General features: G+C 68.1%; 54 protein-coding genes (2 of these 54 only partly in view). 21 read left to right on the top strand and 33 right to left on the bottom strand.

All coding sequences use genetic code 11. From position 1 onward, the window contains the following. The 4 genes in view from FEK34_RS14745 to FEK34_RS14730 are tightly spaced (each overlapping or abutting the next) and all read right to left on the bottom strand, a layout consistent with a single transcriptional unit that may run on beyond the window. Window positions 1–183, bottom strand: the 5' portion of a protein-coding gene (locus FEK34_RS14745) for an NAD(P)/FAD-dependent oxidoreductase (RefSeq protein ID WP_138448432.1). The gene continues 1,041 nt to the left of window position 1, outside the view; the window shows 183 of its 1,224 coding nt (coding positions 1–183); the start codon lies at window positions 181–183; its stop codon lies off the left edge, out of view. After that, window positions 180–365 carry a rubredoxin gene (locus FEK34_RS14740; RefSeq protein ID WP_138448431.1) on the bottom strand — a complete coding sequence of 62 codons (186 nt, stop codon included), beginning with the start codon at window positions 363–365 and terminating at the stop codon, window positions 180–182. The genes FEK34_RS14745 and FEK34_RS14740 overlap by 4 nt, the downstream gene beginning before the upstream one ends. Beyond that, on the bottom strand, window positions 362–544 hold the full coding sequence (locus FEK34_RS14735) for a rubredoxin (RefSeq protein WP_138448430.1): 183 nt from the start codon (window positions 542–544) through the stop codon (window positions 362–364). The genes FEK34_RS14740 and FEK34_RS14735 overlap by 4 nt, the downstream gene beginning before the upstream one ends. Continuing rightward, entirely contained in the window at window positions 544–1,767 is a 1,224-nt protein-coding gene (locus FEK34_RS14730) for an alkane 1-monooxygenase (protein ID WP_138448429.1), read from the bottom strand. Before FEK34_RS14730 ends, FEK34_RS14735 begins: the two co-directional genes overlap by 1 nt. Window positions 1,768–1,947: 180 nt before the next feature. Here FEK34_RS14730 and FEK34_RS14725 point away from each other — a divergent pair, with 180 nt between their 5' ends. Beyond that, the gene (locus FEK34_RS14725; RefSeq protein ID WP_249359181.1) at window positions 1,948–2,574 is read left to right on the top strand and encodes a TetR/AcrR family transcriptional regulator; all 627 of its coding nucleotides are present in this window, start codon (window positions 1,948–1,950) and stop codon (window positions 2,572–2,574) included. A 194-nt stretch (window positions 2,575–2,768) separates the two neighbouring features. Here the strand turns inward: FEK34_RS14725 and FEK34_RS14720 are convergent, their stop codons facing one another. From FEK34_RS14720 to sigJ (FEK34_RS14700), 5 genes are all read right to left on the bottom strand, one after another. Beyond that, window positions 2,769–3,701, bottom strand: a complete 933-nt coding sequence (locus FEK34_RS14720) for an RNA polymerase sigma-70 factor (RefSeq protein ID WP_138448428.1) — start codon at window positions 3,699–3,701, stop codon at window positions 2,769–2,771. 120 nt (window positions 3,702–3,821) lie between these two features. Next, window positions 3,822–5,012 (bottom strand): NAD(P)/FAD-dependent oxidoreductase, encoded by a 1,191-nt coding sequence (locus FEK34_RS14715; protein ID WP_138448427.1) that lies wholly within the window; start codon window positions 5,010–5,012, stop codon window positions 3,822–3,824. A gap of 154 nt (window positions 5,013–5,166) precedes the next feature. Further along, window positions 5,167–6,105 (bottom strand): RNA polymerase sigma factor SigJ, encoded by a 939-nt coding sequence (gene sigJ, locus FEK34_RS14710; RefSeq protein ID WP_138448426.1) that lies wholly within the window; start codon window positions 6,103–6,105, stop codon window positions 5,167–5,169. A 10-nt stretch (window positions 6,106–6,115) separates the two neighbouring features. Further along, a complete protein-coding gene (locus tag FEK34_RS14705) occupies window positions 6,116–7,306 on the bottom strand; it encodes an NAD(P)/FAD-dependent oxidoreductase (protein WP_138448425.1) in 1,191 nt (396 codons plus the stop codon). A gap of 111 nt (window positions 7,307–7,417) precedes the next feature. Next, window positions 7,418–8,308: an RNA polymerase sigma factor SigJ gene (gene sigJ / locus FEK34_RS14700; RefSeq protein ID WP_138448424.1), complete on the bottom strand. Its 891-nt coding sequence runs from the start codon at window positions 8,306–8,308 to the stop codon at window positions 7,418–7,420. Between the two features lie 134 nt (window positions 8,309–8,442). Between sigJ (FEK34_RS14700) and FEK34_RS14695 the strand changes: the two genes are divergently transcribed. The 3 genes from FEK34_RS14695 to FEK34_RS14685 all read left to right on the top strand — a co-directional run bounded on the left by FEK34_RS14695 (window position 8,443) and on the right by FEK34_RS14685 (window position 10,914). Continuing rightward, window positions 8,443–9,027, top strand: a complete 585-nt coding sequence (locus FEK34_RS14695; RefSeq protein WP_138448423.1) for an NADPH-dependent FMN reductase — start codon at window positions 8,443–8,445, stop codon at window positions 9,025–9,027. A 10-nt stretch (window positions 9,028–9,037) separates the two neighbouring features. Continuing rightward, window positions 9,038–9,490 carry a YybH family protein gene (locus FEK34_RS14690; protein WP_138448422.1) on the top strand — a complete coding sequence of 151 codons (453 nt, stop codon included), beginning with the start codon at window positions 9,038–9,040 and terminating at the stop codon, window positions 9,488–9,490. Window positions 9,491–9,693: 203 nt separating this feature from the next. After that, window positions 9,694–10,914: a site-specific integrase gene (locus tag FEK34_RS14685; protein WP_138448421.1), complete on the top strand. Its 1,221-nt coding sequence runs from the start codon at window positions 9,694–9,696 to the stop codon at window positions 10,912–10,914. Window positions 10,915–10,921: 7 nt separating this feature from the next. Here FEK34_RS14685 and FEK34_RS14680 read toward each other — a convergent pair whose 3' ends face one another. Next, window positions 10,922–12,373: an amidase gene (locus tag FEK34_RS14680; RefSeq protein ID WP_138448420.1), complete on the bottom strand. Its 1,452-nt coding sequence runs from the start codon at window positions 12,371–12,373 to the stop codon at window positions 10,922–10,924. Window positions 12,374–13,179: 806 nt separating this feature from the next. Here FEK34_RS14680 and FEK34_RS14675 point away from each other — a divergent pair. From FEK34_RS14675 to FEK34_RS14665, 3 genes are all read left to right on the top strand, one after another. Next, on the top strand, window positions 13,180–14,502 hold the full coding sequence (locus FEK34_RS14675) for a family 1 glycosylhydrolase (protein ID WP_138448419.1): 1,323 nt from the start codon (window positions 13,180–13,182) through the stop codon (window positions 14,500–14,502). A gap of 104 nt (window positions 14,503–14,606) precedes the next feature. Then, window positions 14,607–15,788: an AI-2E family transporter gene (locus tag FEK34_RS14670; protein WP_249359173.1), complete on the top strand. Its 1,182-nt coding sequence runs from the start codon at window positions 14,607–14,609 to the stop codon at window positions 15,786–15,788. Window positions 15,789–15,900: 112 nt separating this feature from the next. Next, a complete protein-coding gene (locus FEK34_RS14665; protein ID WP_138448418.1) occupies window positions 15,901–17,205 on the top strand; it encodes an ABC transporter substrate-binding protein in 1,305 nt (434 codons plus the stop codon). Between the two features lie 9 nt (window positions 17,206–17,214). Here the strand turns inward: FEK34_RS14665 and FEK34_RS14660 are convergent, their stop codons facing one another. Then, entirely contained in the window at window positions 17,215–19,251 is a 2,037-nt protein-coding gene (locus tag FEK34_RS14660; RefSeq protein ID WP_138448417.1) for a CocE/NonD family hydrolase, read from the bottom strand. A 154-nt stretch (window positions 19,252–19,405) separates the two neighbouring features. Here FEK34_RS14660 and FEK34_RS14655 point away from each other — a divergent pair, with 154 nt between their 5' ends. Further along, complete coding sequence (locus tag FEK34_RS14655; RefSeq protein ID WP_138448416.1) at window positions 19,406–20,092, top strand: TetR/AcrR family transcriptional regulator; 687 nt, start codon at window positions 19,406–19,408, stop codon at window positions 20,090–20,092. Here the strand turns inward: FEK34_RS14655 and FEK34_RS14650 are convergent. Continuing rightward, entirely contained in the window at window positions 20,069–20,761 is a 693-nt protein-coding gene (locus FEK34_RS14650) for a TetR/AcrR family transcriptional regulator (protein WP_138448415.1), read from the bottom strand. The genes FEK34_RS14655 and FEK34_RS14650 overlap by 24 nt on opposite strands. Before the next feature lie 171 nt (window positions 20,762–20,932). Then, a complete protein-coding gene (locus FEK34_RS14645; RefSeq protein ID WP_138448414.1) occupies window positions 20,933–21,622 on the bottom strand; it encodes a MerR family transcriptional regulator in 690 nt (229 codons plus the stop codon). A gap of 100 nt (window positions 21,623–21,722) precedes the next feature. On the opposite strand from FEK34_RS14645, the gene FEK34_RS14640 reads away from it, so the two are divergent. Both FEK34_RS14640 and FEK34_RS14635 read left to right on the top strand, forming a co-directional pair. Beyond that, a complete protein-coding gene (locus FEK34_RS14640) occupies window positions 21,723–23,453 on the top strand; it encodes a GMC oxidoreductase (protein WP_138448413.1) in 1,731 nt (576 codons plus the stop codon). Window positions 23,454–23,612: 159 nt separating this feature from the next. Beyond that, window positions 23,613–25,208, top strand: coding sequence for a GMC family oxidoreductase (locus FEK34_RS14635; RefSeq protein ID WP_138448412.1), 1,596 nt, complete (start codon window positions 23,613–23,615; stop codon window positions 25,206–25,208). A 160-nt stretch (window positions 25,209–25,368) separates the two neighbouring features. On the opposite strand, the gene FEK34_RS14630 is transcribed toward FEK34_RS14635, so the two are convergent. The 7 genes from FEK34_RS14630 to FEK34_RS14600 all read right to left on the bottom strand — a co-directional run bounded on the left by FEK34_RS14630 (window position 25,369) and on the right by FEK34_RS14600 (window position 31,072). Continuing rightward, window positions 25,369–25,845, bottom strand: a complete 477-nt coding sequence (locus FEK34_RS14630; RefSeq protein ID WP_138448411.1) for an HAD-IIIC family phosphatase — start codon at window positions 25,843–25,845, stop codon at window positions 25,369–25,371. A 177-nt stretch (window positions 25,846–26,022) separates the two neighbouring features. Then, a complete protein-coding gene (locus FEK34_RS14625; RefSeq protein WP_138448410.1) occupies window positions 26,023–27,051 on the bottom strand; it encodes an alpha/beta hydrolase in 1,029 nt (342 codons plus the stop codon). Window positions 27,052–27,313: 262 nt separating this feature from the next. Next, on the bottom strand, window positions 27,314–27,880 hold the full coding sequence (locus FEK34_RS14620) for an LOG family protein (protein WP_138448597.1): 567 nt from the start codon (window positions 27,878–27,880) through the stop codon (window positions 27,314–27,316). Continuing rightward, window positions 27,849–28,748, bottom strand: a complete 900-nt coding sequence (locus FEK34_RS14615; protein ID WP_138448409.1) for a phosphotransferase family protein — start codon at window positions 28,746–28,748, stop codon at window positions 27,849–27,851. The genes FEK34_RS14620 and FEK34_RS14615 overlap by 32 nt, the downstream gene beginning before the upstream one ends. A 1-nt stretch (window position 28,749) precedes the next feature. Next, complete coding sequence (locus tag FEK34_RS14610) at window positions 28,750–29,166, bottom strand: hypothetical protein (protein ID WP_138448408.1); 417 nt, start codon at window positions 29,164–29,166, stop codon at window positions 28,750–28,752. Window positions 29,167–29,210: 44 nt separating this feature from the next. Further along, complete coding sequence (locus FEK34_RS14605) at window positions 29,211–30,446, bottom strand: IS256 family transposase (protein WP_138448407.1); 1,236 nt, start codon at window positions 30,444–30,446, stop codon at window positions 29,211–29,213. 80 nt (window positions 30,447–30,526) lie between these two features. Continuing rightward, complete coding sequence (locus FEK34_RS14600) at window positions 30,527–31,072, bottom strand: hypothetical protein (RefSeq protein WP_138448406.1); 546 nt, start codon at window positions 31,070–31,072, stop codon at window positions 30,527–30,529. Between the two features lie 1,008 nt (window positions 31,073–32,080). On the opposite strand from FEK34_RS14600, the gene FEK34_RS14595 reads away from it, so the two are divergent. Continuing rightward, complete coding sequence (locus tag FEK34_RS14595; protein WP_138448405.1) at window positions 32,081–32,563, top strand: DUF4254 domain-containing protein; 483 nt, start codon at window positions 32,081–32,083, stop codon at window positions 32,561–32,563. Window positions 32,564–32,999: 436 nt separating this feature from the next. Here FEK34_RS14595 and FEK34_RS14585 read toward each other — a convergent pair whose 3' ends face one another. Further along, the gene (locus FEK34_RS14585) at window positions 33,000–33,887 is read right to left on the bottom strand and encodes an endonuclease/exonuclease/phosphatase family protein (RefSeq protein ID WP_283206601.1); all 888 of its coding nucleotides are present in this window, start codon (window positions 33,885–33,887) and stop codon (window positions 33,000–33,002) included. Window positions 33,888–34,066: 179 nt separating this feature from the next. Between FEK34_RS14585 and FEK34_RS14580 the strand changes: the two genes are divergently transcribed. From FEK34_RS14580 to FEK34_RS14570, 3 genes are all read left to right on the top strand, one after another. Beyond that, window positions 34,067–34,372 carry a hypothetical protein gene (locus FEK34_RS14580; RefSeq protein ID WP_138448402.1) on the top strand — a complete coding sequence of 102 codons (306 nt, stop codon included), beginning with the start codon at window positions 34,067–34,069 and terminating at the stop codon, window positions 34,370–34,372. A 67-nt stretch (window positions 34,373–34,439) separates the two neighbouring features. Continuing rightward, window positions 34,440–34,724 (top strand): hypothetical protein, encoded by a 285-nt coding sequence (locus FEK34_RS14575; RefSeq protein WP_138448401.1) that lies wholly within the window; start codon window positions 34,440–34,442, stop codon window positions 34,722–34,724. A 119-nt stretch (window positions 34,725–34,843) separates the two neighbouring features. Then, window positions 34,844–35,302 carry a hypothetical protein gene (locus tag FEK34_RS14570; protein ID WP_138448400.1) on the top strand — a complete coding sequence of 153 codons (459 nt, stop codon included), beginning with the start codon at window positions 34,844–34,846 and terminating at the stop codon, window positions 35,300–35,302. 43 nt (window positions 35,303–35,345) lie between these two features. Here FEK34_RS14570 and FEK34_RS14565 read toward each other — a convergent pair whose 3' ends face one another. Continuing rightward, on the bottom strand, window positions 35,346–36,296 hold the full coding sequence (locus FEK34_RS14565) for a LysR family transcriptional regulator (RefSeq protein ID WP_138448399.1): 951 nt from the start codon (window positions 36,294–36,296) through the stop codon (window positions 35,346–35,348). A gap of 226 nt (window positions 36,297–36,522) precedes the next feature. On the opposite strand from FEK34_RS14565, the gene FEK34_RS14560 reads away from it, so the two are divergent. Further along, window positions 36,523–37,767: a Glu/Leu/Phe/Val dehydrogenase dimerization domain-containing protein gene (locus FEK34_RS14560; protein WP_249359258.1), complete on the top strand. Its 1,245-nt coding sequence runs from the start codon at window positions 36,523–36,525 to the stop codon at window positions 37,765–37,767. A gap of 155 nt (window positions 37,768–37,922) precedes the next feature. Here the strand turns inward: FEK34_RS14560 and FEK34_RS14555 are convergent, their stop codons facing one another. The 3 genes from FEK34_RS14555 to FEK34_RS14545 all read right to left on the bottom strand — a co-directional run bounded on the left by FEK34_RS14555 (window position 37,923) and on the right by FEK34_RS14545 (window position 41,290). Continuing rightward, a complete protein-coding gene (locus FEK34_RS14555; RefSeq protein WP_138448398.1) occupies window positions 37,923–38,234 on the bottom strand; it encodes a hypothetical protein in 312 nt (103 codons plus the stop codon). 30 nt (window positions 38,235–38,264) lie between these two features. After that, window positions 38,265–39,506, bottom strand: coding sequence for an oxygenase MpaB family protein (locus FEK34_RS14550; RefSeq protein ID WP_138448397.1), 1,242 nt, complete (start codon window positions 39,504–39,506; stop codon window positions 38,265–38,267). Window positions 39,507–40,096: 590 nt separating this feature from the next. Further along, a complete protein-coding gene (locus tag FEK34_RS14545) occupies window positions 40,097–41,290 on the bottom strand; it encodes an esterase/lipase family protein (protein ID WP_138448396.1) in 1,194 nt (397 codons plus the stop codon). A 395-nt stretch (window positions 41,291–41,685) separates the two neighbouring features. On the opposite strand from FEK34_RS14545, the gene FEK34_RS14540 reads away from it, so the two are divergent. After that, window positions 41,686–42,306: a YdcF family protein gene (locus FEK34_RS14540; protein WP_249359166.1), complete on the top strand. Its 621-nt coding sequence runs from the start codon at window positions 41,686–41,688 to the stop codon at window positions 42,304–42,306. Window positions 42,307–42,355: 49 nt separating this feature from the next. Beyond that, window positions 42,356–43,393, top strand: coding sequence for a fused (3R)-hydroxyacyl-ACP dehydratase subunits HadA/HadB (locus tag FEK34_RS14535; RefSeq protein ID WP_138448394.1), 1,038 nt, complete (start codon window positions 42,356–42,358; stop codon window positions 43,391–43,393). Window positions 43,394–43,396: 3 nt separating this feature from the next. On the opposite strand, the gene FEK34_RS14530 is transcribed toward FEK34_RS14535, so the two are convergent. Genes FEK34_RS14530 through FEK34_RS14520 form a run of 3 tightly spaced genes read right to left on the bottom strand, consistent with a single transcriptional unit; the run spans window position 43,397 to window position 46,433 of the window. Then, window positions 43,397–44,446: an alpha/beta hydrolase gene (locus FEK34_RS14530; RefSeq protein ID WP_138448393.1), complete on the bottom strand. Its 1,050-nt coding sequence runs from the start codon at window positions 44,444–44,446 to the stop codon at window positions 43,397–43,399. Further along, the gene (locus FEK34_RS14525) at window positions 44,443–45,393 is read right to left on the bottom strand and encodes an acyl-ACP desaturase (protein WP_138448392.1); all 951 of its coding nucleotides are present in this window, start codon (window positions 45,391–45,393) and stop codon (window positions 44,443–44,445) included. Before FEK34_RS14525 ends, FEK34_RS14530 begins: the two co-directional genes overlap by 4 nt. A 44-nt stretch (window positions 45,394–45,437) precedes the next feature. Next, entirely contained in the window at window positions 45,438–46,433 is a 996-nt protein-coding gene (locus FEK34_RS14520; protein WP_249359164.1) for a transcriptional regulator, read from the bottom strand. Between the two features lie 498 nt (window positions 46,434–46,931). Between FEK34_RS14520 and FEK34_RS14515 the strand changes: the two genes are divergently transcribed. Further along, the gene (locus FEK34_RS14515; protein ID WP_138448391.1) at window positions 46,932–48,482 is read left to right on the top strand and encodes an acyl-CoA carboxylase subunit beta; all 1,551 of its coding nucleotides are present in this window, start codon (window positions 46,932–46,934) and stop codon (window positions 48,480–48,482) included. Window positions 48,483–48,690: 208 nt separating this feature from the next. Here the strand turns inward: FEK34_RS14515 and FEK34_RS14510 are convergent, their stop codons facing one another. The 4 genes from FEK34_RS14510 to FEK34_RS14495 all read right to left on the bottom strand — a co-directional run bounded on the left by FEK34_RS14510 (window position 48,691) and on the right by FEK34_RS14495 (window position 53,826). Further along, complete coding sequence (locus FEK34_RS14510) at window positions 48,691–49,545, bottom strand: helix-turn-helix domain-containing protein (RefSeq protein WP_138448594.1); 855 nt, start codon at window positions 49,543–49,545, stop codon at window positions 48,691–48,693. 182 nt (window positions 49,546–49,727) lie between these two features. After that, window positions 49,728–50,792, bottom strand: coding sequence for a fused (3R)-hydroxyacyl-ACP dehydratase subunits HadA/HadB (locus tag FEK34_RS14505; RefSeq protein WP_138448390.1), 1,065 nt, complete (start codon window positions 50,790–50,792; stop codon window positions 49,728–49,730). Between the two features lie 143 nt (window positions 50,793–50,935). Then, window positions 50,936–52,366 carry a lipase family protein gene (locus FEK34_RS14500; RefSeq protein WP_138448389.1) on the bottom strand — a complete coding sequence of 477 codons (1,431 nt, stop codon included), beginning with the start codon at window positions 52,364–52,366 and terminating at the stop codon, window positions 50,936–50,938. Between the two features lie 215 nt (window positions 52,367–52,581). After that, entirely contained in the window at window positions 52,582–53,826 is a 1,245-nt protein-coding gene (locus FEK34_RS14495) for a lipase family protein (RefSeq protein ID WP_138448388.1), read from the bottom strand. Window positions 53,827–54,105: 279 nt separating this feature from the next. Here FEK34_RS14495 and FEK34_RS14490 point away from each other — a divergent pair, with 279 nt between their 5' ends. Then, entirely contained in the window at window positions 54,106–54,348 is a 243-nt protein-coding gene (locus FEK34_RS14490; protein ID WP_138448387.1) for a hypothetical protein, read from the top strand. Window positions 54,349–54,363: 15 nt separating this feature from the next. Here the strand turns inward: FEK34_RS14490 and FEK34_RS14485 are convergent, their stop codons facing one another. Further along, window positions 54,364–55,491, bottom strand: coding sequence for an alpha/beta hydrolase family protein (locus tag FEK34_RS14485; protein WP_249359161.1), 1,128 nt, complete (start codon window positions 55,489–55,491; stop codon window positions 54,364–54,366). 156 nt (window positions 55,492–55,647) lie between these two features. Between FEK34_RS14485 and FEK34_RS14480 the strand changes: the two genes are divergently transcribed. Together FEK34_RS14480 and FEK34_RS14475 are read left to right on the top strand one after the other, a co-directional pair. Continuing rightward, entirely contained in the window at window positions 55,648–56,181 is a 534-nt protein-coding gene (locus tag FEK34_RS14480) for a DUF2599 domain-containing protein (protein WP_138448386.1), read from the top strand. Window positions 56,182–56,197: 16 nt separating this feature from the next. After that, on the top strand, window positions 56,198–56,302 hold the 5' end (the start) of the coding sequence (locus FEK34_RS14475) for an SDR family oxidoreductase (RefSeq protein WP_138448385.1). 555 nt of this gene lie beyond the right edge of the window; 105 of the gene's 660 nt are visible here — the first part of the coding sequence; its start codon is at window positions 56,198–56,200; its stop codon lies off the right edge, out of view.

Raw genomic sequence — 56,302 nt, 5'->3', positions numbered from 1 at the left:
GAGCAGCCTGGCCGGTGCCGCGGTTCCGGCCAGCAGCTCCTTCGATACCGCGGGCCGCCGGTACGGCAGCGCCGGCTCACCGCCGAGGACCACGATCGCGCCGGCGTAACCCTCCTTGCGCAGAGTCTTCGCGGCGGTGGCGCCGGCGATTCCGGCGCCGACGATGACGATGCGTCCGCTCATGCGCGAGCGACCTCGACCATGTCGAAATCGGCTTTCGCCGCACCGCAATCCGGGCACGACCAGTCGTCGGGGATGTCGTCCCAGCGGGTGCCCGCGGCGATGCCGTCCTCGGGCCAACCGAGGGCTTCGTCGTATTCGAAACCGCACTGCACGCAACGGAACAGCTTGTAGTCGGTGCTCATGTCATGCTCCTGTCGGTGGAAACGGGTTGGAAGTCGGGCTTTTCGCGGACCCCGCAGTCGGGGCAGCACCAGTCGTCGGGGATCGCCGGCCATGCGGTGCCTGCCGGGAAACCTTCGCGGGGCGCGCCGGCCGCTTCGTCGTAGCGGTAGTCGCACACCGGGCAGATGTAGACGGCCATCACGCCGCCCCGTACCGGGCCAGCACGCGATCCCGTTTGGCGGGCTGGATGTTGACGCGGGTGATGTCGCCGTCGTAGTGGTCGAGCACGCGATGGTCCATGACCTTGCGCCACAGCGGCGGGAGGTAGGCCAGCGAGATCATGCTGGCGTAGCCGCTGGGCAGGTTGGGCGCACCGTCCATGCTGCGCAGGATCTGATAGCGGCGCGTCGGATTCGCGTGGTGGTCGCTGTGGCGCTGCAAGTGGTACAGGAAGATGTTGGTGACGATGTGGTCGGAGTTCCAGCTGTGTGCGGGGGTGCATCGCTCGTACCGCCCGGCCGGGGTGCGTTGACGCAGCAGACCGTAATGCTCGAGATAGTTCACCGTCTCCAGCAGCGAGAACCCGTACACCGCCTGGATCACCAGGAACGGCAGCACCGCCGGACCGAACACCGCGACCAACCCGGCCCACAGCACCACCGTCATCAACCACGCGTTGAGCACATCGTTGCGAAACGTCCACGGCCCCTTGCCCATCCGTTGCAGCCGGGTGCGTTCCAGCTCCCACGCCGAGCGCAGGCTGCCCCACACACTGCGCGGCAGGAACGCCCAGAACGATTCGCCGAACCGGGAGCTCGCGGGATCCTCCGGGGTGGCCACGCGCACGTGGTGGCCGCGATTGTGCTCGATATAGAAGTGGCCGTAGCCGGTTTGGGCGAGGGTGATCTTCGACAGCCACCGCTCCAGTTCGTCCTTCTTGTGGCCGAGTTCGTGGGCGGTGTTGATGCCTACGCCGCCCATCACACCGATGCTCAACGCGACCCCGATCTTCGACCACAGGCCGAGACCGCCGTCGATACCGAGCCACGACAGGTCCGTCGCCGTCCACAGGTAGGCAGCGAACACCAGGCTGGCCAGCTGGAACGGGATGTAGGCGTAGACGCAGTAGCGGTAGTAGCGGTCGTGTTCGAGCTGCGCCATCACCTCCTCGGGCGGGTTCTGCCCGTCCGGGCCGAAGAAGCGGTCCAGGATCGGCAGCAGCACATACAGCAGCAGCGGCCCGATCCACCACCACACCGGCGCCACCTGCTGCCAGCCCAGCTGGTTGAACACCCACACCAGCGCGGCCGCCAAGCCGAGCGCGGTCGGCGGGATCAGCCCGAACAACCACAGGTAGCGCTTGCGGTCACGCCAGGGCGGGGTGGCCGCTTCGGCGCGCTCCCCCAGCTGTGAGGTCGTCATCGTCGTTCTCCTCGGATCGGTGAGCGGGGCGGTCCGCACGGGTCGTTGCTGCCCTCATCGGTGTCCGCAACGGTCGGACCAGCTCCGTTTACACTTTGCTGTGATGTGTATTCATTAGAAACACATCACACGAGATTGTCAACGGATGGACGGAAACGGCTGTGATGTACGATGGCCGTTGTGGCTGAAGCGCCGAACTTTCACAGCGAGATGCGCCAACTGCTGCGCGCCCGCGTCATCGACACCGCCCGCCACCTCGTCTGCACCGAGGGCTGGGGCGCGGTCAACATGTCGCGCGTCGCCAAGGAAGTGGGCGTGAGCAGGCCCGTGCTCTACAAGGAGATCGGCACCAAACACGACCTCGCCGACGCCGTCATCGGCAACGAACTCGACACCTTCCTCGCGGGCATCACCGACACCATCGCCGCCCACCCCGACGACGTCCTGGCCGCGCTCACCGCCGCCGTCGACTTCACCTTGCGCACCGCCGCCGACAACACCCTGCTCAAAGCGGTACTGGCGGGCCGATCCAGCGCCGACACCAGCCTGCTGCCCACCCTGATGACCGAGCCCGAACCCGTCCTCGGCCGCGCCGCCACCACCCTCACCGCCGTGGTGCGCACCCAGTACGGACTGCCCGCGCTCACCGATGACGAACTCGGCAGCCGAGTCGAGGCCGTGGTCCGGCTGGCGTTGAGTCACCTGTTCCAGCCCACCGGGCCCATCGAGCGTGCCGTCACCCAGATCACCCTGGTCATCGACGCCATCTTCGGCCCGGCCGCCGGCGAGGCCGCACCCGCACGCTGACCCCGGCCGCCGCGACTCCGGGGAGACGCGCCTGTGCGGACCTGGCCACATCCGGTCCGGCTGCTATCACTCCGAATCCGGGGCGGACCGAGTCGGCCGAATCCTCGACGCCGTCGCGTTCGCCGAACACGGCACAGCCCGCGGCACGGTCGTGATCACGTTGGATCGAACCTCACCGTGGGCTGCGGAACACCTCACCGCAAGGTCAGCGGCGTCTCGGAATCGAGGTGGGTCAGTTTCTGCGGGTTGCGCACGTAGTACAGGCCGCTGATTTGGCCGTCCTCGATATGGGTCACGATGACGCCGTCGAGCTCGCCGTCCACATACAGCGCCAGCGCGGGCCCGGCATTGACCACCGTCGCCTCGACGCTGAGCACCACATCGTGTTTGGTGAGCCCGCCGACGATGAAACGCGCCACCTTGTCCGCGCCGACGACCGGCCGCGGCGAGGCCTGCTTGATGCCGCCGCCGTCGCTGATCGCCACCACGTCGGGCGCCAGCACATCGAGCAGCCCCTGCACATCCCGTGTCTCGAGCGCCTGCTGGAACGCCGCCACCGCCGCCTGCGCCTGATCGGCGGTGACGGTGCGCCGTGGCCGGCGCGCCTCGACGTGGCGGCGCGCGCGGTGGGCGATCTGATGCACCGCGGCCGGGGTCTTGTCGACGGCGGCCGCGATGTCGTCGTAGCCGAAGCCGAACGCCTCACGCAGCACGAACACCGCGCGTTCGGTCGGCGTCAGGGTTTCGAGCACGAGCATCAACGCCATCGACACGCTGTCGGCGAGGTCGCCGTCGGACGCGGCTTCCGGCGCGGTCAGCAGCGGCTCCGGCAGCCACGAACCGATATAGGATTCGCGGCGCCGTTTCAGTGAACGCAGCCGGTTGAGCGCTTGCCGGGTGGTGATGCGCACCAGATAGGCGCGTTCGTCGCCGACCTGGGCCAGATCGACTTTCACCCATCGCAGCCACGTTTCTTGCAGGACGTCCTCGGCGTCGGCCGCCGAACCGAGCATCTCGTAGGCGACGGTGAACAGCAGATTGCGGTGCCGGACGAAGGTCTGGGTCGCGTCGACGGTCGCGTGGTCCTCGCCGCTGGTCTGCGGGTCGGACGCAGCCGGTGTGTTCATGAGGTCCTCTCCCCTGTGGTGCTGCTGCATTCTCGCCGATGCGGCGATGGCATCGGGCGGGTGGCGGCGTCGGTGCGCCACCACCCGCTGCCGGGTCGATGCCACCGTCGTGATCGCAGGTCAGGCGATGGTCGCGGGTGCCTCGCCGGACACGGCCTGCAACAGCTTCGGGCGATGCTTGCCGTCGCTGGGCCAATGATGCGCGCCGGGCTTGCGCGCCTCGGTGACCAGATGCTTGACGCTGGCCTGGCAGGAGAACTCCTTGAGCGCCTTACCCACCGGGCCGGTGAAGTACAGCCGCATCGCCGTATCGTCCTTGTGGCCGAGCTGGAAGATCCCGGCGCGGCGACCGAAACTGATGCACATCGCCGGGAACGCCAGGTCGACCGGTTCCGGCTGCCGGCCCGCGATCCGCCGCAGCACGGTGTCGGCCGCATGGGCGCCCAGGCATCCGGCGGCGTAGGCGCTCATCCGGAACGGCAGACCCGACGGCGCCGAGCAGTCGCCGGCGGCCACGATCCGCTCGTCATCGACGCTGGTCAACGTCTCATCGGTGAGCAGACGCCCGGCGTCGTCGGTGCGCAACCCGGAACGCTCCGCCAGATCCGGCACCCCGAAGCCCACCGCCCAGATGGTGACCCGGCTCGGCACCGTCCGCCCATCACGCAACTCCACCGCATCCGCACGCACCGCCGTCACCGCGCTATCAGCGCCTTCGAGCACCGCCACCCCGAGCTTCGCCAGGTACTTGCGGGCGGTGCGCCGCGCGCTGGGATGCAAGTAGGGCCCGAGCAGCCCGCCGCACACCAACGTCACCGCGCTGCCTTGCTCGGCCAGCTCCGCGGCGGTCTCGATGCCGGTCGGGCCGCCACCGACCACGGTCACCGGCGCCGTCATCGGCGTATCGAACAGCACCGACCGCAGCCGCTGCGCAGCCTCCAATGTCGCCACCGGGTAAGCGAATTCCGCCACGCCCGGCACCTGCGGGTCGGCGCTGCCGCTGCCCACCGCGTAGATCAGATAGTCGTAGCCGAGGGTGGTTCCCCCGGTGAGCCGTACGCTGCGCCCCGCCGCATCGATGTGGTCCACGCTGTCCACGACCAGCCGCACCCCCTCGGCCAGCACCTCGGCGTAGTCGACCACCGCGTCATGAGTGCCGCCGACCAGCTGATGTAGCCGCAACCGCGGCACGAACAGCGAACGGGGATTGATCACCGTCACCGACACGTCGGCGCGCTGGGTCATCCGGTTGGCCGCCATCACTCCGGCGTATCCGCCGCCGATCACGACGACGTCGATGGTGTTGCTCATGATGTCTCCTTCGCTCTGTGGGACTCGAGCACAAGACACCGCGCGGACCGGCTTTCTGACATCATGTGATCCAGATCACTCTATGAGGTAGCGGCGGGGTAGGCACCGGCGAGCACCTTCGACACGCCCATCCTCGACACGAACCTGCGGCGTGTCACCAGGATTCGAGCACCGGAACATCACGCTCACGCCGCCGCCACCGCTCGGCGAGGCGACCGATGCGATGCGGGGCGGCGATGCCGCGCACGGCGGCGATCTTGCCCTCACGCACCTCGAGCACCGCGACACCCAGAACCCGGTCGTCGAGGGTGAACAGCATCGCCGGACTGCCGTTGACCACGGCCGCATGGATCGACGGCGAACCACCGGCCAGCCGCCGCTTGGCCGCGGTCGGCCGCAAACCGGCCCGCACGGCGTCGGCGACCCGCTCCCGCGTCGTGTGCCGAATCAACGTCGTCGCCGTACCGCCGGCGCCGTCGGACACGGCGGTGGCATCGGCGGTCAGCAGCCGCACCAGCTGATCGGTCCGCCCCGACGACGACGCCGCCACGAACGCCTCGACGACCCGCCGCGCCGACGCCGGATCGACAGTCGCGGGCGTGCGCTCAGCGGCGATGCGGCGCCGCGCCCGATGAACATGCTGCTGGCTCGCCGACTCCGAGATCTCCAGGATCTCGGCGATCTCGGCGTGGCTGTAGGAGAACGCCTCCCGCAGCACATACACCGCCCGCTCGACCGGCGACAGCCGCTCCAGCAGCGTCAGCATCGCCAACGTCACCGACTCACGCTGCTCGACGGTATCGGCCGGACCGAGCATCGGATCACCATCGAGCAGCGGCTCCGGCATCCACGCACCCACCGCGCGCTCGCGGCGGACCTTCGCCGAACGAAGCCGATCCAACGCCAGATTGGTGACGATCTTGGTCAACCACGCCTCCGGCACCTCGACATAGTCGTGATCGGCGGCCTGCCACCGCAGAAACGCATCCTGCACCGTGTCCTCGGCATCGGCCGCCGAACCGAGCAGACGGTAGGCCAACGAGGCCAGCCGATTCCGGCTGGCCTCGAAACGCGCCACGGTGGCAGTGTCCATACCGACGACCCTAAACGAGCGCCACCTCGGGCGAACGCTGCCCCACCGCGGTCAATCGATAGCGGCGGCTCGGCATTCCGAACGTCGGACGGCTGATCGCCCAGCCGCTGACCGCCACGATCGACGACTTCACCGCCACCGCCGCACGCCCGCACAACGCACCCGGCTTCGCGCGAGCCTCACCATCGACCAACTGGTAGATCGCATCCTTGCGACCGAGGCTGATGTGGTTGCCCACATAGCTGAGCGTGGTCGCCTTCACCGCGCGCCCGGTCAGGTCCCCGACGATCGCCGCGACCGCCTGCATACCGGTGAACCCCGCCGACGCGCACGACATCGGCAACGGACGGCCGTTCGCACCGATGACGAACACACTGTCGCCGGCGGCATACACATTCCGATGCGACACCGACCGCATCTGCCGATCCACCGTGATCCGGCCATCGGCCTGCACCGCCAGACCACCGTCGGCGGCGATCGCAGGCACCGCGAACCCCGCCGCCCACACCGTCGCATCCGAGGCGAAAACCCTGCCGTCGGCGGCGACCACCGCGGTCTCCTCGACACTGTCGACGGCGGTGTGCTCATGAATCGAGATCCCGAACCGATCGAACGCACGCAACAGGTGCTGGCGCGCCTTCGGCCCCAGCCAGCCGCCGAGTTCACCGCTGGTCACCAAGCTCACCTCCAAACCGGGACGGGCTTCGGCGATCTCGGTGACCGCCTCGATCGCGGTCAGATTCCCGCCGACCACCACAACCTTCCCGGACCCGTCCAGCTCATCCAGGCGGGCACGCAACCGCAACGCCGACGGCCGCGCAGCCACATCGAAGGCGTACTCACCGACGCCCGCCACACCGTGGCCGGCGCCGGCACTGCCGAGGGTGTACACCAGGGTGTCGTATTCGATCCGGTCCACACCCGCCTCATCGGCGACAGTGACAGTCTGGTGCTCGGCGTCGAGAGCGGTCACCCGCGCGGTGCGCAGCACGATGCCGGTGCCGGCGAATACCTCGCTCAGCGGCCGGCGCGGAAGCTCGTGACCGGCGGCCAACTGGTGCAGGCGCAACCGCTCCACGAAATCGGGCTCGGCGTTGACCACGGTGATCTCCACCTCGTCGGCATACAACTTCCGAGCCAGGTATCCCGCGCAGAAGGCTCCGGCGTAGCCGGCCCCGAGGACGACGATGCGGTGCTTCATTGGATCGCTCCTATCTGTTCGTGTGCACCCTGAACGAGACAGCCCGCGAATCCCTGACAGCACCATCGAGTGACATGGCTCACTGCGCCTGCCCGGCCACGTTCGGCCAGGTCAGACCGCCGCCCACGGCCGCAACTTCTCCGGATTCCGGATCACCCAGATCCGGGTGATGCGGCCACCGACGATGTCGAACGCATACACCGAGATGACGGCGCCCTCCTTCAACGCCACCAGACCGGGCTGACCGTTGACCGTGCGCTCCAGCAGCGTGACCGGGCCACCACGCGCCGCGATCTCCATCCACGCCCGGGCGATCTGCTCCCCACCGACGATCGGCTCACGGAACGCCACGACCCGCCCGCCGCTGTCGGCCGTCGCGCACGCCCGCGGATCCAGCAACCCGATCAACGCCTCGATATCGCCTGCCTCCCAGGCACGTTTGAAATCCCGCACCACCTCGGCGCGCTCGGTACTCGACGGACGCGGCGAGGTATCGATCCGGCGGCGAGCACTGCACGCGAGCTGACGGCACGCCGCGGGCGAACGCCCGACAACCTCGGCGACCTCCGCGAACGAGTAACGAAACACATCGTGCAGCACGAACGCCACCCGCTCAGCCGGCGTCATCGAATCCAGCACCACCAGAAACGCCATACTGACCGACTCGTCGAGAGTGACCTGATCGGCCGGATCCGCAGCGCCCGACCGGTCCCGCCACTCCGCGCGCCCCGGCACCGGCTCCGGAATCCAGTCACCCACATACCGTTCCCGCCTCGCCCGCGCCGACCCGAGCACATCCAGACAGATCCGGCTCGCCACCGTCGTCAACCACGCGCCGGGCGCCGCCACCTCCGCGCGCTGCCGTTCCGACAGCCCGTACCAGCGCGCGAAGGTCTCCTGCACCACATCCTCGGCCTCGGCCAGCGAACCGAGCAGCCGGTAGGCCAGATTGATCAGCTGACGGCGTTCGGCGATCACCTCGGTCAGGTGCGGGTCGGTCATCCTCGGCTCCTCACAGGTCTGCGGTCCCTACCCATACCGACGACGCAGCGCCCCGGTATGTGAGGCGGCCTGACATTCCGCGCGGCTGTGTCGTCGGGAAGGCGTCACCATCCCGCACATCAGGAGTTCAGGCAATGACCACGATCGGCATCATCCTCGGCAGCACCCGGCCCAACCGCAACGGCCCGCAAATCGCGCAGTGGGTCCTGGACACCGCCACCCGACGCGGCGACATCGGCGTCGAACTGATCGACCTGCGCGACCACGCGCTGCCCCATTTCGACGAACCCGCACCGCCGATGTTCGGTCCGTCCCCGCCCGAACACACCCGCGCCTGGGCCGAGCGGATCGCCCCGTTCGACGGCTACCTGATCGTGACCCCCGAATACAACGGCGGCGTCCCGGGAGTACTGAAGAACGCCATCGACCATCTGTGCGCCGAATGGGCGAACAAGGCCGTCGGATTCGTCTCCTACGGCGTCAACGGCGGCGCCCGCGCAGTCGTTCAGCTGCGCACGGTGTGCGGCACCCTCGGCATGGCCGACGTCGGCCACCAGGTCACCATCTCGCTGCTCACCGATTTCGCCGACCACACCACCTTCACACCCCGCGACCACCACACTGACGCCCTGCACAAGACACTGGACCAGCTCATCGCCTGGAGCACGGCACTCGCACCGCTGCGGGCACCCGCCGACACCGCTCTCGTCCAGGCCTGAGGAGCCGAACATGGCCACAACCAGCGAACTCCACCCCGGCACCGACGAGGCCGAGATCCGCCAGCAGATCGACACCGTGATCGACGCACTTCAGGCCAAGGACCTCGAAGCGCTGAAATCCCTCTACACCACCGACGTCGTGTCCTTCGACATCGAACCGCCACTGCAACACGTGGGAATCGCGGCGAAACTCGCCAACTGGGCACGCGTGTTCCAAGCCTTCGACACCATCACCTACGACATCCGCGACCTCACCTTCACCGTCGGTGGAGACGTCGCCTTCGGCCACGCCTTCGCACGCCTGCGCGGCACCCGCGCCGACGGTGCTGCAATACCCGGCATGTGGGTGCGAGTCAGCTACGGCATGCGCAACATCGACGGCACCTGGCTCATCGCCCACGACCAGGTCTCGGTCCCCTACGACATCGCCAGCGGCCGGGCCGTCACAGATCTCGAGCCCTGACGGATCAGGGGTCCCGAACCACGATGGGACCCCTGAAACCTCCCCCGATAGCCGAGGATTCGACGGAAACGTCTAGAGCCGGGCGTGACGACCAATACGGTCCCGGCGCGCTCGCCCGGCACCACGGCGCCGACCGCCGCGCACCGGATAGATTCGGGCAGAACACGAATCCGTCGTGCGCTGCACCGAACCGAAGGGCACAGATGACCGAGGACTCGCCCACACACCAGCAGCGCGGCATCGCCATTCCCGACCCGGTCCGCGCGCAACTGCAACGCGGAGTCCACAGCGTCCTCGTCGACACCGCCGCGCTGCGCGAAGTGCGGCAGCGCTTCGCCGACGACCAGGCCGCCACCCTCGGCCGATACCTCGAAGCCTCACAATCGGCGAACACCGTGCGCGCCTACCGCACCGACTGGATCGCCTGGACGGCCTGGTGCGCCGCCGAAGGCAGGCAGGCACTGCCCGCCGACGCACTCGACGTCGCCGTCTACCTCGCCGCCGCAGCCGATGCCCGCACCGACGACGGCGCGCACGCCTTCGCCCCCGCCACCCTCGAACGCAAATCCGCCGCCATCGCCGCCGTGCACGCCGCCAACGGATTACCCTCACCCACCCGCTCCGACGTCGTCCGCCTCACCCTCCGCGGCATCCGCCGCACCCGCCGCGCCCGACCGGTCCGCAAACGCCCGATCCTGCTGCACACCCTCGAACAACTCCTCACCGGACTACCCGAACCCGGCTGGCCCACCGAACCCGCACGCCGACGCGACACCCTCGCCCTGCTCATCGGATTCGCCGGCGCCCTGCGCCGCAGCGAACTCGCCGCACTCCGCGTCGGCGACGTGCACGTCACCCAGGACCACACCACCGGCGAACCCGTCCTGCTCATCCACCTGCCCACCAGCAAAACCGACCCCACCGGCATCACCGAACAACGCGTCGCCCTCCCCCGCGGCACCCGCCCACACACCTGCCCCGTCTGCGCCTTCGCCGACTGGATCGCGCTGCTCGCCCTGCACGCCGCAGCCCCCGACCGGCTCCGCGAAAAGCTCACCACCACACCGGTTCCCGACCCGGCCATCCACCGCTGCCACGGCTTCACCGGCATCCCGGCACCCCTTCCCGCCGACCAACCCCTCTTCCCCGCCATCACCCGCCACGGCGGCATCGGCACCACCCCGATCTCCGGCCGAGCCGTCGCCGAACTCGTCAAACGCTACGCCGCCCGCGCAGGCCTCGACCCCGCCCTGTTCTCCGGCCACTCCCTGCGCGCCGGCTTCGCCACCCAAGCCGCCCTCGGCGGCGCCGCCGACCGCGAAATCATGCGCCAAGGCCGCTGGTCCAACCCCCGCACCGTGCACCGCTACATCCGCACCGCAAACCCCTTGGACGACAATGCCGTCACCAAACTCGGGCTGTAGCAGCGATCTACTCCGGTGGCAGAAAGCCGCCGATCCGCTGCTCGAGCAGCTCGGCCAACCGCAGTGGTGTTCGATCCTCGAACATCGGGCCGATCAGTTGCACCCCGACCGGTAGCCCCTCGGGTGAACGGCCCGCGGGCACCGCGGTCGCGGGCAGGCCGGGCATCGTCGCCACACCGGCCCACACGAGCTGATCCAGGTACGGGTACTGGGCGCCCTCGATCTCGAGTCGGCGCCCCAGCAGATCCGGGTCGTGATCGTGCGCGAACGCCGGCGTCGGGGTGATCGGGCACACCACGGCATCGAACTCACCGAACAGCTGCCGCCAGCCATGGCGGTGACGCTCGCGAGCGTTGTTCGCCGCCATCCAATCGCGGTGGGTGCACACCGTCGCACGCAGCCGCGTCGCAGCCAGACTCCGATCCTCGGCGTCCAATCCGGCGGCACGGGCGCGCAGCTGCTCATATGCGTCGACGGGGTAATGCGCGACAGCACTCGAGAACAGTAACTGCATGTAAATCGTCGCGGCTTCGGCCAGGTCCGGCAGTAGCGGGCTGTGCCGCTCCACGCGCGCACCCGCATCGGCCAGCGCGTCTGCCACCCGGTGCACACCCGCCCGCACAGCGGACCCGGTCGGAATGAGCGGATGCTCATCCAGAACAAGCACCCGGAAATCCCCCAGCCGATCGCGGCGCGCGGGCGGCAACATCGAGCGATAGGCGACACCGGACGTCAGCGGGTCCGGGCCCGCCATCACATCGAGCAGCAGCGTGAGATCGCGAGCAGTGCGGGCCATCGGGCCCACCACGGCGAGATCGGCTTCGATCGGCCACGCCGGCGCGCGCGGCGGGACCATGCCGCGCATCGACGCCAGCCCGAGCGTCGGCTTGTGCGCGTAGACGCCACAGAAATGGGCCGGTGTGCGCAGCGAACCGGCGATATCGGAGCCGATCGACAACGCGCCGAACCCGCACGCCAGCGCCGCCGCCGAACCACCGGAAGACCCACCCGCCGTCCGAGCCTGATCCCACGGATTGCTGGTGGTGCCGTAGATCTCGTTGAAGCTCTGCACATCCTGCAACCCCAACGGCACATTCGTCTTCCCGAGCACCACCGCCCCCGCCGCCTTCAACCGCGCCACCTGCACCGCGTCCTCGGCGGGCACGAAGTCGCGCTCCTGCGGCATGCCCCAGGTCGTCGGCAGCCCCGCGATGTTGTAGGACTCCTTCACCGTCACCGGAATGCCGAGCAGCGGGCGAATCTCGCCGCGGGCCCGCGACCGATCGGCAGCGCGCGCCGCCGCCCGAGCCCGATCGAAGTCGGGCACACAGATCGCGTTGATCGCCTCGTCGCCGCGCTCGATGGCGGCGATCGCCTGGTCGGTCAGTTCCACCGAGCTGATCTCACCGGCATGCATCGCGGCCGAAAGCTCCTCGGCCGACCGAAAATTCCACTCCATGCCGCCGACGCTAAGGGCCGGCCGGAGAGGGCATAAAACGCCAATCCGGACAACCACGATAGTCGCACCGTGCGGTTGTGCGGCCAGTCAGCGGCCCGCACGAGCGAACTCCCAGGTCACAGCCGCGCGACGAGGCGAACCCGCCCGTAGGAGCCACGGCACCCCCGCTTCGCGCAACAGGATCAATGTCTCGTTCTCCCCCGTCGGCGGAGCGGTCCGATCACTGCGGATTCCAGATGGGTCAACAATATTCGCGCCCGATTGCATCAGAGGTAATACGCACAGGTGAGACACACGCACTAAGACGCTGATCGCGATCAACCGCTCGCGGTGCGATTCGCCTTCGACACGATAAGCCGAACCGCATACCTCGCCGACCTCGCCGACAACCAGCCGAACGTGTGCGCCGCCGCTGGGTTCGCGTGCGTATCCAGCCGCGCACCATCGCGACGTGACGCCATCGCACGAGAAGGGGGCACCGCCCTGCCGGCCGATGCCCCCTTCTCCTCTATGCGTTTTGGTGTTGACCAGTGCCGAAGGTGAGATTTGGTTGGATAGGTGCGACATGCGTAGATGCGCATATCTACGTATCGATATTAAATAGCGCCTAGGGAGCTGAGTTGCGACGTCCTCGAGCCGAGATGCCACATCCTCCGCAAGCCGGGCCGGACTCAGCCCAGCCTTTCCCCTACCCCACCGGGAGATATCCACGCGGACAACCCACTTCCCCACCCCGCGCCCTATCGGTCGTTAGGCTTGGCCGAAAACCACACCGGGCACCTTCCACCGTGAGGAGCAGGAGTTCGATGCGTCAACCGAACCGCCGCCACGTTCTCGCCGGGCTCGCCGCCGCGACCGCCACTACCCTGCTCGGCGGACGTGCGGCTGCTCGCCCGCCGGCCCCGGAGACGGTGGCACCACTCGGCGACGACTTCCTCTGGGGCGTGGCGGCTTCCGGTTTCCAATCCGAAGGCAATGCGCCCGACAGCAATTGGATGCGCTACATCGCCGCGGGTAAGACCGAGGATCCGTACCTGAATTCGATCGACTTCTACAGTCGATTCCGGTCCGATATCGGGCTCGCCGCGCAGCTGGGTGTGCGGGTCTATCGCATCGGCATCGAGTGGGCCAGGCTCCAGCCCCGGCCGGCCGAATGGGATCCGGCCGGATTCCGGTTCTACGACAACGTCATCGCCGCCATCGAAGCGGCGGGGATGCGACCGATGCTCACGCTGGACCACTGGGTGTATCCGGGTTGGGAGGTCGATCGCGGTGGCTGGCGTAATCCGGCCATGGTCGACGACTGGCTGGCCAATGCGCGCGCCGTCGTCGAACGCTATGCCGGGCACGATCCGCTCTGGATCACCTTCAACGAGCCCGCGATGTATGTACTGAACGAGCTGCGCCATGGCGGCATCGGCGTCGGCGACGTCGGCGCCATGCAGGACCGTATCGCCCTGGCCCACAACAGCATCTACGACCACATCCACCGCGTGCACCCGGGCGCGATGGTGTCCAGCAATGTCGCCTATATCCCGACGGCCGAGGATGCGGTGAACGGGCCGCTGATCGACCGGATCGGGGCGAAGCTCGATTACATCGGCATCGACTACTACTACGGCTTCTCCCCCGAATCGCTGCTGGCGGGCCCGCCGGACATCAACCGGCTGTGGACGATGCCGTTGCAGGCCGAGGGCATCTATTACGCATTGCAGCATTACGCGCGCCGGTTCCCAGGGCGCCCGCTCTACATCGTCGAGAACGGGATGCCCACCGAAAACGGGCACCCGAGGGCCGACGGCTACAGCCGGGCCGACCTGCTCCGCGACACCGTGTACTGGCTGCAACGCGCGAAGGCCGACGGAATGAACCTCATCGGCTACAACTACTGGAGCCTGACCGACAACTACGAATGGGGTTCCTACACCCCGCGCTTCGGCCTCTACACCGTCGACGTCCTCACCGACCCCGCCCTGACCCGGCGGCCGACCGACGCCGTCCCCGCCTACGCCGAGATCACCCGCGCGGGTGGCGTGGCACCCGGCTACCGGCCCACACGCGGGCCCGCGGACTGCTCGTTCGTGGACGCGGCGGCCAGCTGCGCCGATCCGGTGCGGGTCCCGGGCTGACGGACGGCTCCGCCTGCGCGCCCTGGGCCGCGGACCGCTGACCGCGATGGGCGTCACCATCGACGCGCCCGGCCCGTGCGCGGGATCCGTGTAAGACTGGCGGCGTGAACGGGCCGAACGTGGACAAGACCGCAGCCGAGAAGACCGCTCGCGACCGCACGCCGAATCGCGGCGACGCCATCGGTGTCGGGGTGCTGTGGCTGGCGAAATGGGCGTTGTGCGTGGTCGTGATCGCCGCGGGCGCCTGGGTGATCGGCAATGTGGTCGCCAAACTGTGGGTGGTGTTGCTGCCGGTGCTGCTGGCGATCGTGGTCGCCACGGTGCTGTGGCCGCCGGCCCGCTGGCTCATGGACCACAAACTGCGTCCGGCCGCGGCCGCCTCGATCACCGTGATCGGGTTCCTCGGCGTGCTGGCGGGAGTGATCGCGCTGATCGTGCCGTCGGTGGTCGATCAGGCTCCCGCACTGGCGGACAAGTCCACCGAGGGCATCAACAAGGTGCGCGACTGGTTGCAGGGCCCGCCGCTGAATGTGCGCGACGAGCAGTTGGATTCCGCGGTGGACGCGGTGGTGACGCGGTTGCAGTCGAGTGCCGAGCAGATCGCGACCGGCGTGTTCACCGGCGTCAGCGCGGCGACGTCGGCGCTGATCACCCTGTTCCTGGTGCTGGTGCTGTCGTTCTTCTTCATCAAGGACGGGCCGCGTTTTCTGCCGTGGCTGCACGGTACGGTCGGCTCCCCTGCGGGCAGGCATCTCGAGGAGGTGCTGGCCCGGGTCTGGGCGGTGCTGGGTGGGTTCATCCGGACCCAGGCCGTGGTCAGCATGATCGACGCGGTGCTGATCGGTTTGGGCCTGGTGATCTTGGATGTGCCGTTGGCGTTGGTGCTCGCGGTGATCACCTTCCTCGGTGGGTTCATCCCGATGGTCGGTGCGTTCGTCGCCGGTGCGCTTGCGGTGCTGGTCGCGTTGGTCGCCAATGGCCTGACCACGGCGTTGATCGTGCTCGGCATCATCATCGCGGTGCAGCAGCTGGAAGGCAATGTGCTGCAACCGGTGTTGCAGAGCCGCAGTATGAAGCTGCACGCGGTGATCGTGTTGCTGTCGGTGACGGCCGGCGGCGCCCTGTACGGGATCGTCGGGGCGTTCCTGGCGGTGCCGGTGGCCGCGGTGGCCGCTGTGGTGATCCGCTACGTGGGCGAGCAGATCGATGTGTTCACCGCGCCGGCGCCGCAGGAGCCCGACGCGGACGCGGAGCCGGGATCGGATCTGGCGCCCGCCGCGGACTGATCGCCGCGCACGCTGCCGAAAACCCCGTCACCGCGGGCCGCCTGCCGCTACAGTCCCGGTTCACCAGGGCCACCGGGTGTTTCGGTGGGTGTGCGAAAGGTGACAGTTGACGATGCGGAGTACGGCGGCGCGGCGCGGACGGCATGCGGTCGCGGCGGCCGTCGCGGGGGTGTTGCTGGTGTCGGGGTGTTCGGCCTCCGGCGAGGAGACCACGGGTCCAGGGGTCACCAGCGAGCCCTGCCCGCAGGCAGTGGACGAGAACAAGGGCTGCATCTATCTGGGTGTGCTGTCGGATCTGGGCGGCGGGCCGTTCGCCGCACTCGGCACCGCGTTGCAGGACGGTCAGCATGCGTTCTGGTCCGCGGTGAACCGATCCGGTGGGATCGGCGGCCGCTACGAGGTCGACGACACCACCTTCGTGGAGAACACCAGCTATGACCCGACGCGCTACGCCGACGCGTACGCGAAGGTGCAGCCGCATGTGCTGGCGCTGGCGATGAGCCTCGGCACCTCGCAGACCCAGACGATTCTGGGCCGGATGGATGGCGACGACATGCTCACCGGCGCGGGCACGTTGTGGTCGGGCTGGCAGTACGCGCAAACCGATCGCGGTCTGGTGCTCGAGATCGGCTACTCCTACTGCACCGAGGCGGTTCTCGGACTGGATTGGCTCACCGAGCGGTATGGGCGGCCCGAGCGGATCGCGGTCGTGGCCTATTCGGGCAATTACGGTGAGGACTATGCGTCGGGGGCGCGTACCTGGGCGATGACCAACAATGTGCCGGTCACCGCGAACATCACCACCGCGTCCAATCGGGAACTCGGCAACCAGAATTCGGTGGTCCAGCAGGTGCTGGCCGATCCGCCGGACGCGGTCGTGCTCGCGACTGGGCCCGCGGAGACCGGCGAGATCGTGGGCAAGCTGGTGCAGCGCGGCTACCCCGGCCGGTTCATCGGTTCACTGCCGACGTGGAACGCGGCACTGCTGGACTCCCCCGCCGGGCCCGCGCTGACCGCCCGCTACGCGACGACCGCGCCCTTCGACGGGTGGGACGGCGCCAGCGCGGGTGCGGTGAGCGCGCGGGCCGCCGCGCCGCGGGTCCCGGCGAACTGGGGCTACAACGCGGGCTGGGCGTTGAGCTATCCGATGCGGGCGGTGCTGGAGAAGGTGGTGGCCGCGGGCACCGTCGACCGGGCCTCGTTGCGTGCGGCGGTGGCCGAGGGCTTGCCGGTGGATTTCGAGGGCATGCTCCCGCCGCACGACTACGCGGCGGGAGCACCGGACCCGGCGGCTCATCGGGCGGTGGTCGGGGTGCCGGACGCGGCGGCGCCGGGCGGGTTGCGGACCGTGGCCACCGATTACCACGGCCCGACCTCGAACCGGCTACAGCTCACCGAGCCGTGCATCCGGTTCTGACCGCCGCGATCACCATCCCGGTGTGCCGGAGACCGGGATATTGATCCAGCTGGGCTGGTTCGGGTCCAGGCGAACGTGCTGCGGTTTGAGTTCGCTTTCGTTGAGCAGCGGCCGCAGCGGCAGCCCGCGCGGGAAGTTCATCGCGTAGACGTCCACGCGCAGCCGGTGCCCGGGTTGCAGGATGGCGTCGGTGGCGGTGAGCCCGATATCGATGATGGTGGGTTGGCCGGGTACCAGCGGTTGCCTGGTGGCGAGGGTGAGCACCGGGTAGGGGTCGGTGTAGTCGCCGTTGGCGGAGCGGCTGGCGCGGGTTTCGTCGACGGTGCGCAGCGAGGCGGTGAGCTGGCCGCTGGTGAGCACGGTGGAGCGCCCGTCGGGTGCGACATCGTTGACCGTCACCGACCAGTAGCCGTCGGTGGCGTCGTGGACGGCGTTGAGGTGCAAGGCGATCGGCCCGGAGATCTCGGTCGGCCCCCGCACCGGCGGGCTGGTGAAGGTCAGGGCGCTGGTTTCGCTGATCCGGGAATCCTTGGCGCAGGCGTCGAGGATTCCGGTGATACCCGCGGTGCCGGTGGCCGAATCGCGCGAGCACAGGGTGGCCAGTCCGGGCGCGACGGTGAGCTGGGCGGGTGCGCCGGGCGCGGTCGAGAGGCTGCCGTCGTGGACGCTGCGTACGGTGCCCGACGGTGCCGCGTCGAGATACATGCGGCGGTAGTCCATGCCGGGGCGTGGGAAGGTGGTGGTGCTGGTCCAGCCGCCGCCCTGCTGCCACAGGGTGACGTTGTCGTAGGTGTCGATGCCGTTGTCGATGCCCTTGAGCCACTTGTCGAACCAGGCGCGTTGCAGTACGTCCAGCCGTGGCGGTGCGCCGGGCAGGCCGTTTCCGCTGCCGGTGGTCAGGTGGTAGATGTCGCCCATGATGAGCTTCTTCTGCGAGTCGGGGACGTCGACGGCGTTGTAGACCCGGGGCGAGGAGTAGGTGAAGATGTCGTGCCAGCCGCCGTAGACGAAGGTCGGGATGTCGATCTTGTCAGGGTGGCCGAGCCAGGATTGCCGGATGGCGCTGTCTTCCTGGATCAGTTCCATCAGGTGCGGCGGGATGGCGTCGACGCTGGGCACGGTGAGTGCGGCGAGCAGGTAGTTGACGAAGGTCAGCGGGTCCTGGACGCGGTCGGCCAGCCATTTCCAGTCGAACCGGCCGTCGAAGATCGACTTCACGTCCGGGATCAGTTTGGAGCTGTTGACGGCCAGCAGCCAGGCGGGCAGGAATCCGAATCCGACGCCGCCACCGGTGGCCGCGATATCGCGTAGCAGGTCGCTGCCCGGCACGATCGGGAAGATCGCTTGCAGCGCTTCGGGATTGCGTTCGGCGGTCTGCAACTGGTTGATCGCCGAGTAGGAGATGCCGGTCATGCCGACCTTGCCAGTGGACCAGGGTTGGGCGGCGGCCCAATTCACCACTTCGACGCCGTCGAGTTGTTCGCGTTCGCCGAAGACCTGCCAGATGCCCTGGGAGAAGCCGGTGCCGCGCACGTCGACGACGACCTGGGTGTAGCCGCTCTGGATGAGCTTGCGGTCCACGCCGAATGAGCGCAGCGTGCCCGCGGGCATGGCCTTGGTGATCTCGGTGAGGCCGCCGAGTCCGTAGGCGGACAGGTCGAAGCTCTTGAAGAGCTCGGTCAGGGCGTCGGCCAGTACCGGGAAGGTGAGTGCCGAATCCAGCACGTTGCCGACGAGTTTGGTGTACGGCGTGAGGTTGACGATTGTCGGCGTCTTCTCCTCGATGGGCCTGCCCGCGGCGTCGGCCGGACGGTAGACGTTGGCCTTCAGGACGGTGCCGTCGCTCATCGTGATGGGCACATCCCAGTCGATGTGCACATTCGGATAGGCGCGTGGACCGTCGTGGGTGGCGGTCCAGTGTGCGCCGAGCGCGCCGCCGTCCGGTTGCGCCTGCCCGGTCTGGGCCGCCACCAGCGCGGTGGTGGCCGCGACGATGCCCACCAGAGTGATCACGGCACTCCGGACGAGACGTCGATGTCTGATCATGTATCCCCTCATCCCGACAAGAGCGGAACTCCATCGTTCCCGACTCGCGGGTAACCATAGGATGGATCACATTTCGTGGCAACTATGGCCTGGATCTCACCGACGATCGGTCGCTGCGGAGAGCCGGTGTCCGTCGAGCCCATATCCTGGTCGCATGACCGTGCTGACTGATGGGCCGCCCGACCGGCTGCCCCATGGCCCGCACCGCCTGACCCGCGAGGAAGTCGAGAACTCGCAGTACCAGCGGTTGTGCGCGGCCGCATTGGAGGCGGTGGGCGAGTTGGGCTACGCGCCGACCACGGTCACCGAGATCGTCGGCCGGGCCAGGGTCGCGCGGCGCACGTTCTACGCGCTGTTCGGCGGCAAGGAAGAATGCTTCGCCGCCGCCTACGACAGCGCCGTGGCCGACTGCCTCAGGCTGCTCACCGAGACGATCACGCTCAGCGCGGACACACCGTTCGCCGAACGGGTGCACACCTCGTTCCGGGTGTTCCTGGAAATCCTGGCCGCCCGGCCGGCCGCCACGCGCGCGCTCTACATCGAGATCCTCGCCGCCGGACCGGCGCTGGTCGAGCATCGCGCACGGGTGCACAGGCTGTTCGCCGAGCACATCGTGGCGGTCGGGCGGATCGGCGTGCAGCGCGGTGAGGTACCCGTCGATCCGGATCCGGCGCTGATCGACATGCTGCTCGGCGGGATCAACGAGCGGATCGTCGCCTACCTGTACGAGCGGGGTGCCGAGCATTTGCCGGAACTGGCGCCGCTGTTCACCAGGACCGCGCTCATCCTGTGCGGTGCGCAGCAGCCGGGTGCGGGTTCAGTGGAATCCGAGCAGGGTTAGCCAGCCGGTCAACTGCAGGTCGAACACCTCGGTGCGGTCGGTGAAGGTGCCCGGCCCGTACATGTCGAAGACGTCGAAGCTGACCGCGCCGAACAGCGCGCTCCACAGCACCAACGCCCGGGCCAGCAGCCAGTCGGGGATCTCGAGGCCGAATTCGGTTCGGATGCGGGCGAAATCGCCGAGGGTGGCCGAGGAGATCGGCTTGGTTGCGGCAGGCTCGCGCAGTGCCGCGTCGCGGTGCGCGGCTTCGACCAGGCGCAGCAGCGTCGCGATGACACGGGTGCCGGGCGCGACGGTCTGTTCGGCGGGCGCGGCGTAGCCCGGCACCGGGGTGCCGAAAAGCAGTCCGTACCAGGCGGGTTCGGCCAGGCCCCAGTCGCGGACGGCGTGCGCTGCGGCACGCAGCCGCGCGGCCGGATCGGCGGCGGCAGCCGCGACCGCGGCGTCGACGGCGTCACCGAGGGCGTCGTAGCCGTCGACCACCAGCATCGTCAGCAGTTCGTCGCGGCTACGGACATAGCGGTAGACCGCCGAGGAGACGACGCCGAGTTCGCGGGCGACCGCGCGCAGCGACAGCGCGGCAGCGCCCTCGGTGGCCAGCTGGGTGCGCGCGATGCGTTTGATGTCGTCCATCGTCTGAGCGCGGGCGCGGGCCCTCGGTGTGGTCATGGGTGCCACCATGAACGATGACCGAGAGCGATGTCAACAACAGTGATCACCGCTCCCCCACTCGCCCGGGGCACGCGCTGATCCACCGGCCTCAGCGCACGATCCACTGATGCAGCGCTCGCATCCGTCACGTTCAACGGGCCGACTGCCGGGTCCAGGTGCAGCTGAGGATCAGCGTCCGGATTCGTCCAGCTCGGCGACCGCGCGTTCGATTTCGTCGGCCAGCGTGGCGCCGCCGACCTCCCAGGCCGCGGCACGGAAACGGTCACGGAAGCGGCTCAGGTCACTGCCGATGCCTTCGCCGCCGTAGCTGGTCGCGGCGGCGTCGCGGAAGGTGCGCACCATTTCGTCGGCCAGTTCGGCGATGCGCGCCCGGATCACCTTGCGCAGGGCACCACTCAGGGTGACGTCGGTGCCGACGTCGTAGAGGATCAGCGCGCCCTTGAGCATGGGCAGGTCCGGGATCGCCCAGTTCTCGCCGCGTCGTTCGAGGTATTGGGCGGCCAGCAGTTCGTCGAGGATGTCGGGGCGGCGGTCGCCGAGCAGTTCGGTGAGTTCGTCGTCATCGAGGACGGCGGACTGGTCGGAATGGCCGGGCTTGCGTGGGTCGAAGACCGCACGCCAGTCGGTCGCGCCTGCCCCGGCGTCGGTGGCGAAGACCTCGCGGATCGCGTCCAGCCGCAGGCCGCGGGCCTGCATGGCGAGGATGTCGCGTAGCCGGTCGAGGTGTTCGGTGCGGTAGAGGGCTTCCTTGCCGACGCGTTCGGGCTTGGGCAGCAATCCGAGCGAGTGGTAGTAGCGGATCGTTCGCGCCGGGACGCCGCTCAGTTCGGCCAGCTGGGTGCGGCTGTATCGGGACACGCGACCAGCATAGATACCAAGCGCACCCTTCGTTGACAGTTCCAACTGTCCTCATTAGCGTAACCGGCGTCACTGCCGACGCCCACCGAGGAGTTTCCCCATGTCTGAGCAACCGACGGACTACGACGTCCTCATCGTCGGGTCCGGGTTCGGCGGCAGCGTCACGGCGCTGCGATTGGTGGAGAAGGGGTACAAGGTCGCCGTCATCGAGGCCGGCCGCCGCTTCGCCGATAACGAACTGCCCAAGACCAGCTGGGATCTGCGCAAATTCCTGTGGGCGCCCAAGCTCGGCTGCTACGGCATCCAGCGCATCCACCCGCTGCGCGATGTGCTGATCCTCGGCGGCGCAGGCGTCGGCGGCGGCTCGCTCAACTACGCCAACACCCTCTATGTGCCGCCGGAGCCGTTCTTCCAGGACGCCCAGTGGCGCGACATCACCGACTGGCGTGACGAGCTGACCCCGTACTACGAGCAGGCGCAGAAGATGCTCGGCGTGGTCCGCAATCCGCACATGACCCCCGCCGACGAGGTGTTCAAGCAGGTCGCCGAGGACATGGGCGTGGGCGACACGTTCGTGCAGACGCCGGTCGGGGTGTTCTTCGGCGAACCCGGCAAGACGGTCGAAGATCCCTACTTCGGTGGTGTCGGTCCCGAGCGCACCGGCTGCCTGGAATGCGGCGACTGCATGGTCGGCTGCAAGTACGGCGCCAAGAACACCCTGGTGAAGAACTACCTGTACCTCGCGGAAAAGGCGGGCGCGCAGGTCATTCCGATGACCACTGTCACCGCGTTGCGCCCGCAGCCGGACGGCACCTGGGAGGTCGCGACCGAACGCACCGGCGCCTGGGTGCGTAAGAACCCGGCCACCTACACCGCGGGCAATGTGGTGCTGGCCGCCGGTACCCTCGGCACCCAGAAGCTGCTGCACGCCATGCGTGATCAGGGTGTGCTGCCCGACCTGTCCGAACGGCTCGGCGTGCTCACCCGCACCAACTCCGAGTCCATCGTCGGTGCGGCCACCAAGAAGGTGATCCCCGGCCAGGACTTCACCAAGGGCGTGGCCATCACCTCCTCGATCCACCCCACTCCCGACACCCATATCGAGCCGGTGCGCTACGGCAAGGGCTCGAACTCGATGGGCCTATTGCAGACCCTGATGGTCGACGGAGGCGGACGCATCCCACGCTGGCTGCGGTTCCTCGGTATCGCGCTGCGCCACCCGCTGACGTTGCTGAGCTTCCTCAGCGTGCGCAACTGGAGTGAGCGCACCATCATCTCGCTGGTCATGCAGCATCTGGACAACTCCATCACCACCTACACCAAACGCGGGCTCTTCGGCCGCAAACTCACCTCCAAGCAGGGGCACGGCCAACCCAACCCGACCTGGATTCCGGCCGGTAACGACGTCACCCGGCGGGTCGCGGAGAAGATCGGCGGTGTCGCGGGCGGCACCTGGGGCGAGGTGTTCAATATCCCGCTCACCGCGCACTTCCTCGGCGGCGCGGCCATCGGCGCCGATCGCGAGTCCGGGGTGATCGACGCCTACCACCGCGTCTACGGCTATCCGACGCTCAGCGTGGTCGACGGTGCCGCGGTCTCGGCCAATCTGGGTGTCAACCCGTCGCTGACCATCACCGCGCAGGCCGAGCGCGCCGCCGCCTACTGGCCCAACAAGGGCGAGCAGGATCTGCGCCCGGACCAGAACAGCCCCTATCAGCGCATCGCGCCCATCGCGCCGCGCAACCCGGTCGTCCCCGCGCATGCGCCCACAGCGCTGAAGCTGCCGACCGTGCCGAGCCGCCGTTCCGACAGCACTCCCGCGGCAGGCTGATCCCTCTTCTCGTCGTGCCCCCGTCGGCTTCTCGCCGGCGGGGGCGCGGCGTATCCGGCGACGTCGGCGGCGCTGATCGGCCCATGATGGGCGGAATCCGGCCCGGTGACCATCGCGTGCTCGTATGTTTGCCCTACACAGTGAGATCGGAGATGGACAGTGGGTACAGGTGAGGTCGCTGCGGATTATGTGATCGTCGGGGCGGGGTCGGCGGGCGCGGCGCTGGCCGCTCGGCTCAGCGACGATCCCGATACCACGGTGCTGCTGCTGGAGGCGGGGCCGCAGGACAAGAACAAATTCATTCATATTCCGGCCGGGTTCGCCAAGCTGTTCCGCAGCGAGGTGGACTGGGATTACCTGACCGAACCGCAGCCGGAGCTCGACGGCCGCCAGATCTATTGGCCGCGCGGGAAGACCTTCGGCGGGTCGTCGTCGATGAACGCGATGATGTGGGTGCGCGGGTTCCGCGCCGACTACGACGAATGGGCGTTGCTGGCGGGCGAGGACTGGAGTTTCGCCAAGGTCGTCGAACAGTTCCGGCGCATCGAGAACGTCGAAGGTGCGCAGTACCCCGATGAGGGCACCGACGGTCCGCTGCACATCGCCCATCAGCGCAGCCCACGCCGATCGACCGCCGCCTATCTGGAGGCGGTGCGCGAATGCGGCTTCACCGTGGAACCGCCCAACCGGCCCGCGCCGGAGGGCTTCAGCCAGACGATGGTGACCCAGCGTGGCGGCAGGCGCTGGAGCACCGCCGACGCCTACCTGCGTCCGGCGCTGCGCAGGCCGAATCTCATCGTGCGCGCCGAAGCGCTCGCCACCCGCGTGCTCTTCGACGGAACCCGCGCCACCGGCGTGGAATTCCGGCAGGGCGAGTCAACGGTGACCGCGACCGCGCGACGCGAGGTGGTGCTGTGCGGCGGCGCGATCAACACCCCGCAACTGCTCATGCTGTCGGGCATCGGCGACCGTGAGGACCTGAGCCGCCACGGCATCGAGACCGTGTACCACGCGCCCGAGGTCGGTGCGAATCTGCAAGATCATCTGGTAGCGGCGCTCGGCTACGGTGTGGAATCGGATTCGCTGTTCGCGGCCGAGAAACCGCGTCAGCTGCTGGATTACCTGCTGCGTCATCGCGGCATGCTCACCTCCAACGTCGGTGAGGCGTACGGGTTCCTGCGCAGCGATCCCGCGCTGGAACTGCCCGATCTGGAGCTGATCTTCGCCCCTGCCCCGTTTTTCCATGAAGGCCTTGTCGATCCCACCGAGCACGGTGTGGTGCTGGCGACGGTGCTGCTGCGCCCGCACAGCCGGGGACGCATCAGCCTCGCCTCCAAGGATCCGGCCGCCAAGCCCATTATCGACCCGCGCTATCTGTCCGATGCCGAGGGCGCGGACCGGGCCGCGATCATGTCCGGATTGCGCACTTGCGTGCGGCTGGCCGAGGCACCCGCACTGAAATCGGTACTGGGGCCGATCGTCTACCCGCCGCAACCGCCCGCCGATATCGAGCAGACCCTGGAGCTGTCGCTCAACCGCTACTCCCACACCCTCTATCACCCGGCCGGGACCTGCCGGATGGGTTCCGATTCGGCCAGCGTCGTCACCCCGCAGCTGGAAGTGCGTGGTGTGCAGGGGTTGCGGGTGGCCGATGCGTCGGTGATGCCGGTGCTGGTGCGCGGGCACACGCATGCGCCGTCGGTGCTGATCGGTGAGCAGGCGGCGACGTTCATCAAGCGCGGCGCGCGTAGCTGAACCGGGTGGCCTGCCCTCGCTTCGGCGCCGAGCCGATCGAGGGCAGGCCCGCACCGGTTCGGTTCAGAACCGTTCCGGCGCAGACGTGTAGATCGGCCCGGTGCTCACCAGTGACCTGCCCCGGTTGGCTGTGGTCGGTGAGACGCGGCCACAGGTGGATTCAGAGCGCGGGCACCCGGGCGAATCCCAGCGGCGGGGTGGGATCGCGGTCGGGACGCACCACCGGCCGGAAGTCGGGGTGGTTGAGCAGCATGCCCGCGTTGCGCGCCGCATAGCAGCGCACCAGCGGCAACGCTCGCGCCACCTCGGCCCGTTCCACCGGCTCCGGATCGACGAATCCGATGGAATCCAGGCGCAGGCCGAGCGTGTGGCTGATCCGCACGATCGCCGACGACTTTCGGCCCCAGCCGATCTCGACGACGGAGAACATCTCGAGCAGCCCGTGCCTGCGCAACATCTCCGTGGTGCGGGTCCGATCGCCCCGGCTGGCCACCGCATGCCACATTCCGCGTTCGCTCAGGATCCGCAGGGTGCGCAGGGCGGAACGGTCCAACGCGCCGGCCGTGCCGTCGTAGACGACGCCGTCCCACAGCGTGTTGTCCAGTTCCCAGACAAGACATCGCAGTGCCGGTTGCATCTCGGCGGCCCCTATCGGTCTCGTATCGCTGTTACCGCGCCGCACACGCGGCAGGCGAGTCCAGCACACCATCCAGCGCACGGCACGGGCCGGGCAAGACCCAGCTTTCCCGGGCCGACGCGGCCGCCGACGATGCTACCCATAGCGTTCACCCGACGACCACTCGTGCGCGCGGCCTCATCGCGGCAACCCCAGCCCGTCGGCCAGCACCGGCCACGAAGCCTTCATCGCCTGCTGCCAATACCCCCACGAATGGGTGCCGGTGGGCTGGAAGTCGAAGGTGGCCGGGATACCCAGCTGATGCAGCCGGTCGCGCAGATTGTGGGTGCACCAGTTCACCGCCGCCTCGATCAACCCGCCCAGCACCAGCTGGTTGGCGAAACCGCGCGGGCCCGGCTGCATATGGGTGCCGTTGTACACGTCGAACATCCCCGGAATCCCGGTGCCGGTGGAGATGAACAGCTTCAGCCCGCGCAGCCCCTCCGCGTTGACGTACGGGTCGTTGGCCGCCCACATCGGGTCACCGGGCGGGCCGTACATGTTGTCGGTATCGCCACCACCCCACGACTCCACCGCCATCTTCACGAACTGCTGCCCGATCGGATCGCTGATCTGCGCGCAGCCGCTGTAGGCCGCGACCGCCCGGTACAGGCCGGGTTTCGCGATGGGCAGTTGCAGCACCGAGGTCCCCGAGGTCGACAGTCCCGCGATCGCATTGACGCCGGTGGTGCCGAATTCGGCGTCGATCAACGGCGGCAGTTCCTCGGTGAGGAACGTCTTCCATTTGTACACACCGAGTTTCGGATCCCGCGCTCGCCAGTCGGTGTAGTAACTCCACCGACCGCCGATCGGCTGCACCACATTGACGTCCTTGTCCGCCAGGAACCGCAGCACATCAGTGTTCTTCTGCCAGGTCGCGCTGTCCTGCCCACCGCCACCGCCGTTGAGCAGATACAACGTCGGCCTCGGCGCCGACCGATCCGCGGGCCGCTGCACATTCACCATGATGTCGGTATCCATCGACGCCGAATGCACCCGCAACTGGACTGTGCGGTCATCGACCTCCCAGGAGCCGGTGATCTCCGACGCGGGCTCGGCTGTCGCACTCGGCGCCACGACCGCTGCACCGGGCGCGACAGCCATCATCGCGAACGCGACCGCGAGCAGGCGTCCCCGCGCGCGGCGGGCTATTCCAGATCCGATCATGAGACGCGAAAGCTCCTGTCCTGGGCGGCGACCGGTCTCGGCACCGTCCAGCCGGTCGATTGCGGGTGAATCACGACCAAACTAGAACCCGCCGAGCGCGTCACCGTGCGAACAAGATCGGCTCTGGACAGATCACCAACCCCCGAGTTCACCCCTAGAGACTCGACACAATCGGCGCGAGTCTCCGCGCGGCAGAAATACTGCAGCCCCGGCTTCTCGGCACCGACTCGCAGTTCGACCTCCCTACTCCTCCAGGAACGCTCTACATCCGTCCGAGCGCGGCGTCGACAGCGGATTCCGGAGGAGTCGCTGCGACACCGGCGTCGACCCGCTCGCCATCGGCGTCGAGGACCTGCCATCCACCCAACGTCACCACCCTCACCCCGCCACGCCGGTTCGCCAGCGCAAGCTCCGACAACGTCCCCCACGACCCGCCGATAACGATCACGGCGTCCGCCGACCACACCAGGATGGCGTTACGCGCCTCACCCATATTCGTGTACAGAACCGCCGACAACCCCTCGCACACACCTGCTCGGTCCGTATCCGGCCGAACCCCGATCACCAACCCACCCGCCGTCGACGCCCCCTCCGCCACCGCAGCCATCACCCCACCCCCGCCCCCGCACAACACCGTCGCCCCCGCCTCCGCCAGCAACCTGCCGACCGCCCGCGCATTCGCCGCTTCCTCCTCGCTGCACTCACGAGGCCCGCACACAGCTACCTGGATCGGGGGCACGTCACTCCTTCCCTGTTCGCCTGAGTGATATGGCCGGTGAACCGTTCCGTTGAGGTCGCTACTGGTAGCGGTGCCAGATAGCGTTGGCATCGCCTGCACGAAGCGACGCTATTCGGTGTGCATGTTCTGCCGCGACCTCTGGGCGTTTCCCTAGGTCTGTCAGCACGCTTGTCACCATGATCAGTTCACGAATGCACCTCAGCACGGACCAATAGGGTTCGGTGGTGACATCCGCCCCGTAGGCCGCCACGAACCGCCGGTAGTAGTCAGCGCGTGCGAAGCGGATCGCGCCGACAGCTTGCGGGACCAGATCCCATGCGAGGGGACCGACACCTGTTTCGTCCAAGTCACACATGACAATTCGTCCTGCTTCATCGGCGAGCAGGTTTCCGGCATGCGGATCTCCGTGAATGACGCCGAGCGGTATCTGCGACTGCCACCGACGGTACTCTTCCTCAGCAGCAGCCCACTGATCGCGCAGCCATTGGCGGTCGCCCCTGCATAACGCATCGTCTGCCTCGTCCAGGCGTGCAAAGGCGTGGCCGAATGGGTCCCAGCCGGGTAAACCGTCGGATCGCACCGCCGAATGCAACTGCTTGAGTGGAATGGCCAAGTCTTCCGGCGCCCAGGACCGTTCGCCGAGCTCACGCCAAAAGGTGACGGTATGTTCCCCAACCGCAATCGGCTGGGGAACGCGGGCCAACGGGGCGGTCGGGGCGCCTTGGTCGGCCAGAAGACGAGCAACCGACACCAAACGATGGCCGCGCAACCGACCGACAGTCCCAGTTCCCACCCGCACTATCACGGGAGTGTGCTGAAGCCTGAATACCGCGTTTACTGTGTACTTGATCAGCTCCGCGCCGTCGGAAACGAACCCGACCTCGGCGCACGCATTGCTGATTACGGCACGTAGCTCAGCTGCACGGTCCGGCGAGATAGCTGTCGCCACATCCGCCATACTAGCGAGGGTGCGCTGCTGACGCCGATCGGACACTTACGTCGGGCAACGCCAACTGGCTCACCTGATGCCGGATCTCTTGAACCGCCGAGTCACGAGCACATGGTTCCGCTTCCTCCGCCATCGACACCAGTCGTGAGCGAACGCGAGCGCTACCGACCACTCCGGCGAGTTGCAATGCGGTCGCCGCGCTGTCGACGGCCGGACTAGGCTCGTTCAGCCGGAACAACCCCGTTGCCAAAGTCGTACGGTCGAACAACACACTACGCAGCGGCCGGTCGTGCTCGGCCACGGATAGGGACAGGCGTGCTTCTTCTACCGCCGCACATGAATAGCGATCGCGATCCTTGCCGTTGTCTGTCGACCGCGCGTACTCGTTGAATATGACCGCACGAATACCGGGCAGGGTCAAGTCCATTGGCGTGGTGTAAGTGGAGCGGTCACCGCTGATCCGTTTGTTGGTCAGGCGGTGAGTTCTGCGGGGGTCGTTTCCTCCTGTTCGTCGGGTTCGGTGATGGCGCGGGCCCGGGCGAGGACGTCGAGGCCGAGGTAGCGTCGGCCCTCGATCCATTCGTCGTGTTGCTCGGCGAGCACGGCGCCGACGAGGCGGATGATCGCGCCGCGGTCGGGGAAGATACCGACGACGTCGGTGCGGCGGCGGATTTCTTTGTTCAACCGTTCTTGGGGGTTGTTCGACCAGATCTGGCGCCAGATCTGCTTCGGGAACGCCGTGAACGACAGCAGCTCCGCGCGTGCGGTATCGAGGTGCTCGGCGACTTTCGGCAGCTTCTCACCCAAAGCGTCGAGCATCCGATCATATTGTGCGTGAACGGAATCGGGGTCGGCTTGGTCGAACACCGAGTGCAGCAGAGTCCGCACCCAAGGCCATGAGGTCTTCGGGCAGATCGACATCAAATTCACGGTGTAGTGGGTGCGGCAGCGTTGCCAGGCCGCGCCCGGCAGCGTGGCACCGATCGCCGCGACCAGCCCGGCATGCGCGTCGCTGGTGACCAAAGAAACCCCGGTCAGGCCGCGGGCGACGAGGTCACGGAAGAACGCGAGCCAGCCGGCGCCGTCTTCGCCGGAGGTGACCTGGATACCGAGGATCTCGCGGTAACCATCGGCGTTGACACCGGTGGCGACCAGGGCGTGGACGTTGATCACGCGCCCGTTCTCCCGGACCTTCAACGCCAAGGCGTCGGCGGCGACGAACGTGTAGGGGCCTTGGTCGAGCGGGCGGGTGCGGAACGCTTCGACCTGGGCGTCCAGGTCTGCAGCCATCACCGAGACCTGCGATTTCGACAGACTGGTGATGCCGAGGGATTCGACGAGTTTCTCCATCCGCCTCGTCGAGACCCCGAGCAGGTAACAGGTCGCCACCACCGAGGTGAGGGCGCGTTCGGCGCGTTTGCGGCGCTCGAGCAGCCAGTCCGGGAAGTAGCTGCCGTGGCGCAGTTTCGGCACCGCCACGTCGATGGTACCGAGGCGGGTATCGAAATCGCGGTGGCGGTAACCGTTGCGTGAGTTGACGCGCTCGGCGCTGCGTTGGCCGTATTCGGCGCCGCAGATCGCGTCGGCTTCCGTGTTCATCATCGTGTGCATGAACGAGGCGAGCATCTGCCGCAGCAGATCCGGGCTCGCTGCGGCGAGTTGCTCGGCGAACGGCTGATTCGGGTCGATAGGCTCGACAGAGGTCATCGCGTGAACTTCTCCTTCGTTGAGCTTGGCGGTTCAAGAAGGATCACGCGGTGACCGCCTACTTTCCGGCTACGACACGCTCACAAGCTGGCCGTCGCCGCTCGTACACCACTCTGACGGACGCAACCACCGGGCAGCTCGCCGGCCGAGAAGAACACCGTGGTCCACGGGTCCAACCGCCCGCGGTCGATGCTATCGATCTCATGGTCGGCTCGCGCGAGAGCATCGTGCATGAGTTGGGAGTTACCGGACATGGCATGCGCCCATGCCTCATTGGCGTACAGACGAGCCGACTCGCCTCGATTGGCGGCATCCTGTGCCGATATCTGGCCGAGCTGGAACATGCGCAGCGCCTCACGAGGGCGCCGTTCGAACAAGCTGACCCTGCCCAGCACATACAGGATCGACGCCACCAGGCTGTCGGCATCCGCCGACCGAGCGTACGACAGTGCCAATGCGGAATACTGCCGGGCACGAGCGAGCTGACCGACGTCATAGCACGCCCATCCGATAAGCCTTGACAGGTCGGCCAACGCAGTGGCCATCGCCGCTGAAGACGTCCGATCACAACATTTCGCGAGGAATCCCGATCCCCATCGCAACAGTCCGATAGCCGGATCGAGCACGGCGTATCCGCCGTGCCGCTGGTCGAATGCTCGGAGGCCCCCCGTCATCGTCCGAACGGCTTGCACATCAGCCATACCCACCCGGGACGGTCCATGACTGGACTCGGGTATATCCGGCAGCCACGGCACCAGCGCATCCAGCGACCCGACGGAGGCTGCGGCTACTGCGCCCAGAAACCGGAGCTCTCGCTCGTCATCGGTACGACCCGCGCGGTAAGCACCCGGCTTCGGTCCTTCGGCAGCTTCACGACTCTTGCTGCAGCTGCCGTCCGCGTGCCGCCATGGACGCGGATCGGCGTTTGCCGCCGGATTCGGCGTCGGCGCTCCAATCGATGCCAGCAACTTCCGATACGCTGCAGACGGTCTCCGCACCTCCCCCCGCTCCCACCGTGCAACCAGACGTTCGTCGCACGCCACGTTCACGCCGGATTGTGCGCCTCGCTGATTCAGCAATGCCGCCAGGGCGGTACGTGTAATACCCATCCCGGTCCGGAATGACCGCAGCCGATCACCCCACTGCGGTACTTCAGGCGAGTCCTCCATCGAGCTGGTCCCCTCGCTTCACCGAAACCCCGAAGTCGGCCTGGCCGCCGACTCCACCTGAATCCAGCCATTTCAGTATCGACATGCAATCAGACCATAGGAACCCGTGCCGCACTGACGAACTGGCGTGGCACTACGAGATGCCATGGACTCGCCAGGGCACTACGCCCGGCTATCCGGCTCAGTTCCGCCATGTACTTGCCCTGCGGGAATGCCATTCCGCTGTAGCCATCACCCGGCTTCACTCGCCATATGCCCGAATCGAACTGCGCGGCGGACGTCCGTGTAAGCCGAGAGAAGACCGGCAGGATACCCAGCCGGGATCCGCGGCCTCGCTGCGCCGCGAAAGATGACCTCGTTACTCGTTGGCCGGACAGCACAGTCCGACGTTCCCAAAGCGAGGAATACATCGACGGCTGGGCTCCCTCTGCCGAACCTCACGCTGCGCCTCCGACCGTCGACGACGTGGATTTGGCGTGGCCTGGCCAGGATTCGCTGCTCTCGGCAGTCCGCGGACACCACGTCGGCCGCCATCCACTCACCCGCTTCGCCTATGAGCTCGGCGTTATCCACGCCGCACTTCTCGATAGCACCCCCTCCTCTGCCGTCCATTTCCGGAGGCGCGGGCTTGTCGTCGAAATCGATCGGTGGCTCGATGCTCGTCTCCCAACGCCCCATCCGCGCGCACGGTTGACGACGTGGACGGTCGGTGCACTGATCGACCGGATCGCCGCGGTCCAAGTCCGCGCATACCGCCTTCTGATGACCCGCGCGGCCGACGACCCACTAGTCCACGATTCGTGGACCCAGTTGGCCAAGCTGATCGACACCTACAACGACATGGTGACCGGCATCGATCGTCGGATGTACCGGCTCCCGTCGCTGCCACAGTCCCCATCCACGCTCAATCACCGCCCGCCGGCTATCGGGCCACACAACACCGCATAGCCCATCGGCAGTCTCGAACCCCGGCCATGGCGCACCGAGCCTCGGAACCACTTCGAAGTTTCCTTCCATCGACAAGTCAGGGACCCATGCACCACAGGACCTATGTGCAGGCAGACGGACGCCTCGCTGAACACATGTGCCGCGTCCACCTCCTCGACCTCACACGCGAACGCGCTCGGGAACTTCTCGAACTGCACCGCGATCATCGGCCAGACGACTGCATGGTCCACCTTGCCGCAGCGGCACTGTTGTTCACCGACGGTGACGAATAGGCCTCTTGGCTGCCGGCTTCTCCGCCAACTAGCGCCCAGTCTCCGGGAAAAGCCACTCGGTCGATCGCCAGCACCATCGACCTCGAAGTCGACGCCGAACTCGCCCGACCGGACACCAGGCAACTACGAGAACGCGACGCCGTGTTCTGAAGCGCGTACCCTTGTCAACCCCAGATGCCAGGAGTTCGCGCAGGAACAGTCAGGTCGGCGACTACACCGTAGTGGTCGCTCGCTTGCACCCCACCTTGCGGCTGGACACCGATCAGGTCGACAGACCGCACCGCGAGCGTCGGCCCGAAACTCTTGCCTCGCACCATCACATAGTCGATGCGACGTCCGGCGGCGGAGAACATGTCACCACCGGCGACCAGCGGATTACCCGGGGTGAAGGTATGCCCGGGATCGTTGGGACGCAGCACTTCCCACGCGTCGTGATAGCTGACGCTCACACCGGCCAGTGACTGGCGGCCGGTCCAGAACCGGATGCTCGACGAGTCCGGCGTGGCGTCGAAGTCGCCGACCAGGACAACGTGCTCGTCGCGGTCGCCGAGGACTTCTTCGATGAACCGGGCCGCCTCGACAGCCTGCAACTCACGTTCATATTCGTAATCGAACTGGAAGACCGGTTTGTGGTGGGCGACATGCAGTGTCCCCAACGGTTGCGGCGCACGAACCTCGGCGATGACCACCGCCGACCACGGAAACACCGCCGCGCGATCGGTGACTCCCAGTCCGCGCTCATGGATCTTGGCGAACGGCCAGCGGCTGGCCAGGGCCAGCCCGACGCCATCAGGCGTTGTCCGAGAGTGCCACGCGACGTGCCAGCCCGGGCCGAGCAGATCGGCAATGCCCTGCTCACGATCCTCCGTGGCGTCGACCTCTTGCAAAGCGATGATGTCGGGGGCAGCCGCCCGTAAGTGCTCTGCCACGACCTTCTTTCGGCGGTGCCAATCGGCGAGCAGGGGCGACAGAACATTGAAGGTTGCTACACGCACCGAACCCACTGATACGCGGGGGCCGGTGTCCGGCTTCGTTTTGATCACGAAGGACATAGTCCCAAGCGCACGTAGTAGGGGCGCCATCGGAATTCACAGAAACCAGGGCAATTCCGCTGGCCCGGGAGTCGTTCGGCGAAGACGCCACGGTCACCGGAGACTTCCACTACTCGCTGTGCCAGGCTGCGGTCTGTGTCGACACGGCGTATGGGTGAGACTGCTGTTTGACTGACCTCATGACGGATGTAGTTCCGGTATCGGTGAAATCGACGGTCCTGTTCACGACCCTCTTCGGCTTCCTCTGCGGGGTCACCGCAGTGGCGGTTTCTGCAGTCTGGTGGACGCTGGGGCCGACTTCGGTCAATTGCTACTGGGCGAGCTATGACCCCCACCCCAACGAGCTGCTGGGTGAGATGGCCGCGAAGATGTGGCCGACTCGCTGGTTCTGGGTCGGCCTCGTCGTGGCTCCGACCTTCGTCGGCGCACTGCTCGGGTTCTTCGCCACACGCCTCGGCATCCGATTTGTACGGCGGCCACGGTGATGGGGTTCGCAGATCAGGCGCTGGCCAGCGCATCAGCACTGTCTCGATCCGAATAGGGTGCGGCACCATGGATGGCGACGTGCTGCCGGACGACTACCAGCCGCGGCCCGGGGAGGGGCCGATCGCCCTCGTGGTCGACGGCGAGGTATTCACCCTCCGGATGCGGCCGGATGGCGGCACCGATTACGACTGGGGATCCGGACCGAATGACGGGTACGGCTTCGGCGGTAGTCCGGCCCGCACCGCCGGCGATCCCGGTGCCGAGTGTTACCTGCCGACGATGGGTGAGCACCGGGAATCGATCAGAAGCTTCCTCGGCATGATCAACCCGGCGACCGGCTACATCGACTGACGTCGAGGGCCGTCGAAAGGCGTCGTGCGAACACAGGCGCCGCGCCAGGCTCAGCCCTGGTTGCCCTCACATCGATCGGGTACAGCCACGACAAGTACCCCTATCTGTGAGGAGAAGTGATGCGACGGTCTCGTGACTATCTGATGCGATCGACGGTGGCGGCTGCCGCGCTGGCAGCCGGTGCGGTGCTGGTGGGGTGTGGTGATGATGATGGTTCCGATCCGGTGCCCCGGACTCCGGACATGCCGACGATCACCATGACGACCCCCGGGGCGATGACCTCGCCCGGCGCTGACGAGGACACCGTGACCCCGCAGGCGGCGCAGCAGTTGTGCGACATGATCGAGCCGGAGCTCGACAATTGGCGTGACCAGGGCCCCACGGTGGCGAAGGTGAGTTTCAACGGCACCGTGCAGAACTGGGCGGCCCGCAATGAGGGGCTCAATGACGAGGTGATCCGGGACAATTCGATCGTCGACACCGTGACCACCCAGACCTGCCCGGAGGTGCGTCAACAGGCCATCGAGATTCTCGAGGTGCCCGATCTGGCATCGGCCTTGGCCGGTTGGGACAACTGACGGCGCACAGTCCCGGAAGCGAGCACACCGGGCCGGTGCCGAGTCAGCGCGGCCGCTCGGTCTCGGCCGAGTCCGGCAACGCGGTGTCGGCGCCCAGGCCTTTGTCCTGGGCCGCGGCCCTGATCGCGTCCACCACCAGCAGCAATGCGGCTCGCCGCGCGGTGGTGGTGCGGTAGGCCAGCGACACGGTGCGGGTGAGGATGTCGCCGAGTGCGATGATGTCGACTCCCGGTGGGCGCAAGGCCAGGCCCAGGTCGGACACGAGGGTGACGCCGAGTCCGGCGGCGACCATCGCCATGGCTGTCGCCTGTTCCTCCACCTCGTGGTCGATGCGCGGCGCCACGCCGGCCGATTGGAACGCCAGCCGGACCGCGTGCCCGAAGTGCGACCGGGCCGGGGCCAGGATCCACGGGTATTCGGCCAGCTCGGCCAGCGTCACGCTGGTCGCGGGGACGGCGCCGGCCGGTACCGCGGCGTAGAGCCGCTCCACCGCGATGACGGCGCGGTCGAGACCGCCGTCCCATGCCATCGGATAGTTGGAGTAGTCGAGCACGAACGACAGATCGAGCGCGCCGTCGCGGACCGCCGCGGCCGTCGACTCCGGCGCGAGTTCCCGCGTGCGCACCAGGATGCCGGGATGGGTGCGGGCGAGGGCGTTGAGCGCGTCCGGGAGCAGGCCGGAAGCCACCGAGGCCCAGACCCCTGCGGTCAGCGTGGCCGTCACCGATTCGGCGGCGTCCTCGAGCGCCTGGGTGGCGCGTTCGACCGAGGCCAGGATCTCCTCGGCATGCTCGGCCAGCAGCACCCCTTGGTCGGTGAGCTGGACCCGGCGCCCGCGCCGCTCCAGCAGCCGGGTGCCGACATCGCGTTCGAGCTGCGCCAGCTGCTGCGACACCGCCGACGCCGTGTAGTGCAGCGCGGTGGCGGCGGCGGTGATGGTGCCGCGGCGGTGCAGCTCGCGCAGCATACGCAGGCGGGCCAGCGACAGATCCATGCCATCGAGCCTATGCGCTCGGCACAGCCGCGGCGCTGTGCAGCAACGGTGAACACTGCCGTGAACGAACCGTAAATAGACGCGCGGACCTGTGCGAATGCACGCTGGGCAGCAGAGATCGCACCCGGATCGGGTGGGATCGGCACCGGACCGGCGAGTGCGCGACGCGGCGTTTTTCCGACGGCCGGGACGAGCACGCAACAGGGAGGTGTCCGCCATGACGACGATGCACGAACCGGTCGGTGGTCCCGCGCAGGCGAGCGCGCATGAGGTCGCGGCACTCGCATCGGGGCCCGCCGTGCCCGCTCTCCGCCGTGCCGAACCGTATCTGCGCCTGCAGTGGACGGATTCGCTCACCGGCGCGGTGGGCTATCTCGTCGTGCACACCCTGCGCGCCGGCCTGGCCACCGGCGGTACCCGGATGCGTCCCGGCTGCACGATGAGCGAGGTGGAAGATCTCGCACGCGGCATGGCCGCCAAGACCGCCACCTTCGACCTCCCGGTCGGCGGAGCCAAGGGCGGCATCGACTTCGATCCCAAGGATCCGCGCGCGGTCGGGGTGCTGGAACGGTTCTGTGAGGCGATGCGGCCGTGGCTGGACGCGCATTGGGTCACCGCGGAGGATCTGGGCGTCCCGCAGCATCTGATCGACGAGGTGTTCGGCAGCCTCGGACTCGGCCAGAGCTATCACGCCGCCATCCGGCGCGCCGCCGACCCGGCCGCGACGCTGGCCCGGGTGCGTCGCGGGCTCGACGCGGCGGTCGACGGCGGTTTCCTGCTCGGCGATGTGATCGGCGGATACGGCGTCGCGCATGCCTGCCTGGCGGCGGCGGTCTGGTGGGGGCAGGCGCCGTCCGGCACCACGGTGGCGATCCAGGGCATCGGCACCATGGGCGGCGCGGCGGCCTACTACCTGCACGAGGCCGGGATGACGATCACCGCCGTCGCCGACGCCGCCGGCACCCTGTACCGCGCCGATGGCCTCGATATTCCGGCGCTGCTGGAGCTGCGCGACGGCTACGGCGAGATCGACCGCACCCGGCTACCCGCGGGCATCGAGCAGCTGCCGCGCACCGCGATCCTGTCCTGCGACGCCGACATTCTCGTGCCCGCGGCCATCTCCTACGCGATCACCCCGGACAACTCCTTCGGCATCCGGGCCCGCATCGTCGTCGAGGCCGCGAACGCCGCCACCACGCCGGAGGCCGAGGCCATGCTCGCCGCCCGCGGTATCCCGGTGGTGCCGGACTTCGTCGCCAACGCCGGTGCCGTGGCCTGGGCGTGGTGGCTGTTGCTCGGTGAGGTCGACGACGATCCGGGCACCTCGTTCGACCGGCTGCGCACCATCATGCACGCCAAGGTCGCTCAGCTCCTGGCCGCGTGGGCCGAGCAGGGGGTCACCCCGCGCGAGGCCGGACAGCGGTGGGCCGACGATCCGGCCGCGATCGACGGGCCTGTCGTCATTCCCTGATCGGCGGTGCGTTCGACGTCATCGGTGACGGCTGCGACCGAGCACCGAACCGGCGCGCGATCAACGCCGTTTGTCATGCTTCGACCGCCGCTGCCGATCGCCATCGCCGGTGACCGCTGGGACCCGCGCGCGAGCTGACCTACCGGCGCCGCGGTTCAGTACCGCGACGGCGAGCAGGGATTCCCGAGGCCCGAACCGGTGGCCAGATCGCAGATACCACTGGTGAGCATCTGGAACGGGGTGATGCCCAGCAGCACGATGAGGCCGATGATGTCGCCCTGCTGGGCGAGGACCCCGGCCGATCGCGCGGCCGAGGAGCCCGCGTCCAGCATCGACGACCCGGTGCCCGCTTCGGCTACCGGCGCGGCGGTGGCCGCCGGTCCGGCTTCGGCACTCGCACCGGCCGCCGCGCCGACCAGGGACGCCGCCGCGAGCGTGGCCGCGGCACAACGGAGGGAATTACGCACTGTCGCTCCTTCTTTCGATGAATCGGTTGGTCAGCGATGCGGCTTGCTCATATCGCGGTTCATGGTGGGGATTTCGATGCTGATCGGCATCCGCAATTCGGACAGGTAGGTCAGTGCGGCCTTGCGCAGGAATTCGTCGAACAGCCAGTACACCTCCGCGGTCGGCGGGGCGACGGTCAGCACTCCTTCGCGCACGGCGATGAACGGTCCCCAGCTGAACCGCAGCAGCGGATCCCAGACCGGTTCCCGTGGAATGGCCAGCCCGTCGGCGATTCGGTCGCCCAGCAGGAACCGCGTGAACGAACCCAGCACCGGTTTGGTGAGAATGGCGAAATCGATGTTGGCGCCGAGTCCGAGCAGCCGGTCGGCCAGCCTCGCCCCTTCCGGGGTCGCCGCGAGGATCGGGTCGAGCACCTGCGCCGCTTGGGAATTGGCTTCCGGCCAGGAATTGGGGATGTATTCGTCGCGGATGCCGAGCATGTGGCCGGCGACCTGCCAGGAATGCAGGAACGCCTCCGATTCGTGCGGGGGGATCGGCACCTTCCAATTGGTCAGGTGTTTCATGACGGTCGTCGGCAGGCTGTGCCAGGTCACCATCATGTCGTTCTGGCTGATCGGAATGTTTTCCTCCGCCGACTGCACCCAATGCGGGGATTGCGGAAGCAGATGCCGCACCGCCGCGTGCACCAGGCGGGTCTTGACGCAGGTGACGACCATTTCCCCATCCGGGGCGTAGGCATTGTTGCTGCCGATGTCGTAGCCGAGCTTGGCGGTTTTGGTGATGCGGTCTTTGAGGTCGTGGCCGCCCTTGGAGTAATAGACCGCGCGGGCTTCCTTCGGAATGACGGTGCTCATCATGCCGCTCGCGAACCCGTAGAGCACACCGAGGTAGAGCCCGCGCTTCTTGTTGAACTCGATCGCGGTGCTCAGTTTCGCCGGATCGGTCCAGTGCGGCATCTGCCTGGCGTATTCCATGAAGTCACGCAGTTGCGGCGGCAACCCGTCGGGCAGCGGCTGGCCGTTTCTGGTCCAGGTGCGCAGTAGCTCGTTGACCCTGGGGACTTCGCCTCGGTCGATCAGGCCGGCGACCAGTTCGTCGGCCTCGGGATCCCAGACCGTCATCGGGTCGGCCCCGGTCCCGGATCCGGCGACGGAACCGTTGGGCGACCACGTCCAGGGTTGGGCGCGGGCGGGCGAGACCACCGCCATGGCGCCGATCGCTCCCAGAATCCCCCCGGCCTTCAACGCATTACGCCTGTTGATTGCGTCCATGACGTCCACTCCTCATCGAGTACAAGCAGATCCCGATCACGCGGAGAGCAGCATGGCGGCCAGCTCCGCAGCGTCGCGGAATAGTCATTAACTTAACAGGGCGCCGTAACCTTGTACACGTTTTCGGCGGAACGGTACGTCCACTCCCCTACCTTCTGCCGCCGATCGGCGAAGACATGATCAACGAGGCTGAACAGACTCACATCACCAGGGAGAATGAACCCACAGCCGACAGGTGGTGCGCGCCCCGGCAGCGTCGTGGCTACCAGGAAGGCCTGTCGGTCAATGCGCGCTCTGAGCAGCAATACGCGGTAACTTAGGTGCACGAATCAGCGTCCGCACCAGCTCGCCGCCTGTCGCCGAGGCAGTGCCGCGCCCACCCCCGGAAACGCCGCATGCCCACCGAACGGCCGGGTGCGTTTCGGCCGTTCGGTGGGCATTTCCGCCGCGTTCTCGGTGCGGGGGACGGACAGGGGCGGGTTGAGGGGTCTCCCGTCCGCCGGCACGGGATGGCGCGGCGGCCTGGCAGCCAGCGGGCCGGTCGCCGGAGTCGTTAGTCGATCCGGTCCAGTGGGTGCCGGTCTAGGGGGTCAGAGTTGTCCGCCGCCGCCGATGAGCCAGGGGTTGAAGGTGCATTGCAGTTGCGGGAACTGCACCGGATCCAGGGCGTTCAACGCGATCGACAGGGCGCGGGGGGAATACATCATCGTCAAATGGTCGGAGATGTCTTGCTCGCAGCCGTCTTGCAGGGTGATGTTGCGGACCGTGGCCCCGGGACCCTGTTTCAGGAACGTCAGATCGTAGGGGTTGGTGATCTCGTCGTAGCGGGTGCCCACGATGGTGTAGTCCACCCCGGCGACGGTGTCGCCGTTGGCGTTGAGCTGGTTGACGAAGTCCGAGCCGATGGTCTGCTGGATGCCGGCGTGCCCGACGAAGATCTCGATGAACCCGAGGATATCGATACCCAGGTTGTTGATCGCGCGCCCGAGCGCACCGATCCCGTCGAGGCTGGTGCCGTGATGGGTGGCGCCGTAGGTGATCAGGTTCTTCACCTTCGCCGCACCACCTTCGAACTTGGTGTACCAGTTCGACATCGACCCACCCTGAGAATGGGCCACGATATCGACCTCAGAAGCGCCGGTCGCGGCCAGCACCCGATCCACGAACACCGCCAACTGCTTGGCCGAGTCCTGGATGTAGCCGGTGCCCATCACCCCGGGCAGCACCGACCCCAACCCACCACCTTCCAGCAGGTTGGAGCGGCCGTAGTTGAAGGTGAAGGTACAGAACCCGGCATCCTTGATCGGCTGCCCCATATACGCGAACCCGTTATAAGCATTCATCCACGTGCCGTGGATCAACAACACCGGCCGCGGATGCTCCGGCGTCGGCTTGCAATTCCAATCATTCGCCCCCGGCGGAGCCGCATCACCATTGGCCAAACCATAGGCGAACGCCGCCAGCCACGACGTCTGCGACGGACCGTATCCCACCGTGTCCGAGGCGTATCCACCCGAGGACCCCGAACTCGACCCGGACCCGCCGTAACAGTCACCGGACCCGTTACCCGAACCCGCGCCGCTACCGGAATCACACGCCGACCCCGAACTCGACCCCGAATCAGCCACCGGCCCCGCCACCGACCGACCCGCCGCAATATAGTCGGCCAAATCCTGCTCCGTCGGCGCCGCCGCGGCCTGCCCACCCACCGCGGTCAACGCCAACGCCACCGCGCTCGCCACCACCACCGAACGCCACAACCGGCCAGAGGTACTTCGTCTCATCACATGCCTTCCTGAGCAAAGGATTCAGTGCCGTCGTGCCGGTCGACGGCACGGAAACTGCGCCAACGCTAAGTCCGCAAGACCCCGAAACCACCGTGCGCCAGCGGTGTCTGGAAACCTCACGAACGCCGTTGCCCGCCATTAGGGACCCGGCACAGATATCGCCGCGCAACGCGGTCACGGTGAATCTCACAGCGCGGCAAAGCAGCGGCAGGTAAGCAATCACAACCGCACGTGGATCGACACGAAAAGCGGCGACGGTAATCGGTGAATCCTCCAGATAACCAACCGATCACGGCATATTCGCCGGCGGCTGCCGAATCATGGAGCAATACATTTCCGCCGACGGTGGCTACCGCTCGGCACATTTTCTGGGAGCGCCCATGTTCGATTCGATGGCATCGCCGACCCGCCCACAGTCCGCAGGCAGGTCCCACCGCCGACGACTCGGCCTGCGGCTGGCCGCCTGCACGTTGCTCGGCGCGGCAGCCGTGATGGGGTCGGGCCTGCAACCGCCCGCGGCGGCCGCCGATTCGACGGGTTCGGCCGAATTCGTGTCCGGCCCGCTGGCCCAGGTGCACGGGCCGGGCACCGCGATCGTGGTCCTCGGCTACGGACTACTACCCGACGGCAGCATGCGACCCGAGCTGATCGCCCGCCTACGCGCCGGATACGTCCAGGCCCTGCTGGCGCCGGGCTCACCGATCATCGTCACCGGCGGCAACCCGCGCAACGGCGTCAGCGAGGCGGTCGCGATGGCGGACTGGCTGGTGCGCCACGGCATCCCGGCCGAGCGGGTGCATCTGGATCCGGCGGCCGCCGACACCGTGCAGAACGCGCACCATTCGGCGCGGATCATGCAGGAGATCGGGGCCCGTGACGCCGTCGTGGTGACCTCCGCCGACCATATCGACCGCGCCGTCGCCAGCTTCATCGGTGCCGGCGTGCCGGTGGCCGGTGCCGTCACCCCCGACCACAATCCCGTTCCCGCCTGGGTATTCGGCCCCATGCGCTGAGCCCGGCGTGGCCGAATCCCGTTCCGAGCGCATTTTCGAGGAGCAACAGATGTCCGAGGCAGCCACCACCGTCGCCCCCGCCGATCAGGTGCGGGCCCTGCTCGATCACCGCTATCGGTCCTCGCACCGATACACCGTGGGCCGGGAGAAGATCCGGGAATACGCCCGCGCCGTACAGGACCGGCACCCGGCCCATTGGCACGAATCCGCCGCGGCCGCACTGGGGTACCCGGGTCTGATCGCACCGGCGACATTCGCCTCGATCATCCTGCTCCGGGTGCATCGCGAAATCCTGGACACGGTGCTCACCGGCTACGACCCGGCCCGGATCCTGCACGCCGATCAGGTGATCGACATCGGCCGACCGCTCATCGCCGGCGACGAACTGACCTGCGATATCTACTTCGAATCGTTCCGCCATTTCGCCGATTACGACGTCATGGCGATCAAGAGCGTTCTGACCGACGTCGAGGGCCAGGTGGTGCAGACCGGGTCGACGGCGTTGCTGGCCCGCACCGGTGAGGCCGAGCGTCTCAGCGAGGCGGTGCGCCGGGTGGCGATGACCGACTCGCGGGCCGTCACCGTGCCGGGCACCATCACCGAAGCCGGCGCGGAGGTCGTCACGGCCATGTCGCCGCCCCATGTGCCGCGCACCGCCATCGATCCCGCGACGCTACGCGTGGGCACGGCATTGCCGACCCGGGTGCTGCGACTGTCGCGCGGTGATCTGGTGAATTACGCGGGCGTCACCGGGGATACGAACCCGGTGCTGTTCGACGAACGCACCGCCGTCGAATGCGGGCTGCCCACCGTGGTGGCACCGGGCATGCTCAAGCTCGGCCTGGCCGCGGGCTATCTGAGTTCCTGGCTCGGCGACCCGGCCGCGGTGACCCGGCTGCGCGCGCAATTCGCGCACAACACCCACTATCTGTGGGTGCCCGCGCTGGCGTCGAGCCCGATCGAGTTCAGCGGCCGCATCACCTCGCTCGACCCGAGCGGGCGCCGCGGCACCATCGCCATCGACGCGCGCTCGCACGGGCGCAAACTGTTCGGCTACGCCGCCGCGGAAGTGCGCTTCACCGCGTGAGATTCAGCGCGGCCCAGTGAGCTGCACTCCGAGCGCCGTCGCCAGCGTCGGCCAGGTGCGTGGCAGCTGCGACCGGAAATCGGGCCAGGTGTGCATGCCGGCGTCCAGCAGCTCCACGGTGGCCGGGATGCCGAGTTCGTCGAGCCGGGCGGCCATCCGCTCGGTGCACGAGCGCGCCCCCGCCTCCAGTGCCGCACCGCCGCCCATCTCCCCCAGCGCCGCGACGATATCGGGCGCCCGCGCCACCTCGGTCAAATCGACGCCGGTCGGTGCGCCGGTGGCGGCCGACAGGTAGATCGCGGTGCCGCGCAACTGCTCGGCCCCGAGCAGGCTGTCATGGGCGGCCCACTCCGGTGAGGACGGCGGCCCCCACAGGTTCTCCGGGTTCCCGCCGCGGGAGGCGACGGTGATGGTGGTGACGGCGCGGCCCAGCGGGTCCGCGGTCGAATAGCATCCGCTCATCCCCGCCACCGCCCGGTACATCCCCGGATGCCGTTGGGTGAGCATCATCGCCGCCTGCGCGCCCATCGACACCCCGGCGATGGCGCGGACGCCGGTGCCACCGAGATAGGTTTCCACCAGCGGCGGCAGCTCTTCGGTGAGGAAGGTCTCCCAGCGATTCAGGCCGAGGGCCGCGTCCGAGCGCACCCAGTCGCTGTACATGCTGCCGGTGCCGCCGGTGGTGAGCACGACGTCGACCGGCTTGTCGGCGAAGAATTCCGCGGCACCGCCCTTGGTCAGCCAGCCCGAGGTCTTCTCGCCGTCCACCCCGTCGAGCAGGTACAGCGTCGGGCGCGGGGCCGGGCCGGTGCCGATCAGGGTGTCGATGGCGATGACACGCCGCATTGCCGCGGAGGCGATGTGCAGCCGGACGCGCTGTTTGCCGAGGACTTCGACGCGGACCAATGATGTTCGAGTGACGGTGGTTTCGGCGCCCGGGCCGGGCGATCCCACGACGGGCACCGATCCCGTCGGGGCGGCGGCCGCGGGCGTCACGCAGACGGCGGCGACCATCGCCATCGCCGCCGCCGTCACCGGTATTCGTCTGCTCATCCGGCCGCGGCGCTCCGCTGTGCCCGGCGCGCGGCCGCGGCCTCGCGCCGTTCCTCGAACCGCACGGCACGGCGTTCGAGATCGTCGAGGAAGGCGTGCAGTTCCTCGCGCGCGCGTTCGCCTTCGCCGCCGAGGTCGGTGCGTTCGAAGACCCGCCAGGCCCGCAGTACCGGCCGCAGCACCACATCCAGGTGCTGGCGCAGATCGTAGATGCCGTTCTTGGCCAACAGCACCGAATTGCGCCGGAAATCGGGTTGGGTCAGGCCGGGCATCTGAAACCTGGTCACCACATCGGTGATCGCCCGCAGCATATCGTCGGGCGCGAGATCCAATGCGGCGCCGCTGATCGTGCGATAGAAGATCATGTGCAGGTTTTCGTCGGCGGCGATGCGCTGCAGCATTCGTTCGGCGATCGGCTCCTGACAGGCGATTCCGGTATTGCGATGGCTGATCCGTGTCGCCAGCTCTTGAAAGGTGACGTAGGCGGTGGAGCGCAGGAATTGCGACCCCTTCTCCGGTTTCGCCACACCGGTGGTCATATGCGCCATGCGGGCCTGTTCCAGCGCGACGGGGTCGACGGCCCTGGTCACCACCAGATAGTCGCGCATCACGATGGAATGCCGGTTCTCCTCGGCGGTCCAGCGGCCCACCCAGGTACCCCACACCCCGTCCTGAGTGAAGGTATCGGCCAATTCCCGGTGATAGGACGGCAGATTGTCCTCGGTCAGCAGATTGGTGACCATCGCTACCCGCGCCACTTCCGACAGGTTCGATTGTCCCGGTTCCCAATCGATGCCGCCGAGCGCCGCGAAATTGCGGCCGTCGTCCCACGGCACATAGTCGTGCGGGTTCCAGGCCTTGGCCTTGCGCAGATGATCGTCGAGTTGGCGCTCGGCGAACGGCTCCAATTCGCGCAAGATGTCGCGATCGGTCAGCGCGGTGGTCACAATGGTTCTCCTTGTCCCGGGACGAATTCGGCGTCGGATACCGCTCAGGCGGATCGGCCGATTCGGGCCGCGTCGGCGGCGGCGACCGGCAGATACCGCCATTGGCCCGTCTCGCCGCTGTCTGTCTCGCCACCTTCGGTGATCCGGTACAGCCCCGCCGGATGCCCCGCGCCGCGGACGTGTTCGAGCACGTCGTGGGCGCGGCCGGCCAGTTCCGGGATCCGCTCGGTGGGTCCGCTGATCACCGCCGCGGTCAGCGCCACCTCGGCGGCCTCGCCGACCACCTCGAGCACCTCGCCGGTCATCGCGGGTGACGGCGCGAAAGCGGAGACGGGATCCTGCGGGATCAGCACCGTGCCACCGTCGGCCGACAGCAGCGACAACGACCGCGAGCCCAGCGGAGCGGCCAACGCCGCCTGCACTCGCCGCAGTTTGCGCCTGCCCGCCGATACTGCCCCGATCCCGGAATCGAGTTCGTCCGGATGCGGCGGTATCGCCAGGGCCACCACCTGGTACGCGGGCGCCACGGCGATGCCGGTGCGCCGGGCCAGCGCGCTGGCCCCGTGCCCGCTCAGCAGCGCCGAGACCAAGGTCTGGGCGGCGGTCTGGTGTTCGCGCGCGACGAGGCGGTGCTCGTCCAGGTAGGCCGCCGAGGCGGTGACCGTGACCAGTTCCAGCACCCGCACCATCAGCTGGGTACCGGCCAACAGCTGCTGCGCCGAATCATCGGCCGCGTCCTCGCCCGCGGCGTGGTCGGCCAGGAATTCCAGGCCCTGGCGGATCCCCTCGTGGTAGGCGCCGAGCACCGCTTCCAGGGCGACGCCCTCGCGCGCCCAGCGTGCCGCCGATCCCGCGATCGTTTCGGCGCCCGGCCCCGGCCGTGCGGTGCGTGGCTGCAGCTGCTGCACCGCTTCGGCCAGGCAGTGCCGCACCGTGGCCGCGAGGTCACCGCCGTGCGTGCCCCTTCTGCGGCGCATCAGGAATCGCACGAGTTTCGCTTCCAGGCTCGAAATATCGGCGCCGGCCTGTGTGCCCATCATGACTACCGGACGTTATCGGTGAACAGTGGTGAAATTGCCCGGAGCCGAGGGGAATCGGAGAAGTCATGAGCGCGATCCGGGCCGGTTGGGCGGAATCACAATCAGATAACGGACCGCGGGTACGCAGATCCGTGCGCAACGCAGGTGTGTCCCGGGAATGTGTGAGACACGGCGCCGGCCGCGCATTTCCCGGCGCCGCGTCGCGGTCACTGTACGGCCGGCCGAGAACAGGTGACAGCGACCGGCCGCGCCTCGAGGACCGATCACCAGCCCGTTCTTTTCTGTCAGGGAATACCCACAAAAACCATCGGTGCCACGCAACCGCACGCCGAGGTCAGGTGAGAGCCGGGGCGTACACGTCTGTGAGGTCTCCCATCAGATCAGCTCGGTCGCTGTGCCCGGCCCCTTCGCACCCTTAGCATCGAGCGCTGCGCCTCCGCACGGCTCGGCCTCGCGGTAGTTTCGGCGCCGGCGAATGAAGGGCTGGATCCACAAGTAATGAGCGGTACCCGAGAAAAGCTGGAACAGCTGCAGGCCATCCTGGAGGTCGCCGAAGAACCCGCGGGCGAAGGCGGTATCACCAAACGCAAACAGAAGGGCATTCCCAGCGCCCGGGAACGCGTCCGCGCCCTGGTGGACCCGGGAAGCTTCGTCGAAATCGGCGCGCTGGTACGTCAACCCGGCTCCGGCGAGGCCATGTACGGCGACGGCGTGGTGACCGGGCGCGGGCGCATCGACGGCAGGCCGGTGGTGGTCATCGCCCATGACCAGACCGTTTTCGGTGGCTCGGTGGGTGAGATGTTCGGCCGCAAGGTGGCCGCGGCGCTGGACTTCGCCCTCGACAACGCCTGCCCGGTGGTGGCCATCAACGACTCCGGTGGCGCCCGCATCCAGGACGCGGTCACCTCCCTCGCCTGGTACGCGCTGATGAGCCGACGGCAGGGAAAACTGTCCGGATTCGTCCCGCAGGTCTCGATCATGCTGGGCAAATGCGCGGCCGGGTCGGTGTACGCCCCGGTCAACACCGATGTGCTGATCGCCACCGAGAAGTCCTACATGTTCGTCACCGGGCCGGAGGTCATCAAGGAGGTCACCGGCGAAGAGGTCAGCATGGCGGAGCTGGGCGGCGCGCAGGTGCAGGCCGCCAACGGCACCGTGCACCACGTCGCGGCCACCGAGCACGATGCCTTCGCCTGGGCGCGCAGCTACCTGAGCTATCTGCCGTCGAGCTGCCTGGAACAGCCGCCGGTGGTCAACCCGGGTCTGGAACCCGAGCGCACCGCATCCGACCTCGAACTGAACGCCATCATCCCGGATTCGGACAGCCACGGCTACGACATGCACGACATCCTGGTGCGCCTGTTCGACGACGGCGAGTTCCACGAGATCAGCGCCGCCACCGCACCGAATCTGATCACCGGCTTCACCCGCGTCGACGGCCGCAGCGTCGGCGTGGTCGCCAATCAGCCGATGGCCCTCGGCGGCGCCATCGACGCCCGATGCTCGGACAAGGCGACCCATTTCATCCGGCTCTGCAATGCGTTCGGGCTGCCGCTGGTCTTCCTCGTCGACACCCCCGGTGTGCTGCCGGGCGTGGAGGAGGAACGCAGCGGGGTGATCAAGCGTGGCGGGCGCTTCTTCCGCGCGGTGCTGGAGGCGACGGTGCCGATCGTGACGGTGGTGGTGCGCAAGGCCTACGGCGGCGGCTACGCCGTCATGGGCTGCAAGCAGCTCGGCGCCGATATCAGCCTGGCCTGGCCGACCGCCCGGATCGCGGTCATGGGCGCGCAGAGTGCGGTGAGCATCGTCGGGCGCAAACAACTGGCGATGGTGCCCTCCGATCAGCGCGAGGCCGTGCGCCAGTTCATGATCGACCAGTACAACGCCACCACCGCGACGCCGTGGATCGCGGCCGAACGCGGCTATATCGACGCCGTCATCGAACCGGCCGATACTCGCCTCGAGATCCGGCGCGCCCTGCGGTTGCTGCGTGCGAAGGGCGCGGTCACCGACCACGATCCGCGCCGGCACAGCCTGTTCCCGGTGTAGCCGGTCGGTTTGTGTTCGCTCACAACAGTTTCCACGCCGGCCCGGAGAATTCCCGAGATCGGGCCGCGCACCGTGCCGTGCCCGCCGCTGTGCCCTAACGTCGGTGCCGTGCCCGGTTCTCGTTCGCCGCGTCGACCGGGTGCACGGCCTGCCCGGCGCGCTCGTTCCCTACCCTTGCGCGCCGGGCAGGCCACTGTCGCGGGTTGCCCTAATCGCCGGTGGGATGCCGCAGGATCGGCGGCTCCCGGTGACGCAGCGCCCGCAGCAGGCCGGGGGTGTGTTCGGGCGGGGTGGCGTGCACCGACAGCTGGTTGGCCACCGCACGGTAGGCGTCCAGATCGGCGCGCTTGTCCAGATACAGCGCGCCGGTGAGCTGCTGGATGTAGACGATGTCGGGCAGATCGGGCTCGGCGAAGCGCAGCATGGTGAACGCGCCCTCGGTCAGCGCCGGGCCGCCGACGTGGTCGGCGAGCAGCTGCACCGTCACGTTGGGCTGCTGCACCGCCGCCATCAACCGGTCGAGCTGTTCATTCCACACCGCGGTCCCGCCGATGCGACGGCGCAAGGCCGCCTCCTCCACCATCAACCACAGCCGGGGCGGATCGGGCCGAGTAAGAATTTCCTGCCGGCGCATCCGCAGCGCGACCCGCCGCTCGATGCCGTCCTCGGATTCGGTGGGATGGGCCAGCCGGATCAGGGCGCGGGCATAGTCGGCGGTCTGCAACAGTTCGGGTACCGCACGCGGTTCGTAGCCGCGGATCATCGACGCGGCCTGCTCGAGCCCCAGGTACATGTCGAACCATTTCGGCAGCCAGTCGCTGTCGCGGTGCCACCACCCCGAGCTGCCCGCTTCCTCGGCGAGTCTGCGGAATTCGTCGATCTCTTCCGCGTCGGTCACGCCGTAGAGGGCGAGCAGATCGAGCAGATCGCGTTCGCGGATGGGGGTGCGGCCCAGCTCGATGCGGCTGATCTTGGAGTGCGAGCCGCGGATGTGCTCACCGGCCGCCTCCCTGGTGATGTTGCCGGCTTCCCGCAGCCGCCGTAACCGGCCGCCGAGCACCATCCGTAAGACGGTCGGTCCGCCGTCGATCGCCGGGGTCCGCTCCCCCGCCGCGCGCGGGATGTCGGTAGGGACAGAACGTAGCTCCGAGGCACCCATCCTTCGAGTCTCCCATGGATCGGCGCGCGCCAGCGCCCGCGAAACCCGCTCGGCCCTACCGTCATTCGTGCCGCGACCGGCCGCGATCAGCGCAGGAGGACCTCGGCGGTGGCCCGGCCGAACAGTTTGCGGCCGCCGCAGGTCGCGGTGATCGCCACCGTCGCACTGCGGCGGATCGGGTCCAGCGCCTTGATCCGGCCCCGGAATTCGACCGCGCCCGCACGGGTGGCGTCGATCGGCGCGAATCCGGCGAAGCGCACCCCGTAGAAGGTGACGGCGGCCGGATCGTCGAGCCATTCGGTGAGGTATCCCGCGCCCAGGCCCATGGTGAGCAGTCCGTGCGACACCACGTCGGGCAGGCCTGCTGCCCGGGCGACCCGGTCGCTGTAGTGGATCGGATTGGAATCGCCCGACACCCCGGCGTAGTTGACCAGGTCCCCGCGCGAGAGCGCCACCGTGCGCACCGGAAGGGTGTCGCCGACCGCGACGTCGTCGAAGCGGATCCGGGCACGCGAGGGGCGCGCCGGTTCCGGTTCGGCCGGGGTCAGCTCGTCGAAACATTCCAGTACCGCGGGCTCGTCGGCCTCCTCGGCGCGACGCGCCGCCAGCGCCAGCCGGTCGGCCTTGGAATGACCGGACATGATCACCCCGTCCACCGCGGCGGCCAGCTCATCGGTGACGACGGTGCCGGTGACCGCGACGACCGTGGTGTGGGCGACCTGCACGACCTCCTTGTGTTCGTCGGAGAGCACATTGCGGGTGACCATGAAGTCCTTGTCGCCGAACTGGCGAAACGATTCGACATAGGCGTCGCAGCGCAAGCGGTCGCCGGCCACCAGCGGCCGGTACATCCGGATCGTCTGCTCGGTCTGCAACACCTGACTGATGTCGTAGCCGGTGAGCACCGCTTCGAACATGGCGCGCTGCATCTGCATCCACACCACCGACGGGAAGGTCAGCGGGGCGATCAGGGTGTCGTAGCCGAGCGCGGCGGCGGCGTCTTCACGCCAATGCGCGAGGTGCGAGTCCTGCACCGCTCGGGCGAATTCACGGATCTTCTCCCGGCCGACCTCATAGTGGTCGACCATCCGGTAGTGCCGTCCGACGAGCGCTGCGGCCTGTGCCGATGCCGTGGTCGAAATGTGGTTCATCTGCCTGCCTTCCGGCCCGGCCACACGCCGCCGGGACCGGGTAACGGTAACGGCGCGCCACCGCAAACGCCGGTCCGCGCGGCGAGTCTGGGGTGGGCGACAATCAGGGCGAGCCGGCGTCGTCGGCGGTCACAAATCGTGGTTCAGCATTCGCTGACCGCGGGTACCCCGCGCAATCGCTCGTCGAGCCACAGCATGGCCTCCGGATAGCCGAGCCCGGCGGCGATGATGTGCTCACCGAAGACGCTGCGGTACACCGCCGTCGCACCGAGCGCGCATTGTTCGGCGAACAAGGCCTCGGCTGCTTCGGCGGGCAGCCACCACTCGTGTTCGCCGTGATAGATGTACAGCGGCGTCGCCGAACGCAGGCCCGGCATCCTGGTCACCCGGTAGATCTCGGCGGCCAGCGGCGAGCGCAGCGGGTCGGCCATGTCGGCGGCGATATCGATTGGCAGGTGCAGGATGCCGGGTAGCGCGAACACCGAGACGCACTGGTCCTTCATCGGTGAGGTGGCCACCCACTGGGCCAGATGGTTCATCCGGTCCAGGATCTCCGGACGTTCGCGGCCGATGGCGAGCACGGCGGCCATGAACACTCCCGATGCCAGATTGGCGTTCATGCTGCGTGCCAGCACCTCGTAGTCGGCGGGCACACCGCCGAGCGCGGCTCCGGCGATCACGGGTGCCAATTCCGGGGCGTAACCCTCGATCAGCTTGACCGCCCCGTGCGTGGCGATGGCGCCACCGGAGTAGCCGGTGATGCCGAAGCGGCTCGCGCCGAATTCCTGCGGGGCCAGCGCACGCACCGCCCGGATGCCGTCGAGCACGGCATGACCGGCCACATACGGTTCGGCGTAGGCCATGCGCGGACCTTCGTGATCGGGGATCAGCACCGCGTAACCGCGCAGCAGGGCCAGCTGTGAGGTCGGTGGAATGAAATCGGTCAGCGCGGTGTGCGCCGACAATCCGTGCGAGAGCGTGTATCCCGGTGTGCAATCGCGGCCGAGGGCGTCGATGGGCAGATTGTTCACCACCACCGGGCGCGCGCCCTGGCCGGTCCACGCCGCGGCCGGAACCGCCAGCGTCGCGGTCGCGAACGACGGGCGGCCATGCGCATCCTCGGTGCGGTACTTCACCAGCTGAGCCCGGGCGATCGGCACGGTCAGCAGCGGTGCCGCGGTCGCGGTGACATCGCGGACCGCGAGTACCTGCCCATTGCCGAACCCGGCCAGATCGGCAGGCCACAGATCGAACATCGGGTCACCCACCGGTGACGGCAGCACCGCCTGATGCAGCGCCGCCAAGGCAGGTGAGGTGATGGTGGGCGCGGGCGACGGGGCCGGTCCGGCCGGTAGGGGCGGAATCGGCGGCGGCGGTATCACCTGGTCGATCCACTGCTGGATGCCTGGCAATATCGTCGCCGGATCGGGCATGACCGGTGGCGGCGGCACCGGGATCCCCAGCGCGGGCACGGGCGGCGGTGGACCGGGCAGCGGCGGTTGCGCCGCGGCGGGGCCGGTCGACACCACCACCGCGACCAGGGTCGCGACGACGACGGCTCGGAAGGATTTCATGGCACCCGCCTCTACAGCGACCTCGAACGCCGGCGCCCGGGTGATGCGGTTGTCGACCCCCGAAAACCCCCTGGTGTGCCGGGGCCGGAAGATCAGATTACGCGGCCACGCACACCCGGAGACCGCACCGTTTTCGAGTTGTGCGCGTGGCGAGGCCGGATCGTGACGATCGTCGCGGATCCGGCCTCGCCCAGCGGATTTCGCCTACCGGCGGCTCAGCAGTTGCTGGGCGCGGGCTCGCCACGGAATCTGGCATCGATCCAGACCAGCGCCGCCGGAAGACCGAGCACGGCCGCCGTCAGGTGGTCGGGCACGGCCACCGTCTCGGCCTGCACCTTGGTGCCCGCCGCGCACCAGCGGCGGTTGGTGTTGACGATGGCGTCGACCGGGACCAGCCCGTCGATCGGGGAATGCCATTCGAAGACCGGCATCGTCGGCGCGCCGTCGTAGAGCTCGAGGCTGTTCTCCTCGACGACCGCCCGCGCCTGCGGGTCCTCGACCATCGAGGTGGTCGCGGCGAAGTCCAGCACTCCGTGTCCGGCGCCGGTCGCCAGCAGCCCGTTGGTGCAGCTGTTGGCCATCGCGTTGCGCGCGGCCAGCCCCTTGGCATTGAGCTGATCGCTGATCGGGAACCGCTCCGGGTATTCCCGTTCCAGCCCGATGCCGGCGGCCAGCGCCAGCCCGAACACCGGATGCGAGCCGAAGCCGAGCCCCTCGAGCATCTTCACCAGATTCATCGGCACCCCGCCCATCGCGGCGCCGGCGATCTTCAGCTCCGGTGCGTAGGTCGGCTGCAAGGCCGCGGCCCACGCGGTGGCCATCCCGCCGCCGGAATAGCCGACCATCGACACCGGACTGTTCTCGACCTGGAGCTCACCCACCCGTTTGACCGCGCGGATGCCGTCCAACGTCACCTGACCACCCAGTTTTGCTGCGCCATAGGCGAATTGCGGGCCGAGGTGGTCGGGCAGCGCGATGCTCCAGCCGCGTTGCAACAGCACGTTCCACGCGACGGCCTCGCGCACCATGAGATCGGGATCGTTGGTGTAGAGCACCCGCGAGACCGAGCATTTGGCTCCGAGCGCGTTGATGATGTGCTGCAACGACAGCAACGGGCCGTTCTTCTGGTGCGAGCGCGGGGTCAGCACCGTGGTGGTCGCCGCGATCGGCTTACCGGTCGAGTTGGTCGAGCGGAACCGCACCACCGTCACCGTGGTGTCCGGGAACATCGGCAACGGCGGCATCTGCCGCACCGCGAGCACCTCACCGGGCTGTTTATCGGCCAGCCCCGGCGGTTCGGCGTAGAACGGGTCGGGATCGGGGGCCGGATACAGCGGCGCCGTACTCCCCTGTGCGGCCGTGCCGAGGACCAGCATCACTCCGGCGGCCAGTGCGCCCGCCGCGCGCAGCAGCCGACGACGCGGCCGTCCCTTTCCGGTCGAAGGTTTGGCCTGCCACATCGACGTCGAGCCTCCCGATATTCGCGATCTGTTTGTGAACATGCTCTGTCGTGGCGGCGCTGTCCGGGCCGCCACCGGGACGACTTTTTGACAATTCACAAGTGTGAACCGACCGGCCTGTGAGCGACGGGCGTGCGCACTGGTGAGAATCTCCGACACTGCCACGGGTGCCGCTGTGAATTGTCCAGCACGCTCGCTGGAACATGTTCTCGACAATGGTGAGGACTTACCGTCACACCTAACGGTGCCGATCCCGGCGCCGTGGAAGGAGACGGTGACATGGACGGCACAGCACACGCATTCGCCTACCGCACCCACCCCACGGAGATGCCGACCCGGCGCGTCACCGTCCACTTCGACGGACCGACGCCCGAGGACGCGCTGATCCTCGAATACGCGGCCACCACAACAGAGGCATGGGAATTCACCTCCGCCGCGGTCCATGCCGGTCTCACCGTCACCGTCGACGGCATGATCCGGCCCGGGCTGCGCCGCCTGCCGTGTAATTCGCTGTGGCACTGACCGCGCCCGGCCGGCTCACCCACGGCCGAAGAGGCGATCCAGGAATGCCAGCACATCCGGTAGCGCCTGATCGGCGGCCTCGAGGTGATCACCCGGATACACCCCCACCTGCATGTCGGTTCCCGAGGCGTGCAGCTCGGCGATGAGTTTCGCGCTCAACGGCGCGGGCACCTCCCGATCGGCAAGCCCCTGAGCAACGAACAACGGCGTCGTGTAGCCGGAGGTCGGGATCCGCATCATCGTCTCGGCGGCCGCCCACAGCGCCGGATCGTCGAGGGGACGGTTCAGCATCGCACCGATGGCGATCTCATCGACCCGCGCGGCGGCTTCGGGGACACATTCGGACTCCACGATCCGCAACACATCCTGTCCGACCGGGGTCAGGTAACTGTCGATGTCGAGTTCGGGCGTGGTAACCCGCAGGCCGGCGAGCAGCAGACCGAAATATGTCGTGGTGCGCCGCAACGGCAACCGGGGAATCCACGGCCCGGCCAGCGGCACCGCCAGTTCCAGATTCGACGGCGCACCGGTCGCCGCGGCGCCACGGAAATCGAGTTCGGGGGCGTCGGCGGCGGCGATATGCGCGGTGAACAGTGCGGTTTGCCCGCCCTGCGACTGGCCGAGCACCGCCCAGCGCGAGCTCAGGTCGGGAACGGCCGAACGCGCGGCCCGCACACCGTCGATCACACTGCGTGCCTGCGACGGCCCGTCCAGATACGGATGGGTTCCGGGTGTTCCCAGCCCGACGTAATCGGAGATCACCACCGCGTACCCGGCCTCGAGCAGCTGCGGATAGAGGGTGTCCAGGTAGTAGTCGCGGGGATTCTCGGTGAACGCGCAATGATCGGCGATGCCGACCGAACCATGTGCATAGGCCACGATCGGCCAGCCACCCGCCGGCGCCGGACCCGGTGGCAGATACACCGCCGCCGTGCTCTGCATCGGCGCGCGCGGGCCGCGCGACCAGTAGGTCAATCGTTGCGCCGACGCCGCCGCCGGCACCGACAACCGTCCCGACAACGCCACCGTGCCGGTGACCGTCCCCGGCGCCTCCACGGCCGAGGCGGCCACCGGATTCGCCAGGACAACGGCCACCGCGATCACGGCGCCCGCTGCCGCCGTCGAGATCCGAGTCCGCTTCACCGACCGACTATCGCCGCCGCCGGCCACGCCGGGCAAGACACCACAATCGGTGGGTGCGCGCCCGCGGCGGCGCGATCGGGCCATCGGCCACCGCAACCACTAAGCTCGATCGGACCGGGCAGACGGTGCCGGTGACGAGATCGGGAGGATCGGCAGATGGGGCGACCAACCGCAGGGGCGGTCTGCGCTCTGCTCATCCCGGCCGCGCTGGCCCTGGCCGGATGCGGATCCGACGACTCCCCCGCTGCCCGGCCGACATCGACGAAGGCCGTCCCGGCGACGACCGTGCCCGTCACCACGACCACCACAGCCGTGCCCGCCCCACTCGGTGCGCCCGCCGAAACTCCGCTGGCCTCCGCGCCGACCGTCGACCCGTACGCCGGTCAGCCGCTGATCGACCACGTCGTCTGGACCGCGAACATCGATGGCCCCCGCTTGCTGGTCCATCCCACGCAGGCCGGGCGCAAGACCACCTTCCCCGGCTCGGAGGAACGCGCCTGGCAGGAGGTGCTGGCCCAGTCGCCGGACGCGGGCAGCCCCGGCATGCGCGATCAGTTCATCTGCCACTGGGACTGGGCGCGCATCGTCGCGCCCGACAAGCCCAGCTGGAATCTGGAACCCTGGCGGCCCGACGTCGGCTATCTGGCCACCGTCGAGGCGCGCTGCAACCCCGGTGGACCGGAACGGTGAGCGAAAGGACACGACCATGCGCATCGTCATGGCAGGCGGACACGGCAAGATCGCACTCCTGCTGGCCGAATTGCTCACCGGGCGCGGGCACAGCGTCGCCGCGCTGATCCGCAATCCCGGC

Source organism: Nocardia cyriacigeorgica, assembly GCF_005863245.1.
Taxonomy (GTDB): domain Bacteria; phylum Actinomycetota; class Actinomycetes; order Mycobacteriales; family Mycobacteriaceae; genus Nocardia; species Nocardia cyriacigeorgica_C.
The sequence above is the reverse complement of the archived record's forward strand: the minus strand, read 5'-3'. Positions and strand labels throughout refer to the sequence as shown.

Excerpts from the sequence above, each read along its gene's own strand:
- FEK34_RS14740 (WP_138448431.1), bottom strand. The coding sequence starts at position 365 with ATGAGCACCGACTACAAGCTGTTCCGTTGCGTGCAGTGCGGTTTCGAA.
- FEK34_RS14735 (WP_138448430.1), bottom strand. The coding sequence starts at position 544 with ATGGCCGTCTACATCTGCCCGGTGTGCGACTACCGCTACGACGAAGCG.
- FEK34_RS14730 (WP_138448429.1), bottom strand. The coding sequence starts at position 1,767 with ATGACGACCTCACAGCTGGGGGAGCGCGCCGAAGCGGCCACCCCGCCC.
- FEK34_RS14720 (WP_138448428.1), bottom strand. The coding sequence starts at position 3,701 with ATGAACACACCGGCTGCGTCCGACCCGCAGACCAGCGGCGAGGACCAC.
- FEK34_RS14715 (WP_138448427.1), bottom strand. The coding sequence starts at position 5,012 with ATGAGCAACACCATCGACGTCGTCGTGATCGGCGGCGGATACGCCGGA.
- sigJ (WP_138448426.1), bottom strand. The coding sequence starts at position 6,105 with ATGGACACTGCCACCGTGGCGCGTTTCGAGGCCAGCCGGAATCGGCTG.
- FEK34_RS14705 (WP_138448425.1), bottom strand. The coding sequence starts at position 7,306 with ATGAAGCACCGCATCGTCGTCCTCGGGGCCGGCTACGCCGGAGCCTTC.
- sigJ (WP_138448424.1), bottom strand. The coding sequence starts at position 8,308 with ATGACCGACCCGCACCTGACCGAGGTGATCGCCGAACGCCGTCAGCTG.
- FEK34_RS14695 (WP_138448423.1), top strand. The coding sequence starts at position 8,443 with ATGACCACGATCGGCATCATCCTCGGCAGCACCCGGCCCAACCGCAAC.
- FEK34_RS14690 (WP_138448422.1), top strand. The coding sequence starts at position 9,038 with ATGGCCACAACCAGCGAACTCCACCCCGGCACCGACGAGGCCGAGATC.
- FEK34_RS14685 (WP_138448421.1), top strand. The coding sequence starts at position 9,694 with ATGACCGAGGACTCGCCCACACACCAGCAGCGCGGCATCGCCATTCCC.
- FEK34_RS14680 (WP_138448420.1), bottom strand. The coding sequence starts at position 12,373 with ATGGAGTGGAATTTTCGGTCGGCCGAGGAGCTTTCGGCCGCGATGCAT.
- FEK34_RS14675 (WP_138448419.1), top strand. The coding sequence starts at position 13,180 with ATGCGTCAACCGAACCGCCGCCACGTTCTCGCCGGGCTCGCCGCCGCG.
- FEK34_RS14665 (WP_138448418.1), top strand. The coding sequence starts at position 15,901 with ATGCGGAGTACGGCGGCGCGGCGCGGACGGCATGCGGTCGCGGCGGCC.
- FEK34_RS14660 (WP_138448417.1), bottom strand. The coding sequence starts at position 19,251 with ATGATCAGACATCGACGTCTCGTCCGGAGTGCCGTGATCACTCTGGTG.
- FEK34_RS14655 (WP_138448416.1), top strand. The coding sequence starts at position 19,406 with ATGACCGTGCTGACTGATGGGCCGCCCGACCGGCTGCCCCATGGCCCG.
- FEK34_RS14650 (WP_138448415.1), bottom strand. The coding sequence starts at position 20,761 with ATGACCACACCGAGGGCCCGCGCCCGCGCTCAGACGATGGACGACATC.
- FEK34_RS14640 (WP_138448413.1), top strand. The coding sequence starts at position 21,723 with ATGTCTGAGCAACCGACGGACTACGACGTCCTCATCGTCGGGTCCGGG.
- FEK34_RS14630 (WP_138448411.1), bottom strand. The coding sequence starts at position 25,845 with ATGCAACCGGCACTGCGATGTCTTGTCTGGGAACTGGACAACACGCTG.
- FEK34_RS14625 (WP_138448410.1), bottom strand. The coding sequence starts at position 27,051 with ATGATCGGATCTGGAATAGCCCGCCGCGCGCGGGGACGCCTGCTCGCG.
- FEK34_RS14620 (WP_138448597.1), bottom strand. The coding sequence starts at position 27,880 with ATGCCAACGCTATCTGGCACCGCTACCAGTAGCGACCTCAACGGAACG.
- FEK34_RS14615 (WP_138448409.1), bottom strand. The coding sequence starts at position 28,748 with ATGGCGGATGTGGCGACAGCTATCTCGCCGGACCGTGCAGCTGAGCTA.
- FEK34_RS14610 (WP_138448408.1), bottom strand. The coding sequence starts at position 29,166 with ATGGACTTGACCCTGCCCGGTATTCGTGCGGTCATATTCAACGAGTAC.
- FEK34_RS14605 (WP_138448407.1), bottom strand. The coding sequence starts at position 30,446 with ATGACCTCTGTCGAGCCTATCGACCCGAATCAGCCGTTCGCCGAGCAA.
- FEK34_RS14585 (WP_283206601.1), bottom strand. The coding sequence starts at position 33,887 with ATGTCCTTCGTGATCAAAACGAAGCCGGACACCGGCCCCCGCGTATCA.
- FEK34_RS14580 (WP_138448402.1), top strand. The coding sequence starts at position 34,067 with ATGACGGATGTAGTTCCGGTATCGGTGAAATCGACGGTCCTGTTCACG.
- FEK34_RS14575 (WP_138448401.1), top strand. The coding sequence starts at position 34,440 with ATGGATGGCGACGTGCTGCCGGACGACTACCAGCCGCGGCCCGGGGAG.
- FEK34_RS14570 (WP_138448400.1), top strand. The coding sequence starts at position 34,844 with ATGCGACGGTCTCGTGACTATCTGATGCGATCGACGGTGGCGGCTGCC.
- FEK34_RS14565 (WP_138448399.1), bottom strand. The coding sequence starts at position 36,296 with ATGGATCTGTCGCTGGCCCGCCTGCGTATGCTGCGCGAGCTGCACCGC.
- FEK34_RS14560 (WP_249359258.1), top strand. The coding sequence starts at position 36,523 with ATGCACGAACCGGTCGGTGGTCCCGCGCAGGCGAGCGCGCATGAGGTC.
- FEK34_RS14550 (WP_138448397.1), bottom strand. The coding sequence starts at position 39,506 with ATGGACGCAATCAACAGGCGTAATGCGTTGAAGGCCGGGGGGATTCTG.
- FEK34_RS14545 (WP_138448396.1), bottom strand. The coding sequence starts at position 41,290 with ATGAGACGAAGTACCTCTGGCCGGTTGTGGCGTTCGGTGGTGGTGGCG.
- FEK34_RS14540 (WP_249359166.1), top strand. The coding sequence starts at position 41,686 with ATGGCATCGCCGACCCGCCCACAGTCCGCAGGCAGGTCCCACCGCCGA.
- FEK34_RS14535 (WP_138448394.1), top strand. The coding sequence starts at position 42,356 with ATGTCCGAGGCAGCCACCACCGTCGCCCCCGCCGATCAGGTGCGGGCC.
- FEK34_RS14530 (WP_138448393.1), bottom strand. The coding sequence starts at position 44,446 with ATGAGCAGACGAATACCGGTGACGGCGGCGGCGATGGCGATGGTCGCC.
- FEK34_RS14520 (WP_249359164.1), bottom strand. The coding sequence starts at position 46,433 with ATGATGGGCACACAGGCCGGCGCCGATATTTCGAGCCTGGAAGCGAAA.
- FEK34_RS14515 (WP_138448391.1), top strand. The coding sequence starts at position 46,932 with ATGAGCGGTACCCGAGAAAAGCTGGAACAGCTGCAGGCCATCCTGGAG.
- FEK34_RS14510 (WP_138448594.1), bottom strand. The coding sequence starts at position 49,545 with ATGGTGCTCGGCGGCCGGTTACGGCGGCTGCGGGAAGCCGGCAACATC.
- FEK34_RS14505 (WP_138448390.1), bottom strand. The coding sequence starts at position 50,792 with ATGAACCACATTTCGACCACGGCATCGGCACAGGCCGCAGCGCTCGTC.
- FEK34_RS14500 (WP_138448389.1), bottom strand. The coding sequence starts at position 52,366 with ATGAAATCCTTCCGAGCCGTCGTCGTCGCGACCCTGGTCGCGGTGGTG.
- FEK34_RS14495 (WP_138448388.1), bottom strand. The coding sequence starts at position 53,826 with ATGTGGCAGGCCAAACCTTCGACCGGAAAGGGACGGCCGCGTCGTCGG.
- FEK34_RS14490 (WP_138448387.1), top strand. The coding sequence starts at position 54,106 with ATGGACGGCACAGCACACGCATTCGCCTACCGCACCCACCCCACGGAG.
- FEK34_RS14480 (WP_138448386.1), top strand. The coding sequence starts at position 55,648 with ATGGGGCGACCAACCGCAGGGGCGGTCTGCGCTCTGCTCATCCCGGCC.